General features: G+C 61.5%; 53 protein-coding genes (2 of these 53 cut by a window edge). 23 read left to right on the top strand and 30 right to left on the bottom strand.

Annotation, left to right across the window (positions count from 1 at the left end; all coding sequences use genetic code 11):
- A protein-coding gene (locus tag BFN10_RS25300; protein WP_071491986.1) for a translocation/assembly module TamB domain-containing protein crosses the window boundary here: on the top strand, window positions 1-1,854 show its 3' portion. Its footprint begins 1,818 nt before the window's first position; the window shows 1,854 of its 3,672 coding nt (coding positions 1,819-3,672); its start codon lies off the left edge, out of view; it ends in the stop codon at window positions 1,852-1,854.
- A 69-nt stretch (window positions 1,855-1,923) separates the two neighbouring features.
- Here the strand turns inward: BFN10_RS25300 and BFN10_RS25295 are convergent, their stop codons facing one another.
- From BFN10_RS25295 to BFN10_RS25260, 8 genes are all read right to left on the bottom strand, one after another.
- A complete protein-coding gene (locus BFN10_RS25295) occupies window positions 1,924-4,404 on the bottom strand; it encodes a fimbria/pilus outer membrane usher protein (protein WP_071491985.1) in 2,481 nt (826 codons plus the stop codon).
- An 85-nt stretch (window positions 4,405-4,489) separates the two neighbouring features.
- A complete protein-coding gene (locus BFN10_RS25290) occupies window positions 4,490-5,239 on the bottom strand; it encodes a fimbrial biogenesis chaperone (RefSeq protein WP_071491984.1) in 750 nt (249 codons plus the stop codon).
- Between the two features lie 59 nt (window positions 5,240-5,298).
- Window positions 5,299-5,889, bottom strand: a complete 591-nt coding sequence (locus BFN10_RS25285) for a fimbrial protein (RefSeq protein ID WP_071491983.1) — start codon at window positions 5,887-5,889, stop codon at window positions 5,299-5,301.
- A gap of 84 nt (window positions 5,890-5,973) precedes the next feature.
- Entirely contained in the window at window positions 5,974-6,618 is a 645-nt protein-coding gene (locus BFN10_RS25280) for a response regulator (protein WP_071491982.1), read from the bottom strand.
- Window positions 6,619-6,640: 22 nt separating this feature from the next.
- A complete protein-coding gene (locus BFN10_RS25275) occupies window positions 6,641-9,799 on the bottom strand; it encodes a hybrid sensor histidine kinase/response regulator (protein ID WP_071491981.1) in 3,159 nt (1,052 codons plus the stop codon).
- A 51-nt stretch (window positions 9,800-9,850) separates the two neighbouring features.
- On the bottom strand, window positions 9,851-11,038 hold the full coding sequence (gene pvrR, locus BFN10_RS25270) for a response regulator cyclic di-GMP phosphodiesterase PvrR (RefSeq protein ID WP_071491980.1): 1,188 nt from the start codon (window positions 11,036-11,038) through the stop codon (window positions 9,851-9,853).
- Window positions 11,025-13,811 carry an ATP-binding protein gene (locus BFN10_RS25265; RefSeq protein ID WP_071491979.1) on the bottom strand — a complete coding sequence of 929 codons (2,787 nt, stop codon included), beginning with the start codon at window positions 13,809-13,811 and terminating at the stop codon, window positions 11,025-11,027. The genes pvrR and BFN10_RS25265 overlap by 14 nt, the downstream gene beginning before the upstream one ends.
- A 54-nt stretch (window positions 13,812-13,865) precedes the next feature.
- Entirely contained in the window at window positions 13,866-14,645 is a 780-nt protein-coding gene (locus BFN10_RS25260; RefSeq protein ID WP_231999511.1) for a fimbrial protein, read from the bottom strand.
- A gap of 369 nt (window positions 14,646-15,014) precedes the next feature.
- Here BFN10_RS25260 and BFN10_RS25255 point away from each other — a divergent pair, with 369 nt between their 5' ends.
- The 4 genes from BFN10_RS25255 to BFN10_RS25240 are packed head-to-tail and all read left to right on the top strand — an operon-like array spanning window position 15,015 to window position 19,680.
- Entirely contained in the window at window positions 15,015-15,488 is a 474-nt protein-coding gene (locus BFN10_RS25255) for a MarR family winged helix-turn-helix transcriptional regulator (protein WP_071491977.1), read from the top strand.
- Window positions 15,485-16,936 carry an efflux transporter outer membrane subunit gene (locus BFN10_RS25250; protein WP_071491976.1) on the top strand — a complete coding sequence of 484 codons (1,452 nt, stop codon included), beginning with the start codon at window positions 15,485-15,487 and terminating at the stop codon, window positions 16,934-16,936. Before BFN10_RS25255 ends, BFN10_RS25250 begins: the two co-directional genes overlap by 4 nt.
- 15 nt (window positions 16,937-16,951) lie before the next feature.
- Entirely contained in the window at window positions 16,952-18,151 is a 1,200-nt protein-coding gene (locus BFN10_RS25245; RefSeq protein WP_071491975.1) for an HlyD/EmrA/EmrK family protein, read from the top strand.
- Window positions 18,151-19,680 carry a DHA2 family efflux MFS transporter permease subunit gene (locus BFN10_RS25240; RefSeq protein WP_058423856.1) on the top strand — a complete coding sequence of 510 codons (1,530 nt, stop codon included), beginning with the start codon at window positions 18,151-18,153 and terminating at the stop codon, window positions 19,678-19,680. Before BFN10_RS25245 ends, BFN10_RS25240 begins: the two co-directional genes overlap by 1 nt.
- Before the next feature lie 171 nt (window positions 19,681-19,851).
- Here BFN10_RS25240 and lpxH read toward each other — a convergent pair whose 3' ends face one another.
- A complete protein-coding gene (lpxH, locus tag BFN10_RS25235) occupies window positions 19,852-20,601 on the bottom strand; it encodes a UDP-2,3-diacylglucosamine diphosphatase (RefSeq protein WP_071491974.1) in 750 nt (249 codons plus the stop codon).
- A complete protein-coding gene (locus BFN10_RS25230) occupies window positions 20,598-21,101 on the bottom strand; it encodes a peptidylprolyl isomerase (protein WP_010209496.1) in 504 nt (167 codons plus the stop codon). The genes lpxH and BFN10_RS25230 overlap by 4 nt, the downstream gene beginning before the upstream one ends.
- Window positions 21,102-21,340: 239 nt before the next feature.
- Here BFN10_RS25230 and BFN10_RS25225 point away from each other — a divergent pair, with 239 nt between their 5' ends.
- Window positions 21,341-23,041, top strand: a complete 1,701-nt coding sequence (locus BFN10_RS25225) for a glutamine--tRNA ligase/YqeY domain fusion protein (RefSeq protein WP_071491973.1) — start codon at window positions 21,341-21,343, stop codon at window positions 23,039-23,041.
- A gap of 19 nt (window positions 23,042-23,060) precedes the next feature.
- Window positions 23,061-24,449 carry a cysteine--tRNA ligase gene (cysS, locus tag BFN10_RS25220; protein WP_071491972.1) on the top strand — a complete coding sequence of 463 codons (1,389 nt, stop codon included), beginning with the start codon at window positions 23,061-23,063 and terminating at the stop codon, window positions 24,447-24,449.
- A 75-nt stretch (window positions 24,450-24,524) separates the two neighbouring features.
- Here cysS and BFN10_RS25215 read toward each other — a convergent pair whose 3' ends face one another.
- The 8 genes from BFN10_RS25215 to BFN10_RS25185 form a co-directional block, all read right to left on the bottom strand.
- Window positions 24,525-24,827, bottom strand: coding sequence for a hypothetical protein (locus tag BFN10_RS25215; protein WP_071491971.1), 303 nt, complete (start codon window positions 24,825-24,827; stop codon window positions 24,525-24,527).
- Window positions 24,824-25,171, bottom strand: a complete 348-nt coding sequence (locus BFN10_RS25210; protein WP_269458761.1) for a DUF4225 domain-containing protein — start codon at window positions 25,169-25,171, stop codon at window positions 24,824-24,826. The genes BFN10_RS25215 and BFN10_RS25210 overlap by 4 nt, the downstream gene beginning before the upstream one ends.
- A gap of 12 nt (window positions 25,172-25,183) precedes the next feature.
- Window positions 25,184-25,486: a hypothetical protein gene (locus tag BFN10_RS25205; protein WP_071491970.1), complete on the bottom strand. Its 303-nt coding sequence runs from the start codon at window positions 25,484-25,486 to the stop codon at window positions 25,184-25,186.
- Complete coding sequence (locus tag BFN10_RS25200) at window positions 25,483-26,196, bottom strand: DUF4225 domain-containing protein (RefSeq protein WP_071491969.1); 714 nt, start codon at window positions 26,194-26,196, stop codon at window positions 25,483-25,485. Before BFN10_RS25200 ends, BFN10_RS25205 begins: the two co-directional genes overlap by 4 nt.
- Complete coding sequence (locus BFN10_RS25195; RefSeq protein ID WP_071491968.1) at window positions 26,193-26,678, bottom strand: Hcp family type VI secretion system effector; 486 nt, start codon at window positions 26,676-26,678, stop codon at window positions 26,193-26,195. Before BFN10_RS25195 ends, BFN10_RS25200 begins: the two co-directional genes overlap by 4 nt.
- A gap of 235 nt (window positions 26,679-26,913) precedes the next feature.
- Window positions 26,914-27,096 (bottom strand): DUF6124 family protein, encoded by a 183-nt coding sequence (locus BFN10_RS30240; protein ID WP_414860443.1) that lies wholly within the window; start codon window positions 27,094-27,096, stop codon window positions 26,914-26,916.
- 253 nt (window positions 27,097-27,349) lie between these two features.
- Window positions 27,350-28,048, bottom strand: a complete 699-nt coding sequence (locus BFN10_RS25190) for a Type 1 glutamine amidotransferase-like domain-containing protein (protein WP_071491967.1) — start codon at window positions 28,046-28,048, stop codon at window positions 27,350-27,352.
- Window positions 28,049-28,095: 47 nt separating this feature from the next.
- A complete protein-coding gene (locus BFN10_RS25185) occupies window positions 28,096-28,644 on the bottom strand; it encodes a dihydrofolate reductase family protein (RefSeq protein WP_071491966.1) in 549 nt (182 codons plus the stop codon).
- A gap of 112 nt (window positions 28,645-28,756) precedes the next feature.
- Between BFN10_RS25185 and lepB the strand changes: the two genes are divergently transcribed.
- Window positions 28,757-29,425 (top strand): signal peptidase I, encoded by a 669-nt coding sequence (gene lepB / locus BFN10_RS25180; protein WP_071491965.1) that lies wholly within the window; start codon window positions 28,757-28,759, stop codon window positions 29,423-29,425.
- Between the two features lie 180 nt (window positions 29,426-29,605).
- Complete coding sequence (locus BFN10_RS25175; protein ID WP_071491964.1) at window positions 29,606-30,388, top strand: SDR family oxidoreductase; 783 nt, start codon at window positions 29,606-29,608, stop codon at window positions 30,386-30,388.
- Here BFN10_RS25175 and BFN10_RS25170 read toward each other — a convergent pair.
- Window positions 30,385-30,714, bottom strand: coding sequence for a winged helix-turn-helix transcriptional regulator (locus BFN10_RS25170; protein WP_024076220.1), 330 nt, complete (start codon window positions 30,712-30,714; stop codon window positions 30,385-30,387). The genes BFN10_RS25175 and BFN10_RS25170 overlap by 4 nt on opposite strands.
- Before the next feature lie 112 nt (window positions 30,715-30,826).
- On the opposite strand from BFN10_RS25170, the gene BFN10_RS25165 reads away from it, so the two are divergent.
- A complete protein-coding gene (locus BFN10_RS25165) occupies window positions 30,827-31,285 on the top strand; it encodes an HIT family protein (protein WP_071492044.1) in 459 nt (152 codons plus the stop codon).
- A gap of 126 nt (window positions 31,286-31,411) precedes the next feature.
- Here the strand turns inward: BFN10_RS25165 and BFN10_RS25160 are convergent, their stop codons facing one another.
- The 7 genes from BFN10_RS25160 to BFN10_RS25130 all read right to left on the bottom strand — a co-directional run bounded on the left by BFN10_RS25160 (window position 31,412) and on the right by BFN10_RS25130 (window position 38,594).
- Window positions 31,412-31,750, bottom strand: a complete 339-nt coding sequence (locus tag BFN10_RS25160) for a Na+/H+ antiporter subunit G (RefSeq protein ID WP_028616866.1) — start codon at window positions 31,748-31,750, stop codon at window positions 31,412-31,414.
- Window positions 31,747-32,025 (bottom strand): K+/H+ antiporter subunit F, encoded by a 279-nt coding sequence (locus BFN10_RS25155; protein ID WP_005789171.1) that lies wholly within the window; start codon window positions 32,023-32,025, stop codon window positions 31,747-31,749. The genes BFN10_RS25160 and BFN10_RS25155 overlap by 4 nt, the downstream gene beginning before the upstream one ends.
- Window positions 32,022-32,510: a Na+/H+ antiporter subunit E gene (locus BFN10_RS25150; RefSeq protein WP_071491963.1), complete on the bottom strand. Its 489-nt coding sequence runs from the start codon at window positions 32,508-32,510 to the stop codon at window positions 32,022-32,024. The genes BFN10_RS25155 and BFN10_RS25150 overlap by 4 nt, the downstream gene beginning before the upstream one ends.
- On the bottom strand, window positions 32,507-34,189 hold the full coding sequence (locus tag BFN10_RS25145) for a monovalent cation/H+ antiporter subunit D (RefSeq protein WP_071491962.1): 1,683 nt from the start codon (window positions 34,187-34,189) through the stop codon (window positions 32,507-32,509). Before BFN10_RS25145 ends, BFN10_RS25150 begins: the two co-directional genes overlap by 4 nt.
- Entirely contained in the window at window positions 34,186-34,530 is a 345-nt protein-coding gene (locus BFN10_RS25140; RefSeq protein WP_003192163.1) for a Na+/H+ antiporter subunit C, read from the bottom strand. The genes BFN10_RS25145 and BFN10_RS25140 overlap by 4 nt, the downstream gene beginning before the upstream one ends.
- Entirely contained in the window at window positions 34,530-37,451 is a 2,922-nt protein-coding gene (locus BFN10_RS25135) for a monovalent cation/H+ antiporter subunit A (RefSeq protein WP_071491961.1), read from the bottom strand. Before BFN10_RS25135 ends, BFN10_RS25140 begins: the two co-directional genes overlap by 1 nt.
- 213 nt (window positions 37,452-37,664) lie before the next feature.
- Entirely contained in the window at window positions 37,665-38,594 is a 930-nt protein-coding gene (locus tag BFN10_RS25130; RefSeq protein ID WP_071491960.1) for a DMT family transporter, read from the bottom strand.
- Between the two features lie 92 nt (window positions 38,595-38,686).
- Between BFN10_RS25130 and BFN10_RS25125 the strand changes: the two genes are divergently transcribed.
- The 11 genes from BFN10_RS25125 to BFN10_RS25075 all read left to right on the top strand — a co-directional run bounded on the left by BFN10_RS25125 (window position 38,687) and on the right by BFN10_RS25075 (window position 49,656).
- Entirely contained in the window at window positions 38,687-39,250 is a 564-nt protein-coding gene (locus BFN10_RS25125; RefSeq protein ID WP_071491959.1) for a helix-turn-helix domain-containing protein, read from the top strand.
- A 156-nt stretch (window positions 39,251-39,406) separates the two neighbouring features.
- Window positions 39,407-40,603, top strand: coding sequence for an SfnB family sulfur acquisition oxidoreductase (locus tag BFN10_RS25120; RefSeq protein ID WP_071491958.1), 1,197 nt, complete (start codon window positions 39,407-39,409; stop codon window positions 40,601-40,603).
- A gap of 12 nt (window positions 40,604-40,615) precedes the next feature.
- Window positions 40,616-40,942, top strand: coding sequence for an acyl-CoA dehydrogenase (locus tag BFN10_RS25115; protein WP_071491957.1), 327 nt, complete (start codon window positions 40,616-40,618; stop codon window positions 40,940-40,942).
- Entirely contained in the window at window positions 40,942-42,375 is a 1,434-nt protein-coding gene (locus BFN10_RS25110; protein ID WP_071491956.1) for an LLM class flavin-dependent oxidoreductase, read from the top strand. Before BFN10_RS25115 ends, BFN10_RS25110 begins: the two co-directional genes overlap by 1 nt.
- Before the next feature lie 112 nt (window positions 42,376-42,487).
- Entirely contained in the window at window positions 42,488-43,390 is a 903-nt protein-coding gene (locus tag BFN10_RS25105) for an AMP-binding protein (protein WP_071491955.1), read from the top strand.
- Window positions 43,387-44,157, top strand: coding sequence for an ABC transporter ATP-binding protein (locus BFN10_RS25100; RefSeq protein ID WP_071491954.1), 771 nt, complete (start codon window positions 43,387-43,389; stop codon window positions 44,155-44,157). Before BFN10_RS25105 ends, BFN10_RS25100 begins: the two co-directional genes overlap by 4 nt.
- The gene (locus BFN10_RS25095; RefSeq protein ID WP_058423839.1) at window positions 44,157-45,038 is read left to right on the top strand and encodes a branched-chain amino acid ABC transporter permease; all 882 of its coding nucleotides are present in this window, start codon (window positions 44,157-44,159) and stop codon (window positions 45,036-45,038) included. Before BFN10_RS25100 ends, BFN10_RS25095 begins: the two co-directional genes overlap by 1 nt.
- Before the next feature lie 4 nt (window positions 45,039-45,042).
- Window positions 45,043-46,092, top strand: a complete 1,050-nt coding sequence (locus BFN10_RS25090; protein WP_071491953.1) for a branched-chain amino acid ABC transporter permease — start codon at window positions 45,043-45,045, stop codon at window positions 46,090-46,092.
- Window positions 46,093-46,113: 21 nt separating this feature from the next.
- Window positions 46,114-47,454 carry an ABC transporter substrate-binding protein gene (locus BFN10_RS25085; RefSeq protein WP_071491952.1) on the top strand — a complete coding sequence of 447 codons (1,341 nt, stop codon included), beginning with the start codon at window positions 46,114-46,116 and terminating at the stop codon, window positions 47,452-47,454.
- 3 nt (window positions 47,455-47,457) lie between these two features.
- Window positions 47,458-48,225 carry an ABC transporter ATP-binding protein gene (locus BFN10_RS25080; protein ID WP_071491951.1) on the top strand — a complete coding sequence of 256 codons (768 nt, stop codon included), beginning with the start codon at window positions 47,458-47,460 and terminating at the stop codon, window positions 48,223-48,225.
- Between the two features lie 12 nt (window positions 48,226-48,237).
- Entirely contained in the window at window positions 48,238-49,656 is a 1,419-nt protein-coding gene (locus tag BFN10_RS25075; RefSeq protein ID WP_071491950.1) for an FAD/NAD(P)-binding protein, read from the top strand.
- Here BFN10_RS25075 and BFN10_RS25070 read toward each other — a convergent pair.
- Genes BFN10_RS25070 through BFN10_RS25055 form a run of 4 tightly spaced genes read right to left on the bottom strand, consistent with a single transcriptional unit; the run spans window position 49,648 to window position 54,256 of the window.
- Complete coding sequence (locus tag BFN10_RS25070) at window positions 49,648-50,892, bottom strand: efflux RND transporter periplasmic adaptor subunit (protein WP_071491949.1); 1,245 nt, start codon at window positions 50,890-50,892, stop codon at window positions 49,648-49,650. The genes BFN10_RS25075 and BFN10_RS25070 overlap by 9 nt on opposite strands.
- Window positions 50,882-52,360: a TolC family protein gene (locus BFN10_RS25065; protein ID WP_071491948.1), complete on the bottom strand. Its 1,479-nt coding sequence runs from the start codon at window positions 52,358-52,360 to the stop codon at window positions 50,882-50,884. Before BFN10_RS25065 ends, BFN10_RS25070 begins: the two co-directional genes overlap by 11 nt.
- Window positions 52,353-53,552: an ABC transporter permease gene (locus BFN10_RS25060; protein ID WP_071491947.1), complete on the bottom strand. Its 1,200-nt coding sequence runs from the start codon at window positions 53,550-53,552 to the stop codon at window positions 52,353-52,355. The genes BFN10_RS25065 and BFN10_RS25060 overlap by 8 nt, the downstream gene beginning before the upstream one ends.
- Entirely contained in the window at window positions 53,549-54,256 is a 708-nt protein-coding gene (locus BFN10_RS25055) for an ABC transporter ATP-binding protein (RefSeq protein ID WP_071491946.1), read from the bottom strand. The genes BFN10_RS25060 and BFN10_RS25055 overlap by 4 nt, the downstream gene beginning before the upstream one ends.
- A 357-nt stretch (window positions 54,257-54,613) precedes the next feature.
- On the opposite strand from BFN10_RS25055, the gene BFN10_RS25050 reads away from it, so the two are divergent.
- Window positions 54,614-55,372: a TetR/AcrR family transcriptional regulator gene (locus tag BFN10_RS25050; protein WP_071491945.1), complete on the top strand. Its 759-nt coding sequence runs from the start codon at window positions 54,614-54,616 to the stop codon at window positions 55,370-55,372.
- 283 nt (window positions 55,373-55,655) lie between these two features.
- Window positions 55,656-56,562 carry the start of an Ig-like domain-containing protein gene (locus BFN10_RS25045; RefSeq protein ID WP_242626976.1) on the top strand. 2,966 nt of this gene lie beyond the right edge of the window, so 907 of the gene's 3,873 nt are visible here — the first part of the coding sequence; the start codon lies at window positions 55,656-55,658; the stop codon falls past the right edge of the window.

Genomic DNA, 56,562 nt, shown 5'->3' with positions numbered 1-56,562 from the left:
ACCCTGACGGCCAGCGCCCAGGGCGATATCAAGAACCAGAAAGTCCAACTGGACCTGGCCGGCCCTCTGGTCAAGCTGGCCCTGGCATTGGACGGCAACCTCGACAAAGGCAACTGGCGCGGGCGCCTGGCCAGTGGCGACGTCCAAGCCGGTGGCCAGGACTGGAAACTGCAGGCGCCGGCAAAGATCGAGCGCATGGCCGATGGCAAGCTCACCTTTGCCGCGCACTGCTGGGTGTCCGGCCCCGCCAGCCTGTGCGGCGAAGACCAGCGCCTGATGCCCGAGCCGAAGCTGCGTTACCACCTCAAGCAATTCCCCATCGACAGCCTGGCGGCGTTCCTGCCCAAGGATTTTGCCTGGCAGGGCAAGCTCAATGCCGACCTGCAACTGGACCTCCCGGACAGCGGCCCCAAAGGCGTGGTCTCGGTGGACGCCAGTGGCGGCACCCTGCGCGTCAAGGACAAGGACCAGTGGCTGGATTTCCCCTATGACACGCTGAAACTGGAAACCACCCTCAACCCCAAGCGCATCGACACGCAGCTCAACTTTCAGGGCGGCAAACTCGGCGAACTGCTGTTACAGGCACAGATCAACCCGTTGCCGAAAAACAAACCGATCACCGGCAACTTCAGCCTGGTCGGCCTCGACCTCGCGGTGGCGCGGCCGTTTGTGCCGATGGTGGAGAAACTCACCGGCAAGCTCAACGGCAATGGCCGTCTCTCCGGCGGCCTGCTGGCGCCCCAGGTCAACGGCAACGTCAACCTGGTGGGCGGCGAGATCTCCGGGTCGGAACTGCCCATCAGCCTGGAAGGCTTGAATGTGCAGGCGCTGATTGCCGGCGAAAGCGTGCAGCTCAACGGCGCCTGGCACAGTGGCAAGGCCGGGCAGGGCAGCCTCAAGGGTCAGGTCGACTGGGGCAAGGCCCTGGTGGTGGACCTCAGTTTGCAAGGCTCGCAGTTGCCTGTCACGGTCGAACCTTACGCCGTGCTGGAAGTGGCGCCCGACCTGAAAATCAGCCTGAAGAACGACAAGCTGGCCATCGCCGGCAACGTGCACATCCCACGTGGCGACATCACTGTGCGCGAGCTGCCGCCGTCGACGGTCAAGGTTTCCGATGACACGGTGATCATCGGCAGCCAGACCGAGGAGGGCAAACCACCGATGGCCATGGCGATGGATATCAACGTGGTGGTGGGCGAAGACAAGCTCAACTTCTCGGGCTTCGGCCTCACCGCGAAGGTCCAGGGCCAGGTGCACATCGGCGACAACCTCGACACCCGGGGCGAACTATGGCTCAACGATGGCCGCTACCGCGCCTACGGCCAGAAGCTCGATGTGCGGCGTGCGCGGCTGTTGTTTGCCGGGCCGCTGGACCAGCCATTCCTGGATATCGAAGCGATTCGCAAGACGGGCGATGTGGTCGCCGGTATCCGCCTCAGTGGCAGCGCGGAACAACCCACCACGCAAATCTTCTCCGAACCGGCCATGAGCCAGGAGCAGGCGCTGTCCTACCTGGTGCTGGGGCGTCCGCTGAGCACCACCGGTGAAGACAACAACATGCTGGCCCAGGCTGCGCTGGGCCTGGGCTTGATGGGCAGTGCCGGGGTCACCTCGGACCTGGCGAAGAACCTGGGCATCCAGGACTTCGAACTCGACACTCAGGGCAGCGGCAATAACACCGCCGTGGTGGCCAGCGGCAAGATCACCGAGAAACTCAGCCTACGGTATGGGGTAGGCGTGTTCGAACCGGCCAGCACCATTGCCTTGCGCTACCTGTTGAGCAAGAAGGTGTACCTGGAAGTGGCGAGCGGCGTGGCCAGCTCCCTGGATATCTTCTACAAACGTGACTTCTAAGCCACACAGGGGCAAAAATGTGGAAAGGGGCAAGCCCCCTCCCACATTTGATCAGTGGCGTTGATGGATTTATGGCAAGCAGGTCAGGGCCGCCTGCTCATAGTTCAGCGCCTTATTGCGCTCGCCCAGCGTATACGGCGCCTGGCAGTGCTGGTCACCCCACTTGATCACCAGCGTACCGGCATCCTCTTCGATCAATGCCAATGCCTTGCCGCTAGGATCGGACATCGCGATCTGCTTGCCCGCAACACTCTCCAGCGACGCACCAAACGGGATGGGCTGGTGATGCGCGTCGAACAGCGCAAACTGCACGCGCCGCCCGCTCTTGCTGGTATAGCGGGCCACCACCACGGCCCCACGACGAGGCACGACCTGCTGGGTGGCGTTATCGATTTCAATGTCAGCGCCCAGGTCACGGGTGTCCAGGCTGATCCAGTTCACCCGGTAAGGCTGCGCATTGGGGATCACCGCATAGCCGTTACGGCCGGTCTTTGCCCCGGAAAAGCTGCCGATCTTCACGCCCTGCACGCCGTCGACGTGCGCCAGCGCAAAGGTCTCGCCCACGGTCTGGCCCAGGTTGATACCGCCTGGGTGGGCCACCACCGACCCCGCCACGTTGAGGTTCTGCGCGCTGTACCCACGGCCCTGGCTGTAGCCGCCGCTGATGTCCATCAGCGAGGTGCGGGTACTGAGGTTGGCCGAGCCGGTGCTGCCGCCTGTGCTGCTGTTACCGCCTTGCAATGAGTAATAGGTGTCGCTGTTTTCGGTCAGGTAGCCGTTGACGCCCAGTTGCGTGGTGTCGCTGCCTTTCTGCGTGCTGGCCGACATAAAGGCCCTCGGCGCGCGGGGCTTTGAGCCCAGCGGAAAGGATACGGACAGGTTGATCAGCGTGTCGTTGTTCGACGCCCCGTAGTTGCCCACGTCCTTGGTATGCGTGGCGCTGAGGTTGTAGCTCACGTCGCCCCAGTAGTTGCTGTAGCCCGCCGAAAGGCTTTGCGAACCGCCGCGTCCCCAGTAGCGCTGGTCGCTGGCATTTACGTACACACTGCCGAACTGCTGGTTGCGGCCCAGGCTCTGGTTGATGGTCAGGTCGGTGCGGGTCTTGGAGTTGCCGTTGCGTTTTTGGCCCTCATTGCTGAGTTCCTCGACGTGGTCGGCGAGGGTGCGATAGCCCTCGGTCGAATACCGATAGGCCGCCAGGGTGAAGTTGGTGTCGGTGCCGGTAAAGGTCTTGGCGTACAACGCGCGCACGCTGTTGCCCGTGACCTGCTGGCCGAAGGTGCGGCTGACGGAGTGGGTCATGTCCAGCGATACCGCGCCGATCGACGTGTTGCGTCCAGCCCCCACGGACAACGCCTGGAAGTCCTGCGTGGCTTGTACGCCGACAATCCCCGACAGGTTGCTGCTGATGCCATAGGCCAGGGTGCTGCTGACAAATTGCGGTTTTTCTTGCCCGTCGTCATTGCTGTTGTACTGGCCGGCGGAGAGGCTGTATTTCAACTGGCCTTCGCGCACCATGATCGGCAGGCTGGAAAATGCCTGCACCGTGACCCGGCGACGGCCGTCAGCCTCGATGACCGTCACTTCCAGGTCGCCGTTGGAGCCGCTGGGGTAAATGTCGCTGATCTCGAACGGGCCCGGCGGCACATTGGCGGTGTAGAGGATGTAATTGTTCTGGCGGATTTCCACCGTGGCGCTCGATTGCGCAATGCCACGGATGATCGGCGCGTAGCCACGCTCGCTGTCGGCGCGCATGCCGTCGTCGGAGGCCAGCTTGAGACCGCGATAGCGCACGCTGTCGAACAGGTCGGTGTCCGAGAAAATATCCCCGGCACTGAACTGGCCCTTCAAGGCAGTCACGTCATGTTGCAGGTAGGTGCGGTTGCTCTTGAACGTACTGGGGCGGTCGGTGCTGCTGTTGAAGTTCGATTCGTTGCGCAGGCGCCACGCGCCCAGGTTGATGCCGTTGCGCAAGCCCAGGTTATTCGAGAGCGTGGTATCGGCGTCAGTGCTGTTGCGGTTGCTGCTCAATTGGTAATTGATGAACGCCGCAGGCACGCCTTCGTCCCACAGCGCAGGGTCGACGTAGCCGCGCCGCCCACGCTGCATGGCGCGTTGAGGCACGCTGACCAGCAGGCGCAGGCGCGGTACGTCGTAGCGCACGCTGGCATGCTCGATCAAGGCAGGCAGGTCCAGGCAGGCATTCGAGTCGGTATCGACGAGCTTGCCGCTGGCCTGTAATGCGCCGATATCGACGCCCACTTGCTGCAGCATCTCCAGGGTCAGGCAGGCCTCGACCTTGCCGTTTTGCGGGTTGCGGTGAAAGTCGATATCGCGCCGACCAACCAGGGTTTCATTGCCGTACAGGTCAACCCGGTAAGTGCCGGGCAGTACGCTGCTGCTGGCGAGCAGCGTGTGCAAATCGACGTCAGCTGCCGCACCTTGCAAAAACGAAGTATTGAATTGTTCGTCGCCATCGGCCTGGCACAATGAAGTGAAGCCCAGGGCAATCAATAACGGCGCCAATCCATCGCGCTTGAATAAAAACATGCAGGAACCCTATATCACCTCCGATACGAACTAACGGAGCGAAGAGAAATACAGTGAAAGTGCGGCTGCGCGAACGGCAGGCGCGTTATGGTGATTCTGTGTTCAAACTGGCTGATGTAGGCGCGCCGTTAACCAGTTGCGCGGAATAACGATCTTGCGCGCCATAGTCATTAATGCTGCCGAATATCAAGCGTGACGGCTGGCTTGAATTAAGTTGTTTAAGATTGAACTCTTTTAGTTCGCCCGGCCCAATCATTAGCGAATCGAACGGGTGTTCACTGACAGCACCGGCTTGCAGGGTAATGTCGGCAATCGACACGTGATAAATCCCCGGGTTGGTGACCCGCAGCACGTGCTTGCCGTCGTGCTCGGCCAACTGCCAGAGCAGCTCGGTCGGTGCCAGGTAGGCGTTGTTTTTCAAGCCGGCGGGGCGAAAGAACACCTTGATGCGCTGGCGCACGGCAAGCTGCAAGGTGTTCTGGGTTTTCGACGCCTGGGGGATTTCCTGCACGTTGAGCCACACCACCGACTCCCGGTCAGTAGGCAGGCCCGCGCCGGCATAAATCACCCGCAACAGCTGTTGCTCATTGGCCGTGACCCGTGCCAGCGGTGGGGTAACGGCAAACGGCACGGTGCCGGTAGCAGCGGTGTCGGTGTCGACCCAGGATTGGATCAGCACGTCTTCACCGTTGTTACGCACTGTGATACCGGCTTCTTTGTGCTGGCCATCGAACACCAGCCGTGTGCTGCTCAACGAAATGCCGGCCGTGGCCTGGCTGACCGCAAGCAGGCCCAGCAGGCCCGCGCAGAGGGAAAGAGAATGACGAAACAACATGATGGCTACCACTACGTTCGAGAGGTGTGCGGGGCCCGAAGGCCCCGCGACGCTGGGGGTTATTCGTATTGCAGGGTGAATGGCAGGGTGGCGTCGCCGCGACCCGCTACGACGGATGCAATGTCGGCCGTCGTGACATAGGCGGCCGAGAATTTCAGCGTGGTGTTGCTGTCCTGCAGGGTGTTTTCGATCTTCGCGGTGGTTGGCGAGCTCAGGTCGATCAGCGCGCCGTTGGCGTCAAGCAGCGCGATACCGACGTTCTTGGCTGAGCCCAGGCCGTCGATCAGCTTCAACACTTTGGTGCCGGCAACGATGCCCGAACCTGCGCCTTTGGTCGGTTCGAAGATCATCGCCACCTTGGTGCCGGCGTTGCAGCTGATCTTCATGTCGAAGTTCTCGGCGCTCAGAGTGCCGCTACCTTTTGGCGCGGTCGCGGTGCCCATGTCCTTGATGGACACTTCGCCCATGTTGATCGAGATGGTTTTGTTCAGGCCAATGCCTTCAACGGAACAGGCATCATTGTTGATGCTGCCGGTGAAACTGATGGTGCCACTGCCGGCTTTGGTTGGCGCGGTGGGTTCGCCGGCGGCGAATGCATTAACTGCGGCAAATACCGACAGAGCCAAGAGTGCGCGAGAGAACTGCTTCATGTTGTTTTTCCATGGTTGGGGTTAAAACAACACAATAAGGCGCAGGCCCTGAGTGGAACATCAGACGATCCCTAGAAGTGAACGTTAGTTAAACAAGTTGCGCTCTATGCAATAAGCCAATAAGTCCTGGTCGCTGCTGACTTCCAACTTGCGCATGGCCGCGACTTTTTGCGTGCTGATGGTTTTGGCGCTGCGGTTCAATCCACGGGCAATCTCATTGACGCTTTGCCCGGAGACAAACAGCCGCAGAATCTCATGCTCCTTGGGTGACAACCGGGTGAAGCGCTGGTCGAGGTCGAACGACTCCAGCACCGAGGTCGGCCGCGGCCCCTTGCTGCGAATCGGGTTGCCGCGCGCGACGGCCTTGAGCGCAGCCTGGATCTCCACGTGCAGCTGGTTTTTCTGGATCACGGCGAGGACACCCAGTTCCTGCAATCGCGTGAGGATCAGTGGGTTGGAGATCATGGTCAGCACCAGCACGCGCACCCTGGGAAAGTGCCTTACCAGGTATTCCAACAGCTTCAGGCCATCGCCGTAGGGCGAGTCTGCCGGCATGTTGAAGTCGGTGATCACCAGATCCACCTCGGTGTTTTCCAGCAACGTCACCAGTTCGTTGGAGCACACGGCTTCGCCCACCACGCGAAAGCGCTCATCACGCTCGACCAGTTCCCGCACCCCGACCAGCACGATGGGGTGATCGTCTGCGATGACTACGTTGAGGGTTTCCATGGGTTTTTTATCCAGAGTGAAGTTATTCAAGGGTGTCGAGCAATGCCGTGAGGCGCGCAAGGTGCTGCCGTACTTCCAAGGCCAGGGCCGGTGTGACCGCCATGCCGGTCAGGCGTAGCTCCAAACCGACAAAGGCGCTAGCCATATCGTCCAACTGCACCGCGCCCAGAGCGCCGGCCATGCTGTGCAGTTGCTGCGCCGCGCCATTGGCGTCCCGATTGTCCATCGCGGTCAAGGTAGTCTGTACGTCCTGGCGCAGCGTGGTGACAAACAGCTCACGCATCCTGGGCGACAACGGCGGCATGTCGACCACCGCCGGTATTTCGATCTTGCAGTGTTGTTCCAGCTGCGTACGCAAAGCGGCGAGGCTCAGGGGCTTGACCATCCACGCGTTCATGCCGACAGCGGCGCAATGCTCGCCTTCTTCGCGCAGGGCATTGGCGGTCACCCCGATGATCGGCAGCACGGCATCCTGTCGGCGCAAGGCTTCGGTCAGTTGGTAGCCGTTCATCACCGGCATATTCACGTCGGTCAGCACCAGGTCGAAGCGTCCCGGCAGCCACTGCATCAGCGCCTGTTCGCCGTTGGCCGCCACGACCACCTGGCAACCCAGGGCTTCCAATTGTTCTTTGATAATGGCCGCGTTGATTACATTGTCTTCGGCCACCAGCACCTGCAGGTTCAGTGGCTGTGCCTTGGCGGACGGTACGCGGCGTGGGCTTGCTTCGGCGCCATGCTGCGCCCGGTAAATCGCCCAGGCAATGGCGCGCACATTGTCGGCGTCGACGCTCCAGTCGGCACCGCACGGTTGAGCCGGGTCGGGCCCGCCCGCCGAGGCGATGATGCGCGTGCGGGGCCATGCCAGGTCCTGGGCGAAATCCACCAACAGCGCGTTAGCCGGCATCTCGGCTGACAGCGCACGGCTGGGAAGCCCCAGGCGATTGAGCCAGTTGATCAGGTGCTGCGCCCGTTCGGGTTCCTGTGCGCGTACGTAGACAGGCGGCAGGCCGGGGCTGAACGGCGGGCAATCGGCCAGGCTGCCGGGAACGACCTGTAATGCGAGCTGCAAGGTAAAGCTGCTGCCCAGCCCGGGCTCACTCACCACATTCAACTGGCCGTGCATCAGCTCGCACAGCCATTTGCAGATTGCCAGGCCCAGCCCGGCACCGGCCTGGCTGGCGGCATCTTCGGCCTGGTAGAAGGGGTCGAAAAGCTGGTGTTGCTGCGCCTGGGAAATGCCCACGCCGGAATCGCTGACCTGCCATTGCAGGCTCACCTGGTCGTCGCTGGTTTGCAGGACACGCAGGCGCAGCACCACGCGCCCGTTATCGGTGAACTTGATCGCGTTGCTCAGCAGGTTGTTGAGGATCTGGCGGATACGCTGCGGGTCACCGCGCAGTCGGTCCGGCAGGTTCGCGTCGATGCAGGCATACAGCTGCAAGCCCTTGGCGCGGGCGAAGGCGCTGTAGGTGCGCACGCTGTCCTCGCTCAGTTCCAGGGGGCAGAAGTCCTGAAGTTCGAGGGTCATTTGCCCGGCTTCGATCTTTGACACATCCAGCACGTCGCTGATCAGTTGGAACAGGGAGGTGGAGGAGCGCTGGATGGTCTGCAGGTAGTCCTGCTGGCGTGGTGCGAGCGAGGTCAGGCCGAGCAGCTCCAAAGTGCCTAGTACGCCGTACAGTGGTGTGCGGATTTCATGGCTCATGGTCGCGAGGAAGCGACTCTTGGCCAGGTTCGCCGAATCGGCCGCCTGACGCGCTTCCTCCAGAGCGGCAGCATCTTCGATATGCCGGGTAACATCGTGCACCGCGCACAACCACGCGTCCTGGCCTTGGTAACGGGTGGGCACGAAGGCCACGTGCAGGTGGCGGCCGTCACTTTCAAGGTCGGCCTGGCCAGGCGTGGTGCGCGGCTGCTGCTTGAGCAAGTCGAATAATGCGCGGGCGTCCTGCCATTGCTGGGCACGCTGGTTTTGCAGGAGCACGTGATGATCGCTGCGGCGGATCACGCACAGGCCGGTCGGCGCGGTGTCGATGACCGCGCGGCTGAACGCCTCGCTTTCGGCGATGCTCGCGTGGGCCTGGTGGGCGGGCAACACCACTCGCGCCGTGTACCAACGGTTGAAGGCGCGGCCACAGCCCAGCATCGCCAGCACCACGGCCAGCAGGCACAGCAGTGGCCACCGCGCGTAGTCGAGGAAACGTTGCAGGCTGATCACGTAGATCGCGGTCCACGGCTGCCCGCCCTGGCTGGTCAGTTTGAACACCAGGCCGTCACGGGTGACGTTCACACCTTCGTTCAGCACCTGGCCGGGCTTCAGCGCCCCGGTCAATACCACGCCGGCGGGGGTGATCAAGGTGAAGTTGTCGTAGATCGACCATTGCATCAGGCGCTCGATGTTATTGACCTTGGCCAGGTCCAGCAGCGATGCCAGCACTACCCAGGTGTTAGCGCCGTCGATGGTCAGTGCGGTCGGGGCCAGGTTGATGTCGACATAGCCCAGCAGCACGGGCGCAGCGTTGTCATCGGGCGTGGGGTCGTAGGGTTCCCAGTGCACCTGATGATCCGGCAACGATGAATTCTGTGCGTGCAGGCGCTCGTTCAACTGGGTCAGCACGTCCACCAGCGCGCCGACCGGCACTTGACCGCCATCGCGCAGCCGACCGGTGGCGGGCACGCTGATGTCGAAGTTGTCCGGGCCGTTGACCACCATCACCTGGGGCGACTGATAGTGGGAGGCGGCCCAGAAGGCGCTGTAGTAAGCCGACAAGTAGGTGCCGAGGGCAAATACCTTGGGGTAGTGTGCGGCGGCGATTTTGTCGGGGTTGATTTTCAAGCTGTAGGGCAGGGCAAACGGCAGCCCGCGACCTTCATAGATATTCGGCCCTTCTTCGGGCAGCGGCTTTTGCACAAAGGGTGGGAGCAGGGCAGAAAGGTTGAGTTCGCCCTGGATACTGCCCCGCGAAACATCGCGCAGGAAGGCTTCCTGCTCGTGGATATTCTCCATCAGTCGGGCGAAGTGGAATTGCAAGGTTTCATGCTGCTCCTTGACCATGCGCTGCACTCCCAGGTAGGTGATACCCAGCAGCAGCACCGCCAATACGCCCAGTACCAGCAAGCCTTTGTTCAGGCGCAGTGAACTGCTGGTGAGTTTCTCCAGGAAGGCATTGGGGGGATGCATGACGCGGTGACCTCGCAAGCTAACGGTGTTGTTCCACACCCGGCAGCCGGGTCAATAGGCGCTCGCTGGCCCGTCGTGGGTCAGCAATTGCTGGAACTGATCCGCAGAAACGGCGTGGGAGATCAGGAAACCTTGGACCTGAGTGCAGTCGATCTTACGCAACAGTGCAAGTTCTTGCGCGGTTTCTACGCCTTCGGCAACCACGATCAAGCCCAATTGACGTCCCAGGCTGACGATGCTGGTGAGGGCCTGGGCCAATTCTTCGTTGGCGTTGCAGCCCTCTACCAGGGCACGGTCGATCTTCACCTCGGTGAACGGCGCCGACACCAGGTTCATGTACGAGCTGTAGCCCTTGCCAAAATCGTCCTGGGACAAGCCGAACCCCTTGATGCGCAAGCGGCAGGCGCCGGCGTAGAAATTGCTGATGTCATCGGGTACCGAGCACTCCATCAGCTCGAAACACAAGCGTGCGGGCAAACCCTGGTGTTCCAGCACGAACGCGAGGATGCGGTCGGGCAGGTCGTGGCTGTTGAGCAGGTGCGTGGGCAGGTTGATCGACACTGGGATGTCATAGCCGTGTTGGCGCCACGTGGCTTGGGCGGCCATCGCTTGTTTCAGCACGCACCACAGCAGGCGTTCTTCCAGGTCGCAGGCGATCAATGCCGGCAGGAACACACCGGGCAGCAACAGGCCATGCTCGGGGTGCACCCAGCGCACCAGGGCTTCGGCCGCGACGATGCGACCATTGCTCAGGGCTTTCTTGGGTTGGAACCAGGCGTGCAGTTCACCGTTGTCCAGGGCATTCATCAGGCTTTGGCAATCGATGCCGGGCTGGGTCTGGGCCGGGGCAACCTGGCGCAGCGCCTGCAACTGGTCGATCAGGCAACGCAGGGCCGCGGCATTCACCGGCTTGGAAATCAACCCGATCACCTTCACTTGCAGGTTGCTCGCTACCAGACTCGCGCCCATCAGCATGCGCCGTGACGCGGCGCTCATGATCGCCAGCGCGGGGCGTGAGGGTTGTGCGGCCAGGCCCTGGATAAATTGCACACCGTCCATGCCGGGCATCAGCAAGTCGGTGAGCACCAGGTCGAAATCGCGTTGTTTCAGGCAGGCCAGCGCTGCTTCACCGTCCCTGGCGCACACCACATCAAAATCCCCCAGCTCGCTGAACAGGTTCTGCAGATACAGGTGCTGAAAGGGATGGTCTTCAACGATCAGAATGCTACAGGGTTTCATGGGTAGCTCGTGCGTAGGGAGCCAGGGCAGTGAACAAGGCTCGCAGTGTGAAGGGTTTGACCAGGCAGTGATTCATGCCGGCCGCCAGGCACAAGGCATCTTCACCGCGCAGGGCATTGGCGGTTGCGCCGATGATCGGGGTGTTGCAGCCAAGGCATCGCAGGGCTTCGGCCAGTTCGTAGCCATTGAGCTTGGGCATGTTGACGTCAGTGAGAACGATGTCGAAGGCGCCTTCGTACCAGCGCGACAAGGCCTCTTCGCCATCGCCGGCCAGCTCTACGGTACAACCGAGTTCTTCAAGCTGGTCACGCAGGATCAACTGGTTGATGGCGTTGTCTTCGGCCACCAGGATATGCAGGTGCAAGGGGTGCAGGTCGCGCCGCTCGCAACGCGCCTGGGACGGTGCGGCCTGGCCGTTCTGGGCGTGGCGAACCGCCTGGTGGATCGCGTTCAGGTCGTTGAGGTTGACCTGCCAGCCATCGCCGGTGAATTGCGGTTCGTGGGCACCATCGCTGCTGGCGAATACCCTTGGGCCGTGCCAGGAGGTGTCCAGGCTGCGCTCTACCAGTTCGAGCAGTACCGCGGGTGCGGCCAGCTCGGCGCTGGACGGCGGGCCGACCTGCGCACGGGCACCCCAGCGGCGCAGCCAGCCGCAGAGGCTGTCGGCCAGTTCGCGTACAGGCGAGAGCACATACACCACCTCCTGCGCCAACGGCGGCCGCAGCGACGGCACGATGCTAGCGGGTTGCTCCAGTGGCACGGCCAGGGAAAAGCTGCTGCCAAGCCCCGGCTCGCTGACCATGCGCAGGGTGCCGTTCATCAAGTGGGTCAGGCGCAGGCAAATGGGCAGGCCGAGGCCGGTGCCGGCGATCACATGGGGGTTGCCTTCGGTCTGGTAGAACGGCTCGAAGATCAGTGCCTGGTCTTCCTGGGCGATGCCTTTGCCGGTGTCCGAGACTTGCCATTGCAGACACGCCCGTTCGCCTTCACGGCTGAGCTTTTTGACCCGCAGTACTACGCGCCCGGAGTCAGTGAACTTGACCGCATTGCTCAGCAGGTTGTTGAGGATCTGGCGCAAGCGGCTGGCATCGCCGATCAGGCGCAGCGGCAGTTGCGGGTCGAGGCACGCATACAGCTGCAAACCCTTGCTCTGTGCGGCGGCGGCGTAACCCTGCACCACTTCCTGCACCAGGCTGGGCACACAAAACTCACTCAACTCCAGGGCCAATTGGCCGGCTTCGATCTTTGACACGTCGAGCACATCGCAGATCAGTTGCAGCAGCGTCGCCGAGGAACCTTCGATGGCATGCAGGTAGCTTTTCTGCTGGGCATCCAGGCGAGTACGAGCGAGAAGCTCCAGGGTACCGAGCACGCCATACAGCGGCGTGCGGATTTCGTGGCTCATGGTCGCCAGGAACAGTGTCTTGGCTTCGTTGGCGGCATCGGCGGATTGGCGTGCCTGTTCCAGCGCCGCTTCGATCTGGGTGCGCGCACTGATGTCGCTGAAGGCGCAGAGCAACACGTCTTCCCCCTTGTAGCGGGTGGGCGCGCAGCTCAGGTACAGGTGGCGGCCATCGGCGGCTTTGAAGTAGTCGGTGAGGCAGGGGGCGTCCGTATCGAAGGCATTACGGATCCAGCCCGGCCCCAGCTGCGCGCCGGCCTGGCCGAGCCATTGTTGGGCGAGGGTGTTTTCCAGCACCACTTCGCCGTCCGTGCGCCGCAGCACGCACAGGGCCACGGGCGCAGTCTGGATCACATCGCGGCTGAACAGCTCGCTTTCCACCAGCGCCTGGATGCGGTGGATGGCGGGGATGATGAAGCGGTGTTCCAGTCGGCGGGTCAACAGGGCCACCAGGCTGATGGTCAGCAGGCAGAAAAGCAGGGCGCCGAGCATCTGCGGCCATAGCGCCCAGAGCACCGCGTGCAGGTCGATGGAGTAGGTGAGCTGCCAGTCCGACGACTTCAGCTGTTTGCGCAACACCAATTGCTCGGGCAGCCAACCGTCGCCGACAAAGCCGAAGAAGTCCTGCTGGCGCAGGTGCGGCAGGTTTTGCCCGGGCGGCGGGTTACGGCTATTGCTGAAGAGGGGCATACCTTGGGCGTTGAACATGGTGAACTCGCCAGCACTGTGGTCGCTCAACGCCTTGGAGACTTCACGGTCATCCATTTCCAGGCCGAGCCAGCCGGAGTCCAGGTCGCGTTCATCCAGGCGGATAAAGATATATAGCTGCGAGTTGCCGCCGTCGGTGTGGGTCAGCCAGAGTTCCTGCAGGGTTTTCTGCTGCTTGAGGGCATTGAGTTGCACCAGCATGGGCGCGGGAAAGTCCGCAGCCACGGGACCCGCATCGTACAGTCGCAGCACCTGGGCATCGGTGCCGACGTACAGCAGGTTGAGCTGCTTGGCCTTCAGGAAGTCGCGCATGCGCTGGGTCAGCCAGATGCTCCATTGCTTACCCGGGATTTTGCCGAGCAACAGGCGGATTTCCTCATCGTTCACCGGCAGGTTCAATTTGGCCTTGCGTGTAGCCGACAGGCTGAGGCTTTCCAGCAGGGCTTCACGGGTGGTGAAAAAGGTATGGGCCTCGGCGATGGCGCTGCTCATGTAGCTGCGCCGCTGGGAGATCTCGTTGTTGAACGTAAATAGCAGGAAGCTGTACACGCCGCCCAGCATGCCCACCAGCAGCACCAGCGCAAAAATGCGCAACAGGCGGCGGGCGGCGTGGGGCGTGGACAGGACGGGGCTGATCTGGTGGAGATAGTTCTTTAATCGCATCCCGTCACTCTAGGGATGGCCGTATGTAGGAAAAATCAGACGATCCTTAGTTTGCTACAGGTAGTTCACGATAAAGGTGACTTCGGTGTTGGCGCTGCCGGCTTCGACGTTGCCGGTGGGCAAGCGGTAATACGAGGCCGACAAGGGAATCTTGAAATTGGTGCCTGTGGTGGTGAAACCGCTGAAGGAGTAGGTGGTATCAAACGCAATAGGTTGCCCGGCATCATCCATCAATTGCAGGCCGATGCCTTTGGCGGTGGAGCCGCCGTTGAGCGCGACGACACCTTTTGCCGCGTCGACGATGGGCGTGGTGGCCTTGAGCGAATAGGTCACTTTATTGATACCGGTCTGGCACTGGTTCAAGCCGATGTCGAAGCGAATGGTGCGAGGGGTTGCGCCTGCGTCGCGAAACTCCCAGAGCTGATAGTCGTCGCCCATGGCGACGGGCACGGAAGGGGTCTGGCAGGAGGCAGCGTTCAGCACCAAGGGGTTGGTGAGGTTGTACTTGCTGATGATCAGATCGTCAGATTGCAAGTTGCCCAGGTTGCCGGCAGCGACCTTGACCTGTGGAGACAGCGGGCCTGACTTGACGATTTCCAGGCGTACCGAGCCTGGGGGGATGCCGTAACTACTCGGCTTAAGGGAAGCAGGTGCAGCCATATAGTAATCCAGGCTGTCGATCCAGACGCGGAACGAAAGGCCTGTCTTGCCGATAGCGTAGGTCGAGCCGCTGGTGACCGAGCCTAACGCAGGGTTTATCACGATGCCGTATTGGGAGGAACCTGTGCATTTCCAGCTGTTCTGACCCGATTGCACCGTGTCTTGGTAAATCACGGTGCCGTCGGGAGTATCAGCGGGAACTGTCAGGCTGCCGCTGGACAGACTTGCGCCGAAATTAAGGGTTTCATTGGTGTTGACGGTGGCTGTGCAATTAGCCGCAGAGGCGGCTGATGCGCCCGCCAGTGTGACGACCGCGAGGCAAGCAAACTGTTTTAAGGAAGTCATGGGAAGGAGGGGGTCGACTGGTCAAAAGGCTACTCAGAGTACTCAGCGAAGGCGTCACACCCCATCAGGCAATCCTTAGAACCCCGCCATTCATCCGCCCATTACCAAGCAAGCTAATAATTCCATTTGACATTCGCTGCCTAAGCAGTAACATCTTGTCATACATTCACTGCCTAGGCAGTAATAAGGTGACTTCCGATGCCCCACTTCACCCCTGACAGCTTTCGCAACTGCCACCTCGGCCTGCTCCTGGGCCGGGCGGCGCTGCTCAAGGACCGCATTATCGACACCCATATGGAGCCGTACGGCGTGACCGCCGCGCAGTTCAAGGTGTTGATCATCATTGCCCAGTTCGACGTGGATACCCCGGCGGAGCTGTGCCGCAACCTGTCCCTGGACAGCGGTTCCATGACCCGCATGCTCGACCGCCTGGAGCAGAAAGGCCTACTGGCACGCCAGCGTTCCGAGCAGGACCGGCGCCAGGTGCGGCTGGTGCTGACCGAAGACGGCCAGCGCCTGGCGGACATGCTGCCGCACATCGGTGCCCAGTCGATGAACGAATTGGCCGGCGCACTGGAGCCCGGCGAGCTGCAGACCCTGGAGCGGATCCTCAAGAAAATTCTGGTAGCTGCCGGTGACGCCATCGTCATCCAGCGGGTAGGTAATCAATGAACACACGTGCACTCAGCCTGGTGCTGGTGGCCATGAGCATGGCCGGTTGCGCCAACTACAGTGGCCTCGACACCCAAGGCAAACGCCTCGACGCCGGCACATTGCAAACCGGTAAAACCTTGAGCGGCGTGACCTTGTCGAGCGCTGCCTGGCCGACCGCTGACTGGTGGAAAAGCCTCGGTGACCCGCAACTCGACGGCCTGATCCAGGAAGCCCTGCAAAACAGCCCGGACATGCAAGTGGCCAGCGCCCGTGCCCACCAGGCCGAAGCCGCCGCCTACGCTGCCGACGCAGCGCGCATGCCGACCCTGGATGCCAGCGCCGGTGTGACCCGCTCGCGCCTGGCCAAGGACCAGGACCCACGCGGGCAGGGCGATGCCTATTCGACGGTGCGCAATATCGGCGCCAGCTTCAATTACACCTTCGACCTCTGGGGCGGCCAGCGTGCGGCCTGGGAAGCCGCGTTGGGTGAGGCGCGTGCTGCCCAGGTCGACCAGCAGGCCGCGCGCCTGACCCTGGCGGCCAACGTCGCCAAGGCCTACAGCGACCTGGGCCAGGCCCATATCGTGCGCGACCTGGCCAACGACGACCTCAAGCGCACCCGGCAGATGCTCGACCTGGGCAAGCGCCGGCTGAATTCGGGCATCGACAGCCAGTACCAGTACCAGCAGACCGAAAGCCTGGAAGCCAGCGCCCAGTCGCAACTGATCGACGCGGAAAAACAGCTGCAAAGCGCCAAGATCGCCCTGGCCGTATTGCTTGGCAAAGGCCCGGACCGTGGCAGTGAACTGGCCCGGCCCAACGTGCTGAAACCCAGCGCGGTGGCCGTGCCCTCGGTGCTGCCGGCCGAGCTGTTGGGCCGCCGCCCGGACCTGATCGCCGCGCGCTGGCGGGTCGAATCGGCGGGCCGGAATATCGATGCCAGCAAGACGCGCTTCTACCCCAACCTCAACCTGAGCGCGAGCGCCGGGGCCGAGTCGTTGCTGGGGGATGCGATGTTCGGGTCGGCCAGCCGCTTCTTCAACATTGCGCCGACGATCTCGCTGCCGATCTTCGACGGCGGCCGCCTGCGTGCCGACCTCGATGCCCGCGACGCCGACTACGACCTGGCGGTGGCGCAGTACAACAAAACCCTGGTGCAAGCCCTGGGCGATATCGGCAACACCCTTTCGCAACTGCGCGACACCGGCCGGCAGATCCAGGCCCAGCAACATGCCGCGGACATTGCCCAGCAGTCCTACGACACCGGGGTGCAGCGCTACAGCTCCGGGATCGGTAACTACCTGGATGTGCTCAGCATCGAGCAGCAACTGCTGCAGGCCCAGCGTCAGCTGGCAACCCTGAATGCCGCGCAGATCGATCTGTCGATTCAACTGATGCAGGCCCTGGGCGGCGGCTACAGCGCCGACAACGTGGCAGCGACCACCCCCGCCACACGCACGGAATAATTTGAGGTATTTGTCATGGCCACTGCCGAAAACACCAATGCAACCGAACAACCCAAAGACAACAACCCACGCAAACGCAAGGTGATGCTGATCGGCCTGGCGCTGATCGTCATCCTCGCCGTGGTCGGCGTATGGGGCTGGTATGAGCTGTACGGCCGCTTCAGCGAAAGCACCGACGACGCCTACGTGAACGGCAACGTGGTGGAAATCACCCCGCTGGTCACCGGCACCGTGGTCAGCATCGGCGCCGACGATGGCGACCTGGTCCACGAGGGCCAGGTGCTGATCAACTTCGACCCGAACGACGCCGCCGTCGGCCTGCAAAGTGCCCAGGCCAACCTGGCCCGCACCGTGCGCCAGGTGCGCGGCCTGTACAGCAACGTCGACGGCATGAAGGCCCAGGTCAATGCGCAGAAAGCCGACGTGCAGACCGCCCAGGACAACTTCAATCGTCGTAAAACCCTGGCCCAGGGCGGGGCGATTTCCCAGGAGGAGCTGTCCCATGCCCGTGACAGCCTCACTGCGGCCAAAAACGCCCTGACCAACCTTGAGCAACAACTGAAAACCACCAATGCGTTGGTGGATGACACGGTGATCAGTTCTCACCCGGATGTGCAGGCCGCCGCCGCGCAACTGCGCCAGGCCTACCTGACCAATGCGCGCAGCACCTTGATCGCACCGGTCACCGGCTATGTGGCCAAGCGCACCGTACAACTGGGCCAGCGCGTACAACCGGGCACCGCATTGATGGCGGTGATCCCGCTGAACCAGCTGTGGATCGACGCCAACTTCAAGGAAACCCAACTGCGTGACATGCGCATCGGCCAGCCGGTGGACATCGAGTCGGACATCTACGGCAGCGACGTGAAATTCAGCGGCACCATCGACAGCCTCGGCGCCGGTACCGGCAGCGCGTTTGCCCTGCTGCCGGCGCAGAACGCCACGGGTAACTGGATCAAGATCGTGCAACGGGTGCCGGTGCGTATCCACATCAATGCCGAAGAACTGGCCAAGCACCCGCTGCGCGTGGGCTTGAGCACCCTGGTCAAGGTCGACCTGCATGACCAGAGCGGCCCGGTACTGGCGCAACAGGCGCCGCAGAAGGCCTCGTTCAGCACCAACGTGTATGACCGCCAACTCGCCGAGGCCGACGCCATGATCACCCAGTTGATCCATGACAACAGCCTCGCCGCGCCCAAGGCTGTGCAACGCTGATGAGCAATAACGCCTCCTTCACGCCACCCAGCCTGTTGATGGCCACCATTGGCCTGTCGCTGGCGACCTTCATGCAGGTGCTCGACACCACCATCGCCAACGTGGCGTTGCCGACCATTTCCGGCAACCTGGGCGTGAGTTCGGAGCAGGGCACCTGGGTCATCACCTCGTTTGCGGTGAGCAACGCGATTGCCTTGCCGCTCACCGGCTGGCTGAGCCGGCGGTTTGGCGAGGTCAAGCTGTTCTTGTGGGCGACGATGCTGTTCGTGCTGGCGTCGTTCCTGTGTGGTATTTCCACGTCGATGCCCGAGCTGATCGCTTTTCGCGTCATACAAGGCCTGGTGGCCGGGCCGTTGTACCCGATGACCCAGACGCTGCTGATCGCCGTCTACCCGCCGGCGAGGCGCGGCATGGCCCTGGCGTTGCTGGCGATGGTCACGGTGGTGGCGCCGATTGCCGGGCCGATCCTCGGCGGCTGGATCACCGACAGCTACAGCTGGCCGTGGATCTTCTTCATCAACGTGCCCATCGGTATCTTTGCGGTGATGGTGGTGCGTTCGCAGTTGAAGAAACGTCCGGTGCAGACCAGTTATCAGCCGATGGACTACGTCGGGTTGCTGAGCTTGATCGTCGGCGTGGGCGCCTTGCAGATCATTCTCGACAAGGGCAATGACCTGGACTGGTTCGAATCCAACTTCATTATCGTGGGCGCGGCGATTTCGGTGATTGCCCTGGCGGTGTTCATCATCTGGGAACTCACCGACAAACACCCGGTGGTCAACCTGAAGCTGTTTGCCTACCGCAACTTCCGCATCGGCACCATCGTATTGATCCTGGGGTACGCAGGCTTCTTCGGCATCAACCTGATCCTGCCGCAATGGTTGCAGACCCAGATGGGCTACACCGCGACCTGGGCCGGGCTGGCGGTGGCGCCGATCGGTATTTTGCCGGTGCTGATGTCGCCGTTCGTGGGCAAGTACGCGCACAAGTTCGACCTGCGCCTGCTGGCGGGCCTGGCCTTCCTGGCGATTGGCTTGAGCTGCTTCATGCGCGCAGGTTTCACCAATGAGGTGGACTTCCAGCACATCGCCCTGGTGCAGCTGTTCATGGGGATTGGCGTGGCGCTGTTCTTCATGCCGACCTTGAGCATATTGATGTCCGACCTGCCGCCGCACCAGATTGCCGACGGCGCGGGCCTGGCCACGTTCCTGCGCACCCTGGGCGGCAGCTTCGCGGCCTCGCTGACCACCTGGATCTGGATTCGTCGGGCGGACCAGCACCATGCCTACATGAGCGAGAACATGACCACCTACGACTCGGCGACCCGCGATGCCTTGCAGGCGCTCGGTGGGGCAGGGCAGAAGGCCTATACGCAGCTGGACCAGATCCTCACCAGCCAGGCATACATGATGTCCACCGTGGATTACTTCACGTTGCTGGGGTGGATGTTCATGGGGTTGATGCTGCTGGTGTGGCTGGCCAAGCCGCCGTTTGGCGCCAAGGCAGGGCCGGAAGCCTCAGGCCACTGATCAGTAAAGGTTGAAATACAATTCAATGTGGGAGGGGGCTTGCCCCCGATAGCAGTGGTTCAGCCAACAAATATGTTGAGTGTGCCGCCGCCATCGGGGGCAAGTCGAATCGTCGCACCGCCCCTCCCACATTTGGATCTTTGTTCACATTGGATTTGTGGTGTCTGAGGTTCAGGCGCCGGGCAACGCCAATTGCGGATTGACGAAGTCAAACGCCGCCAACTGAAACCCTTGCTCATCCACCTGCAGCGCCCAGCCCTGCTTGTCCCAATCCCCCAGCACAATGCGCTTGGCGGCCTGGTCGCCAATCTGCAACTTGTGAATGGCGGGGCGGTGGGTGTGGCCGTGGACCAGGGTGCGCACGCCGAACTGCTGCATCACCCGCGGCACTTCCTCGGGCGTCACATCCACAATGTCGTTGGCTTTCATGCGCGTCTGCGCCCGGCTTTCACTGCGCAGCTTGCGCGCCAGCTTATGGCGGGTGCTCAAAGGAAGGTGGCGCAGGATAAACAGCACGATCGGGTTACGCAGGATGCGCCGCAGCTTCATATAGCCGACGTCGCGGGTGCAGAGACTGTCGCCGTGCATCAACAGCACGGGCTCGCCATGGAGCTGCACGACACTCGGGTCCTTGAGCAAGGTGGCGCCTGCGGCTTTGCAGAACGCCTTGCCGATCAGGAAATCGCGATTGCCGTGCATGATGAAAATCGGAGTGCCGCTGTCGCTCAGTTCGCGCAGGGCTGCGCAAATGGAGCGCTGAAACGGTGTCATCCCATCGTCGCCAATCCAGGCTTCGAAGAAGTCCCCCAGAATGTACAACGCCTGGGCGCCACGGGCGCGGCCGTGGAGCAGATCCAGAAACGCCCGGGTGATGTCCGGGCGCGTATCGATCAGATGCAAATCTGAAATCAGCAATATCACCCAACGATCTCGGCTTTCTCGACGATCACGTCTTCTACCGGAACGTCCTGGTGACCGGCTTTACCGGTGGTCTGCACGCCTTTGATCTTGTCGACGACGTCCTGGCCTTCGGTGACTTTACCGAATACAGCGTAGCCCCAGCCCTGCACGTTCTTGCCGCTGTGGTTCAGGAAGGCGTTGTCGGCCACGTTGATGAAGAACTGCGCGGAGGCCGAATGCGGCTCCATGGTACGGGCCATGGCGACGGTGTACTTGTCGTTGGAAAGGCCGTTGTCCGCTTCGTTCTGGATGCTTGGGCGCTTGTCTTTCTTTTCTTTCATGCCAGGCTCGAAACCGCCGCCCTGGATCATGAAGTTGCCGATGACACGGTGGAAAACGGTGTTTTCGTAGTGGCCGGCGTTCACGTACTCGATGAAGTTGGCGACGGTGATCGGCGCTTTCTCGGCGTTGAGCTCGATGACGATGTCACCGTGGTTGGTGGTCAGTTTGACTTGAGTCATGTTGGCTACTCTTTTCAGGGAATTCGTGGGTTTGGGTGCCCGGGGCACCACGACCGGTATGGCGAAACTGCGGCCAAGGCGCGCAGTTTAGCGTGACCTGCAGGAATTTCGAGGTGGTTTTTTACCACTGGTGCGTTAAATGCACCGCAACCCTGTCAGCGGCTTGACAGCATCAGCTATGATAAGCCCTTTGTTTTGTCGGCCTAGCCCGGCCACGTACTTGTCTGTTCAAGGATCCTATGAGCAAGCCCACTGTCGACCCTACCTCGAATTCCAAGGCCGGACCTGCCGTCCCGGTCAATTTCCTGCGCCCGATCATCCAGGCGGACCTGGATTCGGGCAAGCACACGCAGATCGTCACCCGCTTCCCGCCAGAGCCCAACGGCTACCTGCACATCGGTCACGCCAAGTCGATCTGTGTGAACTTCGGCCTGGCCCAGGAATTCGGCGGCGTCACGCACTTGCGTTTCGACGACACCAACCCGGCCAAGGAAGACCAGGAATACATCGACGCGATTGAAAGCGACGTGAAGTGGCTGGGTTTCGAATGGTCCGGTGAAGTGCGCTATGCCTCGCAGTACTTCGACCAACTGCACGATTGGGCCGTCGAGCTGATCAAGGCCGGCAAGGCCTACGTCGACGACCTGACCCCGGAGCAGGCCAAGGAATACCGTGGCACCCTGACCGAGCCGGGCAAGAACAGCCCGTTCCGCGACCGTTCGGTAGAAGAGAACCTCGACTGGTTCGCCCGCATGCGCGCCGGTGAGTTCCCGGACGGCGCCCGCGTATTGCGCGCCAAGATCGACATGGCCTCGCCGAACATGAACCTGCGCGACCCGATCATGTACCGCATCCGCCACGCCCATCACCACCAGACGGGCGACAAGTGGTGCATCTACCCGAACTACGACTTCACCCACGGCCAGTCGGACGCCATCGAAGGTATTACCCACTCGATCTGCACCCTGGAGTTCGAAAGCCATCGCCCGCTGTACGAATGGTTCCTCGACAGCCTGCCGGTGCCGGCGCACCCGCGTCAGTACGAGTTCAGCCGCCTGAACCTGAACTACACCATCACCAGCAAGCGCAAGCTCAAGCAACTGGTCGATGAAAAGCACGTCAACGGCTGGGACGACCCGCGCATGTCGACGCTGTCGGGTTTCCGCCGTCGCGGCTACACCCCGGCATCGATCCGCAACTTCTGCGAGATGGTCGGCACCAACCGTTCCGACGGCGTGGTCGACTACGGCATGCTCGAGTTCAGCATCCGCCAGGACCTCGACGCCAACGCCCCACGTGCCATGTGCGTGCTGCGCCCGTTGAAGGTCGTGATCACCAACTACCCGGAAGACAAGGTCGACCACCTTGAACTGCCGCGTCATCCGCAAAAAGAAGAACTCGGCGTGCGCAAGCTGCCGTTCGCCCGTGAAATCTATATCGACCGCGATGACTTCATGGAAGAGCCGCCAAAGGGCTACAAGCGCCTGGAGCCGAACGGCGAAGTGCGCCTGCGCGGCAGCTACGTGATCCGTGCCGACGAAGCAATCAAGGACGCCGATGGCAACATCGTCGAACTGCGTTGCTCCTACGACCCGGAAACACTGGGCAAGAACCCCGAAGGCCGCAAGGTCAAGGGCGTGATCCACTGGGTGCCGGCGGCGGCCAGCATCGAGTGCGAAGTGCGTCTGTACGATCGCCTGTTCCGCTCACCAAACCCTGAAAAGGCTGAAGACAGCGCCAGTTTCCTCGACAACATCAACCCTGACTCCCTGCAAGTACTTACGGGTTGTCGTGCCGAACCCTCGTTGGGCGAAGCACAGCCGGAAGACCGTTTCCAGTTCGAGCGCGAAGGTTACTTCTGCGCGGATATCAAGGACTCGAAACCTGGTCAGCCGGTATTCAACCGTACCGTGACCTTGCGTGATTCGTGGGGCCAGTGATTCTGTTTAAGGAACTGTCGTGCTAACGATCTACAACACACTCAGCAAGACCAAAGAAGTCTTCAAGCCGCTGGATGGCAACAAGGTGCGCATGTACGTGTGCGGCATGACCGTGTACGACTACTGCCACATCGGCCACGGCCGCAGCATGGTTGCCTTCGACCTGGTGACCCGCTGGTTGCGTTTCAGCGGCTATGACCTGACCTATGTGCGCAACATCACCGACATCGACGACAAGATCATCAACCGCGCCAACGAAAATGGCGAGTCGTTCGACGCGCTGACCGAGCGCATGATCGCCGCGATGCACGAGGACGAGGCCCGCCTCAACATCCTCAAGCCGGACATGGAACCGCGTGCCACGGACCACATCCCGGGCATGCACGCGATGATCCAGACCCTGATCGACAAGGGTTATGCCTACGCCCCAGGCAACGGCGACGTGTACTACCGCGTCGCCAAGTTCATGGGCTACGGCAAGCTGTCGCGCAAGAAAATCGAAGACCTGCGCATCGGCGCCCGCATCGAAGTCGACGAAGCCAAGCAAGACCCGCTGGATTTCGTGCTGTGGAAAGCCACCAAGCCCGGCGAGCCGAGCTGGGAGTCGCCATGGGGCGCCGGGCGTCCGGGCTGGCACATCGAATGCTCGGTGATGTCCACCTGCTGCCTGGGCGAGACCTTCGACATTCATGGCGGCGGCAGCGACCTCGAGTTCCCGCACCATGAAAACGAAATCGCCCAGAGCGAAGCCGCCACCGGCAAGACCTACGCGAACGCCTGGATGCACTGCGGCATGATCCGCATCAATGGCGAGAAGATGTCCAAGTCCTTGAACAACTTCTTCACCATCCGCGACGTGCTGGAAAAGTACCACCCGGAAGTGGTGCGTTACCTGCTGGTGTCGAGCCACTACCGCAGCGCCATCAACTACTCGGAAGACAACCTCAAGGACGCCAAGGGCGCCCTGGAGCGGTTCTACCACGCGTTGAAAGGCCTGCCCGCCGTGGCGCCGGCCGGTGGCGAAGCCTTCGTCGCACGCTTCACCGAAGTGATGAACGACGACTTCGGCACCCCGGAAGCCTGCGCGGTGCTGTTCGAAATGGTGCGCGAGATCAACCGTTTGCGTGAGAGCGATCTCGACGCCGCGGCGGGTCTGGCGGCGCGCTTGAAAGAACTGGCCAGCGTGCTGGGGGTTCTGCAAATGAAGCCTGAAGATTTCCTGCAAGCCGGCGCCGAAGGGCGCGTGGATGCGGCGCAAGTGGATGCGCTGATACAGGCGCGTTTGACTGCACGTGCCAACAAGGACTGGGCGGAATCCGACCGACTCCGCGACCAACTCACCGCCATGGGCGTGGTGTTGGAAGACGGGAAGGGTGGGACGACGTGGCGGTTGGCTGATCAGGCTTGACTGGTAAACGTTGAATGAAAAACGCCCCGACTGGTTCGGGGCGTTTTTTTGCAAAGCAAAATAGCGATACCCCCCTTAACGTTTCCACCACCAGTTGAAATCATTCTTTACCGGAAGCGCCAGTGTGTGCAGGAAGAAACACACGAGCGCGAACCAACCGATTGACGGGTAGGTATCAATGAGTTCGGGGCAACTTCCAAAATAGATGTAGTTATCAAATTTAACAGCCTCCAAGAGTGTGACCATGAAAAATATATTTATTGCAAAGCCTAAGTAGAACTTGGTGTATCCGAGGGTTTTGCTGGAAAGGATTACTTTTATGCTGTAAGCAAATAGCAGACCCAGAATTGAAAATGCTGGAAAGGCCCACAGAATCATTTCTTCAACTCTTGGTGTATTTGTTTGAGTGTCAGAGTGTCTACGGCCGCCTCAGTCGTCAATGAAATGGGATGCATGCTTTTATAGGCTCTAATACGGTCTGTATCGATGTATCTGAACAAACGCCAAGCGTCTGGTTTTAGTACACGCCTCGCAACGCTAAAGGCCGACAGTCCAATATCCACTGCACCATAGGCTATGTTCGCTTCTCGCTCGCCATGACCCATGGCGGATGCTGCTGCTTGGTAGGCGTTACGAACAGGGCCGGAAGCATCTGATTGCCCTGTCATCAGGTTACGCCCACCCTCATATACGTTGTTTGCACCATGCGCCATCAGCGGCACCCCCGCAATCAATTAACGTTTCCACCACCACTTCAAATCCTTCTTGACTGGAAATGCACTAGCGTGCAGAAAGAAGCAGGCAAGTGCTAACCATCCGATAAAAATATGCTCATCGATTATGTCTGGCCTATATCCAAGGAATGGAAATATATTAAGAGCTGCAATTTTATAATGTGTTCTCATGACCAGCATATTTGGAATCATGCCGAGAAAAAATTTTGTATATCCGAGTTTTTTACTAGAAAGTAATATTCTGAGTGAGAATGCCAAAAAGACCCCAAGGGCAGATAGGACGGGGAACAACCAGGCAGTCATTTTTTTGCCTCTTGATAAACTTGTTCTATTGTGATGCTGTTTATGACTGCTTCAGCTCCCAATGCGCCAGGCTTCAGAAGCTTGTAGGCTCGTATACGGTCTGTGTCGAGATATCTAAACAAACGCCAAGCATCAGGCTTTAGTACATGCCGTGCACCACTATAAACCGAGAGTCCTATATCCACCGATCCATAGGCCATATTCGCTTCTCGCTCCCCATAGCCGACGGCATATGCCGTCGCATGATAGCCCGCGCGAATTGGACCGATTGTGTCGGATTGCCCGGTCATCAAGTTGCGCCCACCTTCGTAAATGTTGTTTGCGCCATGCGCCATCAACGGCACACCCGCAATGAGGCAAAGGGTGCCCACCGACGCGTAGCAAATTCCGGCACCGGTAGCTATTTGAAGCGCGCCAGCAACGGCTCCGATTCCATTTCTTCCAATCTCTATTGACTGATCCAGCAAGCTACGCTGTTCTTTCTTTATCTCAATCAGCCCCTCTGCGACTGTCTTTTTTCCCTGCTCCACATCGTTAACAATGCTACGAGCGTAATAGGCCACTTCCCGATTGAATATTGAGCGAGTAACACCATCCTGCAGATGACGAGCGCTGATTGTGCAAGCCTGGCTGGTCAGCTTGCCTGCGGCTTGGCTGACGACCCATAAGTCATGAAAGCTTGAGGTTTGCTTCTCGTGCTTTGATTTCATCGCCCGGTTTCCCATGAGCCATAGCCGCTGGTGCCCGCTAGATGATGTGTCCAGATGATTTCCCGATAACGAATCGACAGATGTTCCTGTGCGTCTATATCGTTCAGGAGGACGGAGTGGGGGACCTCGACGGTCAGGCTGGCGATGATGCAGCCCCTGATATCGACGGTGTAGTATTTTTGATGCTGGCCGAATTGTGAAATGCGATAAAAGTTGATCACGCAGTTCAGTTCTTCTCGGTTGGATAACGCCACGGCCAGCAAGGGCGAGGATTTATCAATGCTTTTTGTGATGACCACAGGGCCGTGAGTGGAAGCTCTGACGTTGCCGGTGTTGAGCATATTGTGGTTGAAGGACATCACCATGATTTCGTCCCGGTGCCCCTCCTGGCACTTGTTGCCGATGGAGTCTTGGGTTGAGCAGCCAGCCGAGATCAGACCTTGAGATTTTCCGTTAATGGACATGTAGCCGTGGTTAGCCATGGACGTTGGTATCCTGATTTATTCGCCATAAACATACGGAAAAATGTAAATGGGAAATATCGGATGTTTCGTCTTTTGTCGTGTGAGCGAGATGTAGGATTATTCGGTTTTGTGCGAGAAAAAAACGCCCCGTTATGCCGGGGCGTTTTGCTGCGATGGTGAGAATGAATAGAGCGATGGAAGTCGCCTGCTACTTTCCAGTTTTTACGCAATGTTCATTGAGCGCTTCATTTACCTAAAGCTGAATAGCTTCCACCATTCGGCAGATTCCTAGGGCCACGCTGCGCGCGGTCCCATCAATCTCAAAGGCTAAATGACTTGCCAGTATTTGAACTGAAGCGAGGTCCTCCGAAGCATTGACCAGTAATGTCTCGGCATCCAATCCTTTACGTACAGTAAAAAAGACCTTGCCCGTCATCAGGTGACCCAGGCGTTGAAGGCGGATTTAAATGATGGTTAATCGCTCGATCAGCACAAGCGTGAAGCGAAGGTGAATCCAGCGGCGGATTCGAATTGTCTTTAATCATGGCGAAGCTCCCAGAGTATTGGAGTCACCTAGAGTTTAATCGGGCTGCGAAACCCGGTCGCTGAGTTTTCAGCGACCACCGAAGATTAGGCAGCCATCTTCCGAGCGACACCCTAAAACGCTGTCGGAAATTTCCTTGCTGCGTTTACCCACCTGAAGTTTGCAATACCTGTGCTAGGTAGGGGGGCCTTGTACTGATTTTATAGGCGTTACTAGCTGCGTCGTTATAGATCGTCTCGTGGTACTTGCCGTCCTTGAAATGCAAAGCGACGCCATCATCGACCGCGTAGGCGGGTCGTATCCCCTCACGTTGAACAAGCTCGACAAACGACGTTTCCCTTCCTGCTTCTGAGCTGAAATGCGGACACAGTGCTCCTGGCAGCAAGCCCAGGCCGTGAATCAGCGCAAACACTCCCCCTGAATCGGAATGCCCATGCTCGAACCAGCAAATGGCGCCTGCACTGACACCACACAGGACTTTGCCGTTTTCCCAGGCCCTCTTCAGATGGTCCACTACAGCAAATTCGCGCCAGATCGCCAACATGGCGCGGGTATTTCCGCCTGGTACGTAAATAATGTCGGCTTGCTCAAAGAGTGATGAAACATGATTGGCGTTGTGGAAGGGTGAAATGAAAAATGCCAGCGTGGTTACACGGCAGCCAGCGCTTTCATATTTGGCGGTGAAATCGGAAATCTTGATTCGGTCATCGCCATTGGCGGTGGAGATGTAGAGCACAGTAGGGTGCGTTTTGCCTGATGACGCGACGATGTGTTTATCGATACGCGTCATACGCTGCATGTCTTCGGTGGACTCGCCGCCGATAACAATAATGTGCTTAGTCATCCTGACCTCCTCTCCGTCTTGCGCGATATGAGTGGCTGCCGCCGCTATCAAGATTGCATCACTTGATACCGACTTTGAACAAAACTATTGTCCGACTCATGCGTGCCGATATGGCGAAGCTCAAGTTCTCGACCGATCTCGCTGAAGAGTGGGATCCCTTGCCCGAGTAAAACCGGGATACGCGTAATGATCAGCTCCTCGATCAGGCCCGCTTCAAGAAACGCCTGGATCGTCTGGCCACCGTCGATATAGAGGTGCTTCATACCACGCTCGGTTAACGTTGCCACAAGTGAGGTGACGTCTCCTGCCATGACCTCGACCTTGCCCTCCAGGTGCGCAGGGATCTGCAGAGGCTGATGGGAGAGCGCAATGACGGGCGTGCCCTCGTAGGGCCACTCGGGGAAGGACAATACTTTCTCCAGGGTCTTGCGACCCATTACCAGTGCATCCACCGTGGCGACAAAGCCTTCATAAGTCACGCCGTTCAACTCGGCGGTTTCATACTCCGGCCGGTGCAACCAGTCGATATCACCGTCCGGGCGGGCGATGAAGCCATCGACGCTGGCGGCGATAAACACTGAGCATTTGATATCCATGGCGAAAACTCCTTTTTGTGCGCTTGGACGCTAATGTTGATTTAATCCTCGCGTGTAACAACCGGGCGTCTGGGAAACAACCCTGATGCCCCTGTCTGCCGTGCGAGGATGTATGCGAAGTTGGTTGATCCGTTACCGTTACGCAATCATTTTCTGGTTGTGCTTCGGCGTTTTCCGTACCTCCCTGGCGGACTGGAATCCCATTCCCTCCGGCTCCATGCGCCCGACCTTGCTGGAGGGCGATGTAGTGTTGGTGAACCGGGTGGCCTACGACCTCAAGCTGCCGCTCACGGACATTTCCCTGGTCAAGCTCGATAACCCCCGGCGCGGTGATGTGGTGACGTTCTCGTCGCCCAAGGACGGCATGCGTCTGATCAAGCGCATCGTCGGCATTCCCGGTGACACCCTGGAAATGAAAGATGAGGTGTTGTGGGTCAACGGCGTGCCTGCCACCTACAGTGACGCGCAGGACATCAGCGAACCCATCCTGCCCGGCCATACGGTGCCAGGAATCAAGCTGACCGAACGGGCGGCCAACCGTCAGCGCACGGTGCAGTTCATGCCGACGGTGCGGGCACTGCGCAATTTCGGGCCGGTGGTGGTGCCGGCCGGCAGTTACTTCATGCTGGGGGACAATCGCGATAACAGCGATGACTCACGGTATATCGGCGTTGTGCCGCGTCGGCTGTTGATCGGGCGCGCGCACCATGTGCTGGCATCGGCGCAGATCCTGGATCACTGGATGCCACGCCTGAACAGGTTTGGCGCGCCGATCCTGTAAGGACGAGCCCCCATTACCCTTTTAGGAGCTGGCAAGCCGGCTCCTACAGTTGGGTGTATTACGAGGGCCCCTGAATCCAGACACTAACTTTTGGGTTAGCCCATTACCTTTTCGTGCGTTCTTGTGGGCTGTCCGCCCGGTTCCTATCCTGCGGTCTTCGTTTATCCAGGAGTAGGTTCCATGAGCTTTGATCTCGGACTAAAAGGCCTTCGTGCGCTGGTCACCGGTGGCACCAAAGGTATCGGCGCCGCCGTGGTGGCGGTGTTGCGTGAACAAGGCGCCCAGGTGATTTCGGTCGCGCGTTCGGCGGCGGATTCGACGCCCGAAGGCGTGCATTTCATCGCTGCCGACCTAGGCACTGCCGCCGGTTGTGCGAGTGCTACTGAGGCGGTGAAGGCTCGGCTTGGCGGCGTCGATATCATCGTCAATGTGCTCGGCGGCTCAAGCGCGCCCGGCGGTGGTTTTGCGGTGCTCGATGATGAGCAGTGGGCGAATGCCCTGGGCCAGAACCTGATGGCGGCAGTGCGGGTGGATCGGGCGCTCCTGCCTGGGATGCTCGCGCGCGGCACCGGGGTGATTATTCATGTCACGTCTATCCAGCGGGAGTTGCCGTTGCCGGAGTCGACCACGGCGTATGCCGCTGCAAAGGCAGCATTGGCGACCTACAGCAAGAGCCTGTCGAAAGAAGTCACGCCCAAGGGTATTCGGGTGGTGCGGGTTTCGCCGGGCTGGGTGGAGACGGACGCGGCGGTAGCACTGGCGGAGCGCCTGGCGGAGCAGGCGGGAACGGACTACGAGGGGGGCAAGCAGATCATCATGCAGGCGCTCGGCGGTATTCCGCTTGGACGGCCGGCCAAGCCCCAGGAGGTGGCTGACTTGATCGCCTTCCTGGTCTCGCCCCGCGCCGCGTCGATCAGCGGCACCGAGTACGTGATCGATGGCGGCACCGTCCCTACGGTCTAATTCGTCGGTTTGGCGGCCTGCCATTTGAGCAGGCCATCCAGTACCGGGCACAGGCTCTGCCCCCACTCGGTCATACGGTATTCCACTTTGGGCGGCACCACTGGGTAGACCGTGCGTTGTACCAGGCCATCGGCTTCGAGCTGGCGCAATTGCTGGGCGAGCATCTTTTGCGAGATATCCGGGATCAGTCGCTCAAGGTCGGAATAACGCTGCACCTGGCCGCCGAACAGGTGGAACAGAATGATCAGCTTCCAGCGCCCGCCAAGCCAGGCGAGCGTGGTTTCGACGTCGGCGGCGGCGGTGGCAGGGGTGTAGGTTTTACTCATCGCATACGTCCTAGGACATTTCGGAAAGTTGCCATTTGTTTTGACGTCCGCTGCAGCCTGGCTTTAGATGGTCGACACGACCAAACCCACGATCAAACCAGCGGTGATTCAAATGGATTGTATCTTCTGCAGCATTGTTCAAAAGACCTCCCCAGCGCATATTCTGTGGGAAGACGACCAGCATATGGCGTTTCTTTCGATCTTTCCCAATACACCGGGTTTCAGCGTGGTAATCCCCAAGCAGCACTACGGCAGCTATGCGTTTGCGCAGTCGGATGAGGTGTTGGCCGGGCTTGCCGTTGCAGCGAAGAAAACCGCGCTTCAGATCGACCGTGCGTTTCCCGATGTGGCGCGCACCGGGATGATCTTGGAAGGGTATGGCGTGGATCACCTGCATGCGAAGCTGTTTCCCATGCATGGAACCGGCGGCGACAGTACCTTCAAGCCGCTGAGTTCGAAGGTGGACAAGTTCTTCGAGGCGTATGAAGGCTATATCTCGTCCCATGACCATGTGCGGGCGGATGATGCCGAATTGGCTGAACTGGCGACCAGAATCCGATCTTTCGCCTGACACAGTTCAAAATGTGGGAGGGGGCTTGCCCCCGATGGCAGTGTGTCAGCCAGTATATCTGTAGCTGACCCACCGCTATCGGGGGCAAGCCCCCTCCCACAGTTCTGACCGTGTTTTCTATAGGGATCAACGGCGGCTGCTGACTTCGGCAGGTACATCATCCCCAGCCATGCGCTTGCGGAACAACGCCGTGCGCGCCAACAGCAACGTGGTCACCGGCACGGTGATCGACAGCAGAATCGGAATCAACCACCCGTGCAACACCGGCCCGGACTTGAGCACCGAAAAATAGATAATCGACGCCAACGCCACACACCACGCTCCCAGCGTCGATGCGAGTGCGGGCGGGTGCATGCGCTGGAAGAAGTCCTTCATGCGCAGCAACCCGATCGCGCCAATCAATGCAAATACACTGCTGAGCACCAGCAGCACGGCCACGACGATTTCCATCCATAACGGCATCATTCAATCACCTCCCCACGCAGCAGGAATTTCGCCAGGGCAAACGAGCCGACGAAGCCGAACAGCGCGATCAGCAGCGCCGCTTCAAAGTAGGTGTCACTGGCATACCGGATACCCAGCACCAGCATCATCAACATCGCCAGGATGTACAGGTAGTCCAGCGCCAGTACCCGGTCCTGGGCTGACGGGCCTTTGAACAGGCGGATAAGCGTCAGCACCATGGCCAGGGAGAACAGGAACAGGCTGAACAGGATCGCATTGGAGAGCAGCGCGCTCATTCGAAGATCTCCATCAGGGGCCGTTCGTAGGTGGTCTTGAAGTGCTCGATGAAAGGCGCCTCGTCGTCCAGGTCGAATACGTGCAAGAGCAGGATGCTGCGGTCCAGCGCCAGTTCCGACCAGATGGTGCCGGGCACCACGGTGGTGATCATCGACAGCGCGGCGAGGCCGTTGGGGTCGCGCAGGTCCAGGGGAATCCTGATGAAGCGCGAACGCGGTGGGCGGGAGCCGCAGGTCAGCACGCCCCAGGCCACTTGCAGGTTGGAGACGATCACGTCACGGCCCACCAGGAAAAACAGGTGGATGATCACGCCGGGGCGACGGATGCGGATCGGCAGTGGTCGCAACGGTGCCATCAGCAGCGGCGCAAGAAAGCCCAGCAGTGCACCCAGCAGCAGGTTGCCCGGGCTGACCGACAGGTTCAGCACCAGCCACAGCACCCACAGCGCCAGGGACAGCCACGGAGCAGGGAACAATCGCTTCATGGTTGCACCTCCAGGGCGGCGGCCTGGGCTTCGGGGCTCGGCACCGGACGCGTGGCCATCACCGCCATCACATAGTGCTCGGGGTTGTTCAGGCTCACGGCAGTGGCCTGGGTGTAGCGCAGCAGTGGTTCCGCCTTGAAGGTCAGCAGGATGCTCAAGCCCAGCAGGAAGAAAATCGGCACGCATTCATAGCGACGCAGTAGCGGCGAAGGGCGTTCTTCCGGGGTCCAGAAGCGCTGGATGCCCAAGCGTGCGAAGGCAATCAACGAGGCCAGGCCGGAGAGAATCAACAACGCCACCAAGCCCCAGGCGGCTGGCCGGATCGGTTCGTCAATACTCACACCCAGGCCCAGCGGATTGACCAGCGCACTCAACAGACTGAGCTTGCCGATAAACCCGGAGAGCGGCGGCATACCGATGATCAGCAGGGCGCAGGCGATAAAGCTCAAGCCCAGGAACGCCATGGTCCAGGGAATCACCTGGCCGACCACGGCTTGCTGCTCGTCATCGAGGTTGACGCCAGGGCGCGGGTGCAGGGATTCCATGGCCTTGGGCAACGCATCGATCTCTTCGTCCAGCGGCAGGTCGTTGGCCGAGCGTGACCGTTCGATCAATTCAGCCAGCAGGAACAGCGCGCTCAAGGCCAAGGTGGAACTGACCAGATAGAACAGCGCGCCCGCCGTCAGGCTTGGTTGGGCGAAACCGACGGCGGACAGCAAGATCCCCGCCGACACCAGGATGCTCAAGCTGGCCATGCGCTCCAGGCGCTGCGCCGCCACCATCGCCAGCGCCGCGCAAATGATGGTCGCCATGCCGCCATACACCAGCCAATCCCCGCCAAACAGCGCCGAAGCACCGGCCTGGCCGGAGAACAGCAGCGTCCACAGGCGCAGCACGGTGTACACGCCGACCTTGGTCATGATCGCAAACATCGCCGCCACCGGCGCACTGGCCGAGGAGTAGGCGGGCGCCAGCCAGAAGTTCAGCGGCCACATGCCGGCCTTGGCCAGGAACGCCGTCGCCAGGATCGCCGCACCGGCATGCAACAGGCCGCGATCGGCCTCCGGCACCAGCGGGATTTTCAGCGCCAGGTCAGCGAAGTTCAGCGTGCCGGTGACACCGTAGATCATCGCCGCGCCAATCAGGAACAGCGAAGACGCCAACAGGTTGATCGCAATGTAATGCAACCCCGAAGACACCCGCGCACGCCCGGAGCCATGCAGCATCAGGCCATAGGAGGCCGCCAGCAGCACTTCGAAGAACACGAACAGGTTGAACAGGTCCGCCGTGAGGAAGGCGCCGTACAACCCCATCATCTGGATCTGGAACAGTGCGTGGAAGCTGGTGCCCGCACGATCCCAACGGGCCATGGCGAACAGCAGCGCACTCACGCCGATGATCCCGGTGAGTACCAGCATCAGCGCCGAGAGTTGGTCCACCACCAGCACAATGCCGAATGGCACCTGCCAGTTGCCCGGCAGGTAAACCCCAATCGAGCCTGGGCCGCCTTTTTGCGTCCAGTACAGCAGCAGGATGGCGATGCCCAGGCCGATGACGCTGGAGAACAGATTGATTTTCGCCTTGAGCGGGCGGCGCTTTTCGCCAAGCATCAGCATCAGCGCGGCGGTCAGCAACGGCAGCAGGATCGGTGCGACGATCAGTTGATTCACCCAATTCATTCCTTGGGCTCCCGGCCGTCCACATGGTCGGTGCCGGTCAGGCCCCGGGAGGCGAGCAGCACCACCAGGAACAACGCGGTCATGGCGAAGCTGATCACGATGGCCGTAAGCACCAGGGCCTGGGGCAGCGGATCGGTGTAGTTGAGCAGGTCCTGCGGCACGCCGTCCTTGATGATCGGCTCCTTGCCGATAAACAGGCTGCCCATGCTGAAAATGAACAGGTTGACCCCGTACGAAAGCAGGCACAGGCCCATCACCACCTGGAAGGTCCGTGGCCGCAGGATCAACCAGACGCCGGAAGCCGCCAGGACTCCAATGGCAATTGCGATGACTTCTTCCATCAGGCGGCTCCTTCCGTTGCGGCAACCACTTTGGCCTGGTTGCTCGGTTTATGGGCCCGCACGGACTGGTGACCGAGGGCGGTGAGCATCAGCAGCGTCGATCCGACGACCATGGCGTACACGCCGACGTCGAAGAACAGCGCGCTGGCGATATGGATATCGCCGAGCAGCGGCAGGCTGAAATGCCAGGTGTGAGTGGTGAGGAACGGGTAGCCGGCAATCAGCGCGCCGAGCCCGGTCAGGGTTGCCGACAGCAGCCCGAAGCCCATCCAGCGCATCGGCCGCAGGCTCATCTGCGCCTCGACCCACTGCGTACCGGCGACCATGTATTGCAGGATGAACGCCACCGACATCACCAGCCCGGCGACAAACCCGCCACCCGGTTGGTTGTGGCCGCGCATGAACAGGTAGAACGACACCACCAGCGCAATCGGCAGCAGCAGGCGCACCAGCACCGCCGGCACCATCATGAAGCCCAGTGCGGTGTCGCTGGCCTGGCGCGGGTTGACCAGGTCGGTGGCCACGTCTGGCGCCAACTGGCGCTGTTGCGGCGGCAACTCCATGCTCTCTTTTGACGGGCGGAAGCGCCGCAGCAGGGCGTACACCGTCAGCGCCACGGCGCCGAGTACGGTGATTTCGCCCAGGGTGTCGAAGCCGCGGAAGTCCACCAGCATCACGTTCACCACATTGCTGCCGCCGCCTTCGGGCAGGGCGCGGCTGAGGTAGAACGAAGAAATATCGTTGGGCGTCTGGCGCGTCAGCATCGCGTAGGACAGCAACGCCATGCCACCGCCCACCACGGTCGACAACAGGAAGTCACGCAGGCGACGGATGCGCGCCTTGCGCAGCGAGCTGGGCAGTGGCGACACCTCTTCGATCCGCCGTGGCAGCCAGCGCAGGCCGAGCAGGATCAGCACGGTGGTCACCACTTCGACCACCAACTGGGTCAGCGCCAGGTCCGGCGCCGAGAACCACACGAAGGTCACGCAGGTCATCAGGCCGCACACGCTGACCATGGTCAGGGCCGCCAGCCGGTGGTACTTGGCTTGCCAGGCGGCGCCGAGGGCACAGGCTATCGCCAGCAGCCACAGGGTGACGAACACGATGGAGCCCGGGATCTTCGGGCGGTCGCCCCAACTGAGGCCACTGTTGAGCATCGGGATCATGCCGCCGATCACCGCCACCAGCACCAGCAGGAACAATTGGGTCTGCAGGCGCTTGGTGCTGATGCGTTTCTCGATCCTGCGCACGCCGCGCATCATCACCACCAGGCTGCGCTCGAAGCCGCGCTTGCCGTTGAAGTAGCTGATCACCGGCGGGTACTTGAAGCGGCCACGCTTGAGTTGCTTGCGCAGCAGCAGGTACAGCACCACGCCGCCGGACATGGCCACCAGGCTCATGATCATTGGTGCGTTCCAGCCGTGCCAGATCGCCAGGCTGTATTCCGGCAGCACGCCACCCACTACCGGCAGCGCGGCGGCGGCGAGGATTGATCCGACCACCTGGGCCGGGAAGATCCCCACCAGCAGGCAGGTGAACACCAGCAACTCGACCGGTGCGCGCATCCAGCGTGGCGGTTCGTGGGGAGTGTGCGGCAGGTTGGTCGCGGTCGGGCCGAAGAACACGTCGACGGTGAAGCGCAGGGCGTAGGCCACGCTGAAGGTACCGGCGATGGTCGCGATCAACGGCAGGGCGAACTCCACCCAGGCCGTCGAGGTGATGAACACGGTTTCGGCGAAGAACATCTCTTTGGACAGGAAACCATTGAGCAACGGCACGCCGGCCATGGACGCACTGGCCACCATCGCCAGGGTCGCGGTAAACGGGATCAACCGCACCAGCCCGCTGAGCTTGCGGATGTCCCGCGTGCCACTTTCATGGTCGATGATGCCCGCGGCCATGAACAGCGAAGCCTTGAACGTGGCGTGGTTGAGGATGTGGAATACGGCTGCGACGGCCGCCAGCGGGCTGTTGAGGCCCAGCAGCAAGGTGATCAGCCCGAGGTGGCTGATGGTGGAGTAGGCCAGCAGGCCCTTGAGATCATTCTGGAACATGGCGCAGTAAGCGCCGAGGAGGAGGGTAAGGGCGCCGGCACCGCCGACGATCCAGAACCATTCTTCGCTGCCGGACAGCGACGGCCACAGGCGGGCCAGCAGGAACACGCCGGCCTTCACCATCGTTGCCGAATGCAGGTACGCCGACACCGGCGTAGGGGCCGCCATCGCGTGGGGCAGCCAGAAGTGGAAGGGGAACTGCGCGCTTTTGCTCAAGGCGCCGATCAGCACCAGGGCCAGCATGACCGGGTACAGCGAATGCGCGCGGATCTGCTCGCCCGCCACCAGTACCTGGTCCAGGTCATAGCTGCCGACGATATGCCCCAGCAACATTACGCCCGCCAGCAGGCACAGGCCGCCGGCGCCGGTGACCATCAGCGCCATGTACGCCCCACGGCGCGCATCGGCGCGGTGGTGCCAGTAGCCGATCAGCAGGAACGAGAACAGGCTGGTCAGTTCCCAGAAGAACACGACCTGGATCAGGTTGCCGGAGATCACCAGCCCGAGCATGGCCCCCATGAAGGCCAGGAAAAACGCGAAGAAGCGCGGCACCGGATCGTCCGGCGACATGTAATAGCGCGCATACAGCGACACCAGCGTGCCGATGCCCAGCACCAGCATCGAGAACAGCCAGGCAAACCCATCCATGCGCAGCACGAAGTTCAGCCCGAGGCTGGGCAACCACATGAATTCTTCGCGGATCACGCCACCGTGGGCGATCTGGGGGTAGAGCAGGGCGACTTGAATAGTGCCGACCAGGGCCACCAGGCCGGCCAGCAGGGATTCGGTGTTACGTGCATTGTGCGGCAGCAAGGCCGCCAGACAGCTGCCAATGAACGGCAGAAGCAGTAGAACTATCAGGGACATAGGCTTCTAATCTGCGGGAGTTTGGGATGCATCATACGTGCCGCTTTAACGATCACCAAACGGCAAGATGTGGCAGGATCCTACAAGCTAAGCCGAAATCGCCCATTTGGCATTGTTTCAGGTAACCCGATTCGGGCAAGCGACACCGCCCCCCCTGTGGGAGCCGGGCTTGCCCGCGATGGCGATCTGACAGCCACTGCAAGTACTCGGACCTTATCCCTGCTGTTCCTGTTCCCTCTCATCGCGCAATTCCAGGGCCTTCTGCCCCTTGGTCTTCATCTCGCTGACAATCACCGCCAACACAATCAACGCCGCCCCCACCATCGCGATCGGCGGGAAGCGTTCCCCGGCAATCCGACCGACCACGCCGGCCCACACCGGCTCACCGGCATAAATCAACGTGGCGCGGGTCGGCGAAACACTTTGCTGCGCCCAATTCATCGCCACCTGGATCACCGCACTGGTCAAGCCCAGGCCCACCGCGCTGAACAGCAGCAACCACGAAAACCCCGGCAACGCCTCGCCCATTGGCACCACCATCAGGAACGACAGCAACGACGCCGTGGCCAGTTGCACCACGGTCACCCGACGCACGTCCACCTGCCCGGCAAAGGCGCTGATCAGGATGATCTCCGCCGCGATTGCCACCGCACCGATCAACGTGGCGATTTCACCGGGACTGAAATTCAGCGAAGCCCCCGCCGGCCCGGTCAGCAGCATCAAGCCGGTAAACGCCAGCATAATACCGATGCTCGGCATCAACCCCGGGCGACGGCCGAGCACCAGCCATTGCAACAGCGGTACGAACGGCACATATAACGCCGTGATAAACGCCGATTGACTGCTCAAGATGGTCTGCAAGCCAATGGTTTGCAGCCCGTAGCCAAACATGATCGCCACACCGATAAACACCCCGGCTTTCAATTCGAACAGCGTCAGGTCGCGCAACGTGCGCAAGGAAAAGCACCCCACCACAATCGCCGCGGCGGCAAAGCGCAAACCGACAAAAAACATCGGCCCGCTGACCGTCATTGCGTGCTGTACCAGCAAAAACGTGCCGCCCCAGATCATGGTGATCACCACCAGGATGCATTCGGCTTTGCTGAAACGGTTGAAACGAGGGGAGGCGGTCGGGGTGGTCATGGCGGCTCGGTCTTGCAAGGGAAAGGCACGGACCGCACAATGCGCCGCACGCTGGGCAGTATACTGCGCACACCCACCCATTGAGCAATATAGTGCACAAAGAAAATCCCCACCGGGCTTCGGTCCTGCAGCACGTCAGCCAGAACGTCCGTCGCCTGCGGCATGCCGCCGACCTGAGCCAGACTGCGCTCTCGGAAAAATCCGGCGTCAGCCGGCGCATGCTGGTGGCCATCGAGGCGGGCGAAAAGAACGTCAGCTTGTCCACCCTCGACCGCGTGGCCGAAGCGTTGGACGTGGCGTTCAGTGACCTGATCCAGGCGCCGGATGCCCCCGACCACAGCCGCATCAACGAACTGGCCTGGGCCGGTGACATTCCCGGCAGCAAGGCGGTGTTGCTGGCCAAGGCCACGGCGCGGCGCGAGGTCGAGTTGTGGGAAATGCAACTGGAGCCGGGCGATCGCTACAACCCTGACCCCGACCCGGATGGCTGGAGCGTGCAGTTGTTCGTATTCCAAGGCTGCCTCACGCTGCTGGTGGGCGATGAAGAAAAGCGCGTCGCCGCCGGTGAGTTTTATATGTTCGCCAGCCGGAACGTGCATGGTTATCGCAATGACGGCGACATGGCGGTGCGCTTTGTGCGCAACGTGGTGATCTAACTGTTCTTCCGGCAACAGTGGATGGACACTTTGCTGGTTTGAAAACGCGCTCGGCTGCGCTGAAATGCCAGCAACTCGCTGATTTTATTGGCGATTAGATTCAGGCACGACTCCTGCAATCACCCAGGTAATCCCCTCGGAGCCTGGAGTCGGCCCATGTCAGCCCACCCTCAACACCCTGCCCATATCATCCGCTCGGACGCGGAAGCCATCGAGGTCGCCACGCGCCTGGCCAAACGCTTTGCCGTCGAGGCCAGCGCGCGCGACCGTGAGCGGCGCCTGCCGGTGGCCGAGCTTGACGAGTTCTCCGCGAGCGGCCTGTGGGGCATCACCATTCCCAAAGCGTACGGCGGCGCAGGCGTGTCCTATGTGACCGTGGCCGAGGTAATCAAGCTGATCTCCGCCGCCGATCCGTCCCTGGGGCAGATTCCGCAGAACCACCTGGGCGTGGTGGACATCCTGCTGCAAACCGCGACCGAGGCACAAAAACGGTACTACTTCGGCAAAGTCCTCCAGGGCTATCGCTTCGGCAACGCCTTCTCCGAAGCCAAGAGCAAGAACGCCGGCACCTTCGACACGCAGATTCGCTTCCATGGCGACACCGCGCAAATCAACGGCGAGAAGTTCTACTGCACCGGCGCGCTGTTCGCCCATCTGGTGCCCACCGTCGGCAACAATGAAGACGGCCAGGCCTTTATTGCCTTTGTCGAACGCGACGCGCCCGGCCTGAACGTGATCGACAACTGGGACGGCTTCGGCCAGCGCACCACCGCCAGCGGCGGCGTGACCCTCGATGGCGTCAGCGTGCCCTTGAGCGCGGTAATCCCGGCCCACCTGGCCTTCGACCAGCCCACCGCCAACGGCCCGATCTCGCAGATCATTCAGGCGGCGGTCGATACCGGTATTGCCGTTGGCGCGTTGGAGCAGGCGAAAATCTACGCACGCCAGGCGCGGCCCTGGATCGACAGCCAACAGGATCACGGCTGGCAGGACCCGTTCACCATCGCCGCCATCGGCGACCTGGAATGGCGCGTGCACGGCACCGAAGCCATCCTCGCCAAAGCGGGGGAAGCCGTGGACCGCGCCCTCGCCGAGCCCGGCGAAGACAGCGTCGCCCACGCCTCACTGGTGGTCGCCCAAGCCAAAGTCCTTTCTGCCGAAACCGCCTTGCTCGCCAGCAGCAAACTGTTCGAACTGGCCGGCACCCGCTCGGTCACCGGCAAGCACAACCTCGACCGCTTCTGGCGCAATGCACGCACCCACACTCTGCACGACCCGGCGCGCTGGAAATACCACCTGATCGGCAATTATGTGCTCAACGGCGTAAAACCTGCGCGCCACGCCTGGAATTGAGGAACCTCACCCATGACTGCACTGACCCTTGCGCGCCAACTGCTGGACAGCACCCGCCGTCACGTTGAAAACAGCACTGACCCCTACGTGATCAGCCGCTTCGGCGACTTGCAGATTCGCGTCGATGTGGCCGCGGCCTTGTTTGAACGCGCCGAAACCCATCCAGGCCCGGTGGCGTTGACCGAAGCGCAAATCGCCGCCGCAGAGGCGCTGATCGCCGCGAGCAACGCCGAGTTCGAACTCACCGGCCAACGCACCGCACTGCCGTCGAGCCTTGATGACCCGCTGCGTACGAAGTACCAGATCGTCGGCAACTACCACCTCAACGGAGTGCTTTGATGTCCCGTGAAATCCGCTTGAACGCCTTCGACATGAATTGTGTCGGCCACCAGTCGCCGGGCCTGTGGGCGCATCCGCGTGACCGTTCGTGGCAGTACAAGGACCTGGAATATTGGACCGACCTCGCCAGGATCCTTGAACGCGGCAAGTTCGACGGCCTGTTTATCGCCGACGTGCTGGGCATCTATGACGTGTACAACGGCAACGGCGACGCGGCGATTCGCCAGGCCACCCAAGTGCCGGTCAACGACCCGCTGTCGCTGATCGCACCGATGGCCTTGGTCACCGAACACCTGGGCTTCGGCCTGACCGCTTCGTTGTCGTTCGAACATCCCTACCCGTTCGCCCGCCGTCTCTCGACCCTGGACCACCTGACCAAGGGCCGCATCGGCTGGAACATCGTCACCTCCTACCTGGAAAGTGGCGCCAAGAATCTCGGCCAGAAGGCCCAGACCGAGCACGATGCGCGCTACGACTACGCCGAGGAATACCTGGAGGTCTGCTACAAACTCTGGGAAGGCAGTTGGGAGGAGGGCGCCGTGTTGCGTGACCGCGAACGGCGGATTTTCAGCGACCCGAGCAAGATCCACGAGATCCGCCACGTCGGCAAACACTTCCAGGTGCCCGGCATTCACCTCTGCGAACCGTCGCCGCAGCGCACGCCAGTGCTCTACCAGGCGGGCGCGTCGAGCCGTGGCAAGCAGTTCGCCGCCGAACAGGCCGAGTGCGTCTTCGTTGCCGCGCCGTCCAAGGTGCTGCTGAAAAAGACCGTGGCCGACATCCGCCGACGTGCGGCCGAAGCCGGGCGCGATCCGAAGAAAATCCTGATCTTCAACTTGCAGACGGTGATCGTCGGCGAAACCGATGCCAAGGCCAAAGCCAAGTTCGAGGAGTACAAATCCTATGTCAGCTATGAAGGCGCCATGGCGCTGATTTCCGGCTGGACCGGCATCGACTTCAGCCAATTCAAACCGGATGAGCCACTCAGGCACGTGCATACCAACGCCATTCAATCGGCGGTAGAGGCGTTCTCTACGGCCGATCCGAACAAGGTCTGGACCCCGAATGAGCTGGCCGACTGGGTCGGTATCGGCGGCTTTGGCCCGCTGTTCGTCGGCGGCCCGGAAACCGTCGCGGACCTGTTGCAGGAATGGGTCGAAGAGACCGATGTGGACGGCTTCAACCTGGCCTACGCCCTGACCCACGAGACCTTCATCGACGCCGTGGACCTGCTGGTGCCGGAGTTGCAGAAGCGCGGGGTGTACAAGACCGAGTATGCCCAGGGCACGTTGCGCGAGAAGTTGTTTGGCGACGGCGCAAGGTTGGCCTCCAACCACCCTGGTGCCGGCTACCGCAATTTATCTGACGCGCACATAACCAATGTGGGAGGGGGCTTGCCCCCGATAGCGGCAGTCCAGTCAAAGCACTTGTGACTGACACACCGCCATCGGGGGCAAGCCCCCTCCCACAGTAGATCGGTGTTGATCCAAATAATCCAGCCAGCGGACCACCGCACGCACACACACCAATAGGAGCACTACCCCTATGAGCGTGCACGAACTCAAACGCCCACTGGCCGTGGAGTGGCCCGCCGAATGGCTCGGCCACCTGCCCAAGGCTCTGGAACAACTGCGCCACTGGGCGCAGATCACGCCGCTGCACACCGCCCTGCGCCACAAGCGCCAGGGGCAGTGGTACGCATGGCGCTGGATCGACGCCTTGCGCGATGTGGAGCGCCTGGCCGATGGCTTGCGCCAGCAGGGGGTCAGCGAGCAATCGCGGCTGGCCCTCAGCGGGGCGTTCGAGCCGAACCTGCTGTTGCTGGCCCTGGCGGCGCAATCCATCGGCGCGCAGGTGCTGACCCTGGCCGATGACCTGGAGCCCGAGGCGCTGCAACACCACCTGTGGCGCATTCGCCCGACCCATTCCTATGTGCAGTGCCGCCAGACTGCGCGGCACTGGCAGTCGGCCAACTTGTTGGATTTTGCGCAGTTGCTCGGCCCGTTGGCGCCGACGCAACACTTGGCACGCTGGTGGCAGCCCACGGGTGAAACCCTGTTGTGGAGCGAAGAGGGCACCCACTGGCAGGGCGGTCTGGCGGTGGTGCTGGAGCAATGGCTGAACAGCGGTCACGGTCTGGCCTTCCCTGAAAGCCTGGCCTCGGCGCGGCGCGACCGCAGCGAAGTCGCACCCACCGGCCTGCTGTTGTCGCCCGCACGCTTGCAGCACCTGGCCGACGAGATCGAAAGCCGCCTGGCGCCCCACGGCACCTGGCGCCGACGCTTATGCGACTGGGCCATCGCCCACCCGCAAAGCGGCCTGCGGCGCCTGCTGAAAAACCGCGTGCGCCGGCTCCTGGGTTTCCAGCGCCTGGCGTACATCTGGCAACCCGTCAAAGCCGCCCCTTCACCGGTGTGGCTGGCGGAATTCAAACGGGACATCGCATGAGCCAGGCCATTTTGCAGGTGCGGGATATCTCGCTGTCGTTCAAGGGGGTCAAGGCGATCAATGCCTTGTCCTTCGAGGTGTTGCGCGGCGAGATCTGCGCGTTGATCGGGCCGAATGGTGCCGGCAAGAGTTCGCTGCTCAATGTGCTCAATGGCGTGTATCGCTTCGATGCCGGCGAGATTGTGTTCGAAGACCAGCACTTCCACCGTATCGATCCGTTGGGCGCCGCGCGCCGCGGCATTGGGCGCACGTTCCAGAACAACGCGCTGTTCAAGAAAATGAGCGTGCTCGACAACATCCTCACCGGCCTGTCGCGGCATATGCGCAGCAGCTTTATCGAACAGGCCCTGGGCTTGCCTCGCGCACGCCGGGAAGCCGAAGCGTTCCGGTTGCGCGCCCAAGGCATTCTCGAATTCCTGGAACTGCAAGCCCACCGCGATGTGCTGGTGGGCAACCTGTCCTACGGCCTGCAAAAACGCGTGGAACTGGGCCGGGCGTTGATCGCAGGGCCGAGCTTGTTGCTGCTGGACGAGCCCATGGCCGGCATGAACGCCGAGGAAAAACAGGAAATGGCGCGCTTCGTTGCCGACGTCAACCGCGACCTCGGCACCACCGTGGTGTTGATCGAACACGACATGGGCGTGGTCATGGGCCTGTCCGACCATGTGGTGGTGCTCGACTACGGGCGCAAGGTCGGCGACGGCACGCCGGCGCAAGTGCAGGCCAACCCCGAGGTGATCGCGGCTTACCTGGGAGTGGTGCACTGATGACGTTTTTCTTTGAAACCCTGCTCGGCGGCCTGCTCGCCGGCACCATGTATTCGTTGGTCGCCATCGGCTTCGTGCTGATCTACAAGGCCAGTGGCGTGTTCAATTTTGCCCAGGGCGCGATGCTGCTGTTTGCTGCACTGACGTTCGTCAGCCTGCATGACCAGGGCGTGCCGTTTGCCCTGGCGTTGCTGCTCACGGTGATTGTGATGAGTGTCGGCGCCTTGCTGATCGAGCGCCTGGTGCTGCGGCCATTGGTGAACCGTTCGCAGATCACCTTGTTCATGGCCACGCTGGGCCTGTCGTTCATTATCGAAGGCCTGGCCCAGGGGTTGATGGGCTCCCAGGTGCGGGCGCTGGATTTAGGTATCGACGATGTGCCGCTGTTCGTCGGCCCGCTGATGCTCAGCCAGTTCGACCTGATCGCCGCCGCCGCTGCGGTGGTGCTGGTGACGGTGCTGGCGCTGCTGTTCAACAAGACCCGCATCGGCGTGTCGCTGCGCGCGGTGGCGGATGACACCACCGCGGCGCTGTCCATCGGCATCAACCTCAACCGCATCTGGCAGATCGTCTGGGCGGTGGCCGGCATCGTCGGGCTGGTGGCCGGGCTGCTGTGGGGCGCGCGCCAGGGGGTGCAGTTCTCTTTGTCGCTGGTGGTGCTCAAGGCCTTGCCGGTGTTGATCATCGGCGGCTTTACCTCGATTGGCGGGGCGATTGTCGGCGGGCTGATTGTCGGCGCGGCGGAGAACCTTGCCGAGGTGTACATCGGCCCGTTGATCGGCGGCGGTATCACGCCATGGTTCGCCTATGTTCTGGCCCTGGCCTTCCTGTATATCCGCCCCGCCGGCCTGTTCGGCGAGCGCGCCATCGAGCGAGTCTGAAAGCATGTCGATCCCTCTTGCACAACACACCGCGCCGTTGCTGCTGATTCAGCGGCGCATGCCCTGGGCCTTGATCGGCCTGCTGGCGCTGGCCTTTATCGGGGTGCCGCTGTGGGGCAATGACTATTGGCTGAACGCGATCCTGATCCCGTTTCTGGTGCTGTCATTGGCCGGGCTGGGCCTGAACCTGCTCACCGGCTATACCGGGCAGACCTCGGTGGGCGCGGCCGGCTTCATGGCCGTCGGTGCGTTTGCCACCTACGGTTTTCTGCTGCGCCTGCCGGAGCTGGGGTTGCCGGTGGCGCTGCTCGGCGGCGGGGTCATCAGTGCGTTGGTCGGCCTGCTGTTCGGCCTGCCCAGCTCGCGGATCAAGGGCTTCTACCTGATGGTCACCACCCTGGCTGCGCAGTTTTTCCTGGAGTGGCTGTTCGTCAAGTTTCCCTGGTTCTACAACTACGGTTCGTCCGGGACCATTTCCGCGCCCAGGCTGGCGCTGTTCGGCCATGACCTCAACACACCGCTGGGCCGCTACCTGCTGACCCTGGTCACGGTACTGCTGCTGACCTGGACCGCGATCAACCTGGTGCGCAGCCAGGTCGGCCGCAACTGGATGGCGATCCGCGACATGGACACCGCCGCCGCCGTGGTCGGCATTCCGGTGGTGCGCTACAAGCGCCTGGCGTTCGCGGTCAGTTCGTTCTACCTGGGCATAGCCGGTGCGCTGTGGGCCTTCGCCTACCTGGGCACCGCCAGCGCCAGTAGCTTTGATATCAATCGCTCCTTCCAGATCCTGTTCATCATCATTATCGGCGGCATGGGCAGCATCGCCGGCAACTTTGTCGGGGCGGCGTTCATCAGTTTGCTGCCGATCTTCCTCAGCCATGCCGGGCAGGCGTTGTTCGGCGGCTCGGTGGATGCGGGGCAGTTGCAGAACCTGCAGAAAATCATCTTTGGCGTGTTGATCATCGTGTTCCTGATCAAGGAACCCGAGGGCTTGATTCGCCTGTTGCACAACCTGCGTGACCGCGTGCGGCAGTGGCCGCTGCGTTTCTGACATTCCCTTAAGAGAATCCCTATGCGTGCATCCTTGAAACGTTCCCTGGTCGGCGCTGCCTTTGCGCTGGCAACCTTGGCCGGTGCAGTCCCCCAGGCAATGGCCTCGCCGGACCAGCAATTCATTCCCCTGGCGACCTATCGTGTGGGCGCCTGTGCGTCCAGCGGCGTGCAGGTGTGGGCCGGGATGATCGATTACCTGCGTTACATCAACGAGGTCGAAGGTGGCATCAACGGCGTCAAGCTGGTGTGGCAGGAATGCGAGACCGAGTGGACGGCAGAGAAGGGCATCGAGTGCTACGAGCGCTTCAAGCATGGCCTGGATGGCGCGCCGGTCGCGGTGTACCAGCCCAATGGCGCGCCGGCGGCGTATGCGCTGAGCGAGCGGGCCGAGGTGGACAAGATCCCGCTGATCACCCTCGGCTACGGCCGCACCGAAGCCACCGACGGCACGGTGTTCCCGTATAACTTCCCGGTGATGCTGACGTTCTACAGCGAAGCGTCGACGCTGGTGAACTACATCGCACAGCGTGAAGGCGGTTTCGACAAGCTCAAGGGCAAGAAGATCGCCACGGTCTACCACGACTCGGCCTACGGTCGCGAAACCCTCGGCCCGCTCAAGTTGCTGGCGGAAAAATACGGTTTCGAAAACATCCAGATCCCGGTGGCCGACCCCGGCAACGAGCAGTCTGCGCAATGGCGCCAGGTGCGCCAGGCCAACCCGGACTGGGTGTTCCTGCGCACCTGGGGCGTGTCCACGCCGGTGGCGGTGAAGACCGCCGCGCGCTTCGGCTTTCCGGTGGACCACATCATCGGCGACATCTGGGCCAGTTCCAGTGAAGACGTATTGCCCGCAGGCGCCGCCGCCAAAGGCTACCTGGCCCTTACGCCATACCCGGCCGGGGCTGATTTCGAGATCCACAAACGCCTCAAGCAATACATCCTCGACAAGGGCCACAGTGACCTCAAGGACCTGAAGAACTTCGGCAGCGTCTACTACAATTCCGGCCTGGTGAACGCCGCCGTGGCGGTGGAGGCGATCCGCACCGGCCAGGCCAAGTTCGGCAAGCGCCCGCTCAATGGCGAAGAAGGCCGCTGGGGCCTGGAACACCTGAACATCGACGATGCGCGCTTGAAGGACATGGGCTACCTGGGCCTGATGCAGAACCTCAAGCTGTCGTGCCGCGATCACGAAGGCGGCGGCTCGGCGCGGGTGCAGCAGTGGGACGGCGCCAACTGGACGCTGATCAGTGAGTGGATCGCCGCCGACCGTGGGTTGTTGCGCCCGTTGATCGATGAAAAGTCGGCAGCGTTCGCCAAGGAAAAAGGCCTGACGCCACGCACCTGTACCGGGGACGAATAAATCATGTGCCAGCCCGCCACCGATGCCGCGCAGTCGTCGCTGCTGACGGTCAACGATATCGAAGTGATCTACGACGGCGCAATCCTCGCGGTGGCCGGAGTGTCGCTGAGCGTGCCCAAGGGGGCCATTGTGGCCTTGCTCGGTGCCAATGGCGCCGGCAAGAGCACCACGCTCAAGGCCATCTCCGGGCTGGTACGTGCCGAGCGGGCCGAGGTCAGCCGCGGCGTGATCGAATACGCCGGTGCCGACCTGGCCGGCATCGACCCCAGCCAGCGCGTGCGCCAGGGCATGGTGCACGTGTTGGAAGGCCGCCATGTGTTCGGCCAACTGAGCGTGGAAGACAACCTGCGCAGCGGCGGCTTTGTGCGACGCCTGAGTCGCCGGGACCTGGAGCACGACCTGGAACGCGTCTACGCCTGGTTCCCACGGCTCAAGACCAAGCGCCATACCCGCGCCGGCCTCACCTCCGGCGGCGAGCAGCAGATGGTCGCCATCGGCCGGGCGTTGATGACCCGTCCTACTTTGGTACTGCTCGACGAGCCGTCCATGGGGTTGGCGCCTATGATCGTGCAGGAGATTTTCGCGATCATCGCGCAGCTCAACCGTGAGCAGCAGGTGAGCTTCCTGATCGCCGAGCAGAACATCAACGTCGCGCTGAACTATGCGTCCCACGGCTACGTATTGGATACTGGGCGCGTGGCCTTGAGTGGCAGCGCCGCTGAGCTGTTGGCGCGGGGCGACTTGCATGACATTTACCTGGGCAAACAGTAAGGGCGACTTCGCATGAATGAATCCATCCGCAACGCTGATGTCCTGATCATCGGCGGCGGCCTGAGCGGCACGATGCTGGCCGTGCAACTGCTGCGCCGGCCGGGCGCGCGCCGGGTGCTGGTGATCGAACCGCGTGCCGAGCTGGGCCGGGGCGAGGCCTACAGCGCCGTCGAACTGGGCCACACCCTGAACGGCAACGCGGCGCGCATGAGTGTCGACCCGGACAACCCTGACGACCTGACCCAATGGCTCACCGACTACATCGGTGCCGGCGGCTGGCCTGAGTCCGACCAGCAACACGTGCCGATCAGCGAACTGTTCCCGCCACGCGGGATATTCGGCTTGTATGCCCAGCAACGTTTGGCCGAGGCGAAGGCGCAGTCCGCATCCAGCGTGGAGCATGTGCGTAGTGAGGTAGTCGACCTGCAAGTGGATGAAGGCTCAACCCTGCTGACCCTCGATAACGGCCAGCAACTGCGTGGCGCGTTTGCGGTACTGGCTACCGGCATGTTCCCGGCGGCGCGTACACCGCAGACTGAATCCAGCGGGCTGAACGCGGCGGCGGTGGACCCGTGGGACGTGAGCGCGATGCGCCGGATCGACCCGCAGGCGCCGGTGCTGATCATCGGTTCCGGGCTGACCATGGTCGACGCCGTGGTGTCCCTGGAACAGGCCGGGCATCGCGGGCCGATCGAGGTGTTCTCGCGTCACGGCCTGCTGCCCCATGTGCGGCGGCAACCGCCGGCCTGGGGGGATTTCCTTGGGGAGGACCACCGCCTGCGCAGCCCTCGGCAGTTGCTGCGCGAGGTGCGCCGGCAATGCGCGCTTGCACGGGAGCAGGGCATCGACTGGCAGGCGCCGCTGGACACCGTGCGCGTGCATATCGCGCGCCTGTGGAGCCAGGCCAGCGAGCGCGAGAAGCGCCAGTTCGTGAGGCATGTACGGCCCTGGTGGGAGAGCCATCACCACCGCTCGCCGCCGTTGAGCGCGCAGTTGGTGGCGCGCTTGCACGAAGAGGGGCGGTTGCGGATCCGGGCGGCGTCGTTCAAGGGGTTGGAACCTTCGGGTGAAGGGGTGACGATTCGTTTGCGTTATCGCGGCGAGCAAGGCATCACCCAGGTCTCGGGCGCAGCGCTGATCAACTCCAGCGGTATTGAATACGACTGGCGCCGCGTGGCGCGGCCGCTGCCTCGGCAGTTGCTCAAGCGTGGGCTGATCCAGCCAGGGCCGCTCGCGTTGGGGATTGCGGCGGATGCGTCGGGGGCAGTGGTGGACGCACAGGGGCAGGTCAGCCAGCGCTTGTTCGCCATGGGCCCGCCGTTGCGTGGGATGTGGTGGGAAAGCACGGCGGTGACTGATGTAGCGCTGCAAGCCAAGGCACTGGCCGCAAAGCTGATGCCCCTCCCACATAGGGTTTTCCATTTATCTTGAGGTCTTCACAAGGCCGGGTTTCAGGCCGAAGACTTCGACGCCCTGCGCGGTTGATTGCCCCGTGGTCACCTTCACCCGCTCCACCGGCTTATCCATCGTCTCCCGATACTCCACCGTGTTGTCCGCCTGGATTGCCTGGCTGGGAATCACCATCGCCTGGGCATTGTTGTAGGTCACGATGGTCAGCCGCGCACTCATCCCCAGGCGCACCCGTTGCAACTGCTGCGGCGTGAGTCTGGGGATCGTCAGGGTCACCGGAAACTGCGCGCTGCCCTGGCTGTCGTTGGCAATTGCCAAGCCGCTGACCACGCTTACCGAGCCGGTCAGCCGCTCGCCATCAAACCCGTCGCCCAGCACTTCCACCGCCTGGCCCTGATGCAACTGGTTGATGTCCAGCTCCGAAACCTTGGCGGTGATTTTCAGTCGTTCAATGTTCGCCAGTCCAAACAGCACCTGGCCCTGGCTGACCTTGCTGCCGGCCTGCACCGGGGCATTGTTGTTGCCGCCGCCCTGGGATGAGGTGTTGCCCGGTGGCGGCACCACGATGCCGGAGAACGGCGCCTTGACCTCCTGGCCGTCGAGCAGCTTGTGCAGGGCGTCGTATTTCACCGTGGCGTTGGTCAGCTCCATGTCGGCGATCTGGCGGTACTCGCCCTTGCCCTGGTCGATGGCCTGCTGCAGTTCGCTGCGGGCGGACGCGAGATCCAGTTGCTGCTGCTGGGTCTGTTGCCTGAGGTCGTCCAGTTCATTGCGCGGGATGATGCCGCGCTTGAACAGGTTTTCGCTTTCGGTGAGTTTGCGCTGGGTGTTGCCGGCGGTCATTTCGGCGGTGCGCAAGCTGCGGCGGGCGCGGCTGACGGCGGGGCTGCTGTCCCAGTCCTGCATCTCTTGCACGGTGCGCCGGGCCTTGAGCTGGGCGGAAAGCGCTTCGCGCAATTGCACCTCCAGGGTGGCCGGGTCCATGCGCAACAGCACCTGGCCGGCCTCGACGCGCTGACCTTGCTCCACCAGGTTGGCTTGCACGTTGCCATCGAAGGGCGCGGTGAGGGTGATCGTGGTATCAGGCTCGATCTTGCCTACCAGGCCGATCCGGTGCTCCAGCGCTTCGGGCTTGACGGCCAGCCACTGTTCGCTGGCACCGCCCGGATCGGACGCCGGGCTGCGCAAGGCCAGGCCCGCACTGCCCAGCAGGACGATCAACACAGCACCCAGCAGGCGTTTCTGATTAGTAGTCATTGAGGGCGATTTCCCAACTTTCCAGCGTCATGCCCAGGGTCAGGTCGAGCTGGGTCTGGGCGTTCAAATAAGCGATCAGCGCATTCAGTTGCGCGTTTTCGGCGTTGCGCAGGTCGGTCTCGAAACTCAGCACCTGGAAGTTGGTGGAGCGTCCGGCGCTGAGTTTTTCCCGCTCGATCTCGATCTTGCGCCGCGACAACTCCACGGCGCGCTGGGAAATTTCATACTGGCGCCAGCGGGTGCCGAGGTCACGCACCACATCGTTGACGCTGCGTTCCAGTTCCTGGCGTGCATCGGTGATGCGGATGGCCTGGTCCTCCACATTCACTCGCGCGCGCACTTCGGCCTGGCGCGTGCTGATATCGCCGATGGGAATCTGCACTTGCACCCCGGCGTAGCTGTCCCAGGTACGGTTGTTGGAACGGCCGGTATCGTTGTCAGTGTTGGCGCGCACCTGGTTGGCGCCGGCCACCAGGTCCACTTGCCAGCGACCCGAGTCCTTGGCGATCACCAGGTTGAGGTCGGCCTGCTGGCTGCCGAGCAGGGCGGCGAGGTATTCGGGTTGCTGGGTCTGCGCCAGGTTGAAGGCCTGGCGCTTATCGATCTGCATGGGCCTGGCCTCCAGGGCTTCGGTGGCGCGAATCGGCGTGGACAGGTCCAGGGCCAGCAGGCGCAGTAGCGCCAGGCGGCTGGTGTCCAGTTGGTTTTGCGCTTCTTCCACGCCCAGTTGCTGGGTGGCGATATCGGCTTCGGTCTGCACGATTTCGAATTCGGCCATGCGCCCGGCACTGATCAGCGCCTTGTTCACTTCCAGCAAGGTGCCGGAACGCTTGAGCGCATCCTGCACGATGCTCAGTTGTTCCTGGGCACGCAGCAGTTCGCGGTAGGTGGCAATGATCTGGCTGATGGTTTGCGCGACGGTGGCCTTGAGGTTCAGGCGGTTGGCCTGTTCCGACAGGCGCGACAGGCGCAGCGGCGCGGTGGTGGCGTCCCAGCCGGCACCGCGCAGCAGCGGTTGGATGATTGCCAGGTCAAGGCCGTCGCTGCGGTAGCGACCGGCGCGGTCGGCGTTGCTCAGTTGCTGGGTCCAGGCCATGCTCAGGCGTGTGCCGTACTCGCCGAGCAGGCTGGTGGCGGGCGCCACGTTGGCATTGCGCGTATTGTCGGCGGAGCCCCGGGTGCTGCGGTAGTAACTGTTGAGGGTGAGCTTGGGGTTGAACACATCTTCGGCCACGCGCAGGTCGAACTTCTGTGCCACCCGTTGCAGGTACGCGCTGCGGATCGCCGGGTTGTTGCGCAGGCCCAGGTACACCGCATCCCCGAGGGTCATGGCGGTGGTCTGGGCATTCAACGAAACGCTGCGCTCGTAGCCGCTGCGGGTGGTGCTGGGTGCCGATGGTCTGATGACCACGTCGGCGGCCATGCCGGGCAGGCTGGCGAATGCGAGCAGCCATAGCCATTTACTCATCGCGCAGGGCCTCCACTGGCTGCAACCGCGAGGCGGAGACCGCCGGGTAGATGCCGAAGAACAACCCCACCAGCAACGTGCTGCCCACCCCCAGCGGCAGGGCGGCGACCGCCAGGGCAAATTCCCAGCCCGACAGCCAGGCGTACAACCAGGCCGCCGTCATGCCCAGCACGGCGCCACACAGGGCACCGACGGCGGTGAGGGTCACGGCTTCGAGCAGGAACAGGTTGCGGATGTCGCGCTGGCGTGCGCCGAGGGCCATGCGAATGCCGATCTCGCGACGGCGCTCCGAGACGTTCATCAGCATCACGTTCATCACCCCGACGCCACCGCCCACCAGGGAAATCGCCCCCAGGGCCAGCAGCAGATACGCAAAGGTGCGGCTTTGGCGGGTCATGCCGTCGATCATTTGCTGGGGCACCTGGATGTCTGCATCGTGGTCGGAGAGCTGCGAGCTCAGGGCGCCAGCCACGTCCTTGGCAAGGCGTTCCATGTCCTGGCCGGGCGTGGCGCGGATGATCACGTTGCCGATCTGCGGTGTGGCATAGATGCGGCGCATGCCTTCGGCGGGGATGAACAGCGACTCGTTGGCCTGCACCGGCATCAGCATCGCCCGGGGCTGGCTGCGCAGGATGCCGATGATCAGGAACAGATAGTCGTTGATGCGCACACGGTCGCCCAGTTGCAGCGGGTCACCTGGCGCACCGAGCGCCTGGGCCAACTGGTCGCCGATCACGCCGTAGGTTTCATTGGCATCGAAGTTCGACAGGAAGCGCCCCTGCTGCATCACCAGGCGCATCGCGTCCTTGATGTCCGGCGTGCTGCCGACGAAGTTGGCGTTGGTGGTGCGACCGTGGAACACGATGGGCCCGCTGAACAGCGTGAGGGCGCCGATATGGGCAATCCCCGGCACGGTTTGGCGCACGGCCTCCAGGTCGAGGCGGGCAGGCATGGGGATACTGCTGCCGTCCTTGGGCGGGAACTGGGCGATCAGGGTGTCGGTGCCCATGTCCTTGAAGATCATCGCCGCGTCGGTGGCGGCGTTGTGGCCGATATTGATCAGCGCCACCACCGACGAACTGCCGATGACGATGCCCAGCAAGGCCAGGACCGAACGCTTACCCAGCGTGCGCAGGCTGACGAACGCTTCATGCAACAGTTGGCTGAGGCTTTGTTCGACCCGCAGGCTCATAGGCTCCCGGCCTCTTGCACCACGCCATTGCGCACCAGGATCTTGCGCTCCAGGCGCTCGGCGATATGCGGGTCGTGGGTGACGATGATCAGCGTGACTTGCTGTTCGCGGTTCAACGCCAGCAGCAGGTCCATGATCTCCTGTGCGGTGGTGCTGTCGAGGTTACCGGTGGGTTCGTCGGCCAGGATCACCGACGGGTTGCCCACCAGTGCCCGCGCGATGGCGACCCGTTGGCGCTGGCCGCCGGAGAGGTCGGCGGGGCGATGGTGGGCGCGCTCGGACAGGCCGACCTGATCCAGCATGCGCAAGGCCTGTTCCACCGACTCATGCCGCGACACGCCGCGATAACTCAAGGGCAGGGCGACGTTGTCCAGGGCGCTGAGGCGCGGCAGCAGGTTGAAACTCTGGAACACGAAGCCGATCTGCTGGTTGCGGATAGCCGCCAACTGGTCCGGTGTGGCGTTGAAAATATCGTGGCCGGCGAAGTGGTACTGGCCGCAATTGGGCAGGTCCAGCAGGCCGAGGATATTCAGCAGGGTACTTTTGCCCGAACCGGAGGCGCCAAGGATGCCGCAGCTGTCGCCACTGGCGATGGACAGGCACACATCATTGAGAATGGCCAGGTGTTGCCCGGCCAGCTGATAGCTTTTGCCGATGCCTTGCAGGGAGATCAAGCCTGGGTGCGCGGGGGTATCTGTCATCATGACTACGCCTGCAGTCTCGACGATGCCGTGCTGCCCCCGGAAAAGCATTGTTACAAGTTCGGGAGCTGCCTGGCATGCGTCACGGACTGGTTTTATTTCTTGTTTTTAAAATATTGTTTGAATACTAACCGTGTTCCCGCTGCTTCGCCAGCCATGGATATAGAGCGGTTTCATCCTTTGAAACGATTTCCTCCAGGTGCCTCCAGGCCGCTCAAAATTCATTCCAGCAGTCTCAAAGAGCCCGTGGGCGCAGGCTTTTGATCATATGGCGCAGTGTCACTACTTGCTTTCAGGCGGCGGCCCCGGTATAAAAAATCAAATTATTTTTTAAAACAATATTTCCCACGTGGAACTTCTATGGTCGCGAAGAAAGTCAGCGCTCCAAACATTACCAAGACTCGATTGCTGGATGCGACAGAGGCTCTCTTCATCAAGTACGGATATGACGCGGTTTTGTTACGGCAGATTACCGAGCGTGCCCAGGTCAACCTGGCGGCGGTGAACTACCACTTCGGGGACAAGGATTCCCTGATGCAAACCCTGCTCAAGCAGCGCCTGGAGCCGCTCAACGAGCAGCGCCTGGAACTGTTGGCGCGGTGCGAGGCCGAGTCCGACGGCCCGCTGGACTGCGACACCTTGCTCGGCGTGCTGTTTGCCCCGGCCATGGGCCTGGAGCGCAGCGACCCGGCCAGTGCCAATGGGGAAGGGCGTTCGTTCATCCGTTTCCTGGGCCGGGTCTACAGCGATACGTCGCCGTTTATCCAGGAATACCTCAAGGTGCATTACCAGCCGGTGTTCCAGCGTTTCTTCGAAGCCTTTGCCCTGGCCCTGCCGGACCTGCCGCGCAATGAGCTGGGGGTGCGCCTGCAATTTGCCCTCAAGGCGATTTCCGGGGTGATGGCGGGTACCGAACTGCGGCTGCTGATGAACTCCATGAGCCTGGGCCGCCCGGCGACGGATGCCGAGGTGATGGCCAAGCTGATCACCCTGGTGTCGGCGGCGATTCGTGTGCCGCAGCAGAGCCCGGAAGCGGAAACAGCTTTGGCACGGGTGCTGGACACTCAGCGAGCTATTCGTGAACAAGCTGCGGCGCCGGTTGCCAAGGCCTTGCGCTGAAGCAAATCCGACACAAAAAAAAAGCCCGCTGGGGCGGCGGGCTTGATATGCAACATTTGTAACGGATGAGGCTTCACCCTACGTTCCGGGATGTGAATAAAACGTGAAAAATATGTAAGAAATGATGTGTAAAGTGCGATAGTTCATGCATTCAAAACACTACTTCAAACCATCACTCTTCGCTACCTGTCAACTTTGACAGCTAGACACGTTGAGTGATGAGGCGTGTGATTTCTCCCTGACTCGTGCACGACCTGCACGGGCTTAAACCCGGAGAAAAATCATGTCTGCCGAACCCAAAGGCCCCAAATCCTCGGTCGAGGACGCCGAGACACAGGCTTCCGCATCCTCTGAATTGTCCGCGTCAGGCACTGCGAGGCCTGCTCCGCGAAAAAAACCAGCTCCCGTGGTGAAATCGTCGGAAAGCCGCCCCGGGTTTACCATTATTGAGGATCTTGACTCTCCCTACACCTCCCCTACGCAGGTTATACCAGTAGAGAACGCGTCCTATGGTGTGGGCATCCGTCATCTTGAGGAGGGGGTGGACGTCGTTTTTGAGCGTTGGGAAACCTTTTCCGTGGGTGACATCTATCGGTTCAAGCAGGAAGACCTGGTGCTGATGCAGGACAAGGTTACGGATAACAGCACCACTATTAAACGAGTCTTCCTAAACATTCCTCGTAGCACTATGCCGTTGGGCTTCGTAAACGACGTCTACGGCGAAGTTGAGCGTGTTGGCACCACCACCCTCAGTACCTCGCCGCGCCAAGTTATATTTGTAAAGGACACCCGTCCGGGAGGCGCCGACGACTATCCCAATGAAAACTGGCACTCCAAACTGGTGTTGACCCTTTCGGATACAAATATTGACGCTGTCGTCGCAGCCAGGGGGGTTACTGCAACGATTCGCGCATGGGAGCACATGCGGGTTAACGACTTGGTGATGTTCTACTGGGGCGCGCATCGTTTTGAACTACCCCCTATTACAGCTGACCAAGTGGGTTTTGACCTGATTTTTTTGATCACGGGTGCATTCATAATCGCGGCCGGATCAGGTGATTTTGTCGCGCAGTTTTATCTGTTTGACGAGGTGCGCAACCGCTCGGGTGAGCTGCAGCCGTGGTGCAAACCGGTACCGGTAAAAGTCAATTTGAACATAGCGTTGCCGCCGGAACCGTTTATCGTCGAGG

Source organism: Pseudomonas extremorientalis (assembly GCF_001870465.1).
Taxonomy (GTDB): domain Bacteria; phylum Pseudomonadota; class Gammaproteobacteria; order Pseudomonadales; family Pseudomonadaceae; genus Aquipseudomonas; species Aquipseudomonas extremorientalis.
Note: the sequence above shows the minus strand (reverse complement) of the source record. Positions and strands in the feature narration are given on the sequence as shown.

Excerpts from the sequence above, each read along its gene's own strand:
- BFN10_RS25060 (WP_071491947.1), bottom strand. The coding sequence starts at position 53,552 with ATGAGCCTGCGGGTCGAACAAAGCCTCAGCCAACTGTTGCATGAAGCG.
- BFN10_RS25195 (WP_071491968.1), bottom strand. The coding sequence starts at position 26,678 with ATGGCTAACCACGGCTACATGTCCATTAACGGAAAATCTCAAGGTCTG.
- BFN10_RS25215 (WP_071491971.1), bottom strand. The coding sequence starts at position 24,827 with ATGATTCTGTGGGCCTTTCCAGCATTTTCAATTCTGGGTCTGCTATTT.
- BFN10_RS25075 (WP_071491950.1), top strand. The coding sequence starts at position 48,238 with ATGAATGAATCCATCCGCAACGCTGATGTCCTGATCATCGGCGGCGGC.
- BFN10_RS25285 (WP_071491983.1), bottom strand. The coding sequence starts at position 5,889 with ATGAAGCAGTTCTCTCGCGCACTCTTGGCTCTGTCGGTATTTGCCGCA.
- BFN10_RS25265 (WP_071491979.1), bottom strand. The coding sequence starts at position 13,811 with ATGCGATTAAAGAACTATCTCCACCAGATCAGCCCCGTCCTGTCCACG.
- BFN10_RS25275 (WP_071491981.1), bottom strand. The coding sequence starts at position 9,799 with ATGCATCCCCCCAATGCCTTCCTGGAGAAACTCACCAGCAGTTCACTG.
- BFN10_RS25085 (WP_071491952.1), top strand. The coding sequence starts at position 46,114 with ATGCGTGCATCCTTGAAACGTTCCCTGGTCGGCGCTGCCTTTGCGCTG.
- BFN10_RS25255 (WP_071491977.1), top strand. The coding sequence starts at position 15,015 with ATGCCCCACTTCACCCCTGACAGCTTTCGCAACTGCCACCTCGGCCTG.
- BFN10_RS25110 (WP_071491956.1), top strand. The coding sequence starts at position 40,942 with ATGTCCCGTGAAATCCGCTTGAACGCCTTCGACATGAATTGTGTCGGC.
- BFN10_RS25230 (WP_010209496.1), bottom strand. The coding sequence starts at position 21,101 with ATGACTCAAGTCAAACTGACCACCAACCACGGTGACATCGTCATCGAG.
- BFN10_RS25130 (WP_071491960.1), bottom strand. The coding sequence starts at position 38,594 with ATGACCACCCCGACCGCCTCCCCTCGTTTCAACCGTTTCAGCAAAGCC.
- BFN10_RS25050 (WP_071491945.1), top strand. The coding sequence starts at position 54,614 with ATGGTCGCGAAGAAAGTCAGCGCTCCAAACATTACCAAGACTCGATTG.
- lepB (WP_071491965.1), top strand. The coding sequence starts at position 28,757 with ATGCGAAGTTGGTTGATCCGTTACCGTTACGCAATCATTTTCTGGTTG.
- BFN10_RS25200 (WP_071491969.1), bottom strand. The coding sequence starts at position 26,196 with ATGAAATCAAAGCACGAGAAGCAAACCTCAAGCTTTCATGACTTATGG.
- BFN10_RS25240 (WP_058423856.1), top strand. The coding sequence starts at position 18,151 with ATGAGCAATAACGCCTCCTTCACGCCACCCAGCCTGTTGATGGCCACC.
- BFN10_RS25145 (WP_071491962.1), bottom strand. The coding sequence starts at position 34,189 with ATGAATTGGGTGAATCAACTGATCGTCGCACCGATCCTGCTGCCGTTG.
- BFN10_RS25140 (WP_003192163.1), bottom strand. The coding sequence starts at position 34,530 with ATGGAAGAAGTCATCGCAATTGCCATTGGAGTCCTGGCGGCTTCCGGC.
- BFN10_RS25055 (WP_071491946.1), bottom strand. The coding sequence starts at position 54,256 with ATGATGACAGATACCCCCGCGCACCCAGGCTTGATCTCCCTGCAAGGC.
- BFN10_RS25165 (WP_071492044.1), top strand. The coding sequence starts at position 30,827 with ATGGATTGTATCTTCTGCAGCATTGTTCAAAAGACCTCCCCAGCGCAT.
- BFN10_RS25070 (WP_071491949.1), bottom strand. The coding sequence starts at position 50,892 with ATGACTACTAATCAGAAACGCCTGCTGGGTGCTGTGTTGATCGTCCTG.
- BFN10_RS25100 (WP_071491954.1), top strand. The coding sequence starts at position 43,387 with ATGAGCCAGGCCATTTTGCAGGTGCGGGATATCTCGCTGTCGTTCAAG.
- BFN10_RS30240 (WP_414860443.1), bottom strand. The coding sequence starts at position 27,096 with ATGACGGGCAAGGTCTTTTTTACTGTACGTAAAGGATTGGATGCCGAG.
- BFN10_RS25155 (WP_005789171.1), bottom strand. The coding sequence starts at position 32,025 with ATGAGCGCGCTGCTCTCCAATGCGATCCTGTTCAGCCTGTTCCTGTTC.
- BFN10_RS25190 (WP_071491967.1), bottom strand. The coding sequence starts at position 28,048 with ATGACTAAGCACATTATTGTTATCGGCGGCGAGTCCACCGAAGACATG.
- BFN10_RS25225 (WP_071491973.1), top strand. The coding sequence starts at position 21,341 with ATGAGCAAGCCCACTGTCGACCCTACCTCGAATTCCAAGGCCGGACCT.
- BFN10_RS25245 (WP_071491975.1), top strand. The coding sequence starts at position 16,952 with ATGGCCACTGCCGAAAACACCAATGCAACCGAACAACCCAAAGACAAC.
- BFN10_RS25105 (WP_071491955.1), top strand. The coding sequence starts at position 42,488 with ATGAGCGTGCACGAACTCAAACGCCCACTGGCCGTGGAGTGGCCCGCC.
- BFN10_RS25185 (WP_071491966.1), bottom strand. The coding sequence starts at position 28,644 with ATGGATATCAAATGCTCAGTGTTTATCGCCGCCAGCGTCGATGGCTTC.
- BFN10_RS25115 (WP_071491957.1), top strand. The coding sequence starts at position 40,616 with ATGACTGCACTGACCCTTGCGCGCCAACTGCTGGACAGCACCCGCCGT.
- BFN10_RS25135 (WP_071491961.1), bottom strand. The coding sequence starts at position 37,451 with ATGTCCCTGATAGTTCTACTGCTTCTGCCGTTCATTGGCAGCTGTCTG.
- BFN10_RS25205 (WP_071491970.1), bottom strand. The coding sequence starts at position 25,486 with ATGACTGCCTGGTTGTTCCCCGTCCTATCTGCCCTTGGGGTCTTTTTG.
- BFN10_RS25150 (WP_071491963.1), bottom strand. The coding sequence starts at position 32,510 with ATGAAGCGATTGTTCCCTGCTCCGTGGCTGTCCCTGGCGCTGTGGGTG.
- BFN10_RS25090 (WP_071491953.1), top strand. The coding sequence starts at position 45,043 with ATGTCGATCCCTCTTGCACAACACACCGCGCCGTTGCTGCTGATTCAG.
- BFN10_RS25170 (WP_024076220.1), bottom strand. The coding sequence starts at position 30,714 with ATGAGTAAAACCTACACCCCTGCCACCGCCGCCGCCGACGTCGAAACC.
- BFN10_RS25160 (WP_028616866.1), bottom strand. The coding sequence starts at position 31,750 with ATGATGCCGTTATGGATGGAAATCGTCGTGGCCGTGCTGCTGGTGCTC.
- BFN10_RS25290 (WP_071491984.1), bottom strand. The coding sequence starts at position 5,239 with ATGTTGTTTCGTCATTCTCTTTCCCTCTGCGCGGGCCTGCTGGGCCTG.
- BFN10_RS25095 (WP_058423839.1), top strand. The coding sequence starts at position 44,157 with ATGACGTTTTTCTTTGAAACCCTGCTCGGCGGCCTGCTCGCCGGCACC.
- BFN10_RS25250 (WP_071491976.1), top strand. The coding sequence starts at position 15,485 with ATGAACACACGTGCACTCAGCCTGGTGCTGGTGGCCATGAGCATGGCC.
- BFN10_RS25175 (WP_071491964.1), top strand. The coding sequence starts at position 29,606 with ATGAGCTTTGATCTCGGACTAAAAGGCCTTCGTGCGCTGGTCACCGGT.
- BFN10_RS25065 (WP_071491948.1), bottom strand. The coding sequence starts at position 52,360 with ATGAGTAAATGGCTATGGCTGCTCGCATTCGCCAGCCTGCCCGGCATG.
- pvrR (WP_071491980.1), bottom strand. The coding sequence starts at position 11,038 with ATGAAACCCTGTAGCATTCTGATCGTTGAAGACCATCCCTTTCAGCAC.
- BFN10_RS25080 (WP_071491951.1), top strand. The coding sequence starts at position 47,458 with ATGTGCCAGCCCGCCACCGATGCCGCGCAGTCGTCGCTGCTGACGGTC.
- BFN10_RS25120 (WP_071491958.1), top strand. The coding sequence starts at position 39,407 with ATGTCAGCCCACCCTCAACACCCTGCCCATATCATCCGCTCGGACGCG.
- BFN10_RS25280 (WP_071491982.1), bottom strand. The coding sequence starts at position 6,618 with ATGGAAACCCTCAACGTAGTCATCGCAGACGATCACCCCATCGTGCTG.
- BFN10_RS25295 (WP_071491985.1), bottom strand. The coding sequence starts at position 4,404 with ATGTTTTTATTCAAGCGCGATGGATTGGCGCCGTTATTGATTGCCCTG.